At 62.8% G+C, this 53,328-nt stretch carries 37 protein-coding genes and 1 pseudogene (1 of these 38 cut by a window edge); 28 read left to right on the top strand and 10 right to left on the bottom strand.

Annotated features, from left to right (window positions below):
* Window positions 1–116, top strand: a pseudogene (locus ACRDT3_RS08235) (IS982 family transposase); the annotation flags it as partial.
* Between the two features lie 75 nt (window positions 117–191).
* Here ACRDT3_RS08235 and ACRDT3_RS08230 read toward each other — a convergent pair.
* The gene (locus tag ACRDT3_RS08230) at window positions 192–653 is read right to left on the bottom strand and encodes a hypothetical protein (protein WP_431492511.1); all 462 of its coding nucleotides are present in this window, start codon (window positions 651–653) and stop codon (window positions 192–194) included.
* 618 nt (window positions 654–1,271) lie between these two features.
* Here ACRDT3_RS08230 and ACRDT3_RS08225 point away from each other — a divergent pair.
* From ACRDT3_RS08225 to ACRDT3_RS08210, 4 genes are all read left to right on the top strand, one after another.
* Window positions 1,272–3,155: an acetolactate synthase large subunit gene (locus tag ACRDT3_RS08225; RefSeq protein WP_431492510.1), complete on the top strand. Its 1,884-nt coding sequence runs from the start codon at window positions 1,272–1,274 to the stop codon at window positions 3,153–3,155.
* A gap of 3 nt (window positions 3,156–3,158) precedes the next feature.
* Window positions 3,159–3,677 (top strand): acetolactate synthase small subunit, encoded by a 519-nt coding sequence (ilvN, locus tag ACRDT3_RS08220; RefSeq protein ID WP_431492509.1) that lies wholly within the window; start codon window positions 3,159–3,161, stop codon window positions 3,675–3,677.
* Between the two features lie 123 nt (window positions 3,678–3,800).
* Entirely contained in the window at window positions 3,801–4,832 is a 1,032-nt protein-coding gene (ilvC, locus tag ACRDT3_RS08215; protein ID WP_431492508.1) for a ketol-acid reductoisomerase, read from the top strand.
* 114 nt (window positions 4,833–4,946) lie between these two features.
* A complete protein-coding gene (locus tag ACRDT3_RS08210) occupies window positions 4,947–5,564 on the top strand; it encodes a ribonuclease D (protein WP_431492507.1) in 618 nt (205 codons plus the stop codon).
* Here the strand turns inward: ACRDT3_RS08210 and ACRDT3_RS08205 are convergent.
* Window positions 5,554–6,384, bottom strand: a complete 831-nt coding sequence (locus ACRDT3_RS08205; RefSeq protein WP_431492506.1) for a hypothetical protein — start codon at window positions 6,382–6,384, stop codon at window positions 5,554–5,556. The two genes, ACRDT3_RS08210 and ACRDT3_RS08205, sit on opposite strands and share 11 nt — an antisense overlap.
* Entirely contained in the window at window positions 6,362–7,336 is a 975-nt protein-coding gene (locus tag ACRDT3_RS08200; RefSeq protein WP_431492505.1) for a hypothetical protein, read from the bottom strand. The genes ACRDT3_RS08205 and ACRDT3_RS08200 overlap by 23 nt, the downstream gene beginning before the upstream one ends.
* Before the next feature lie 504 nt (window positions 7,337–7,840).
* Here ACRDT3_RS08200 and ACRDT3_RS08195 point away from each other — a divergent pair.
* Complete coding sequence (locus ACRDT3_RS08195; protein ID WP_431492504.1) at window positions 7,841–8,542, top strand: class I SAM-dependent methyltransferase; 702 nt, start codon at window positions 7,841–7,843, stop codon at window positions 8,540–8,542.
* Window positions 8,543–8,650: 108 nt separating this feature from the next.
* On the opposite strand, the gene rfbA is transcribed toward ACRDT3_RS08195, so the two are convergent.
* Window positions 8,651–9,568 carry a glucose-1-phosphate thymidylyltransferase RfbA gene (gene rfbA, locus ACRDT3_RS08190; protein ID WP_431492503.1) on the bottom strand — a complete coding sequence of 306 codons (918 nt, stop codon included), beginning with the start codon at window positions 9,566–9,568 and terminating at the stop codon, window positions 8,651–8,653.
* Window positions 9,569–9,673: 105 nt separating this feature from the next.
* Between rfbA and rfbB the strand changes: the two genes are divergently transcribed.
* From rfbB to ACRDT3_RS08105, 17 genes are all read left to right on the top strand, one after another.
* Entirely contained in the window at window positions 9,674–10,690 is a 1,017-nt protein-coding gene (gene rfbB, locus ACRDT3_RS08185) for a dTDP-glucose 4,6-dehydratase (protein WP_431492502.1), read from the top strand.
* Window positions 10,690–12,111 (top strand): dTDP-4-dehydrorhamnose reductase, encoded by a 1,422-nt coding sequence (gene rfbD, locus ACRDT3_RS08180; RefSeq protein WP_431492501.1) that lies wholly within the window; start codon window positions 10,690–10,692, stop codon window positions 12,109–12,111. The genes rfbB and rfbD overlap by 1 nt, the downstream gene beginning before the upstream one ends.
* Before the next feature lie 410 nt (window positions 12,112–12,521).
* On the top strand, window positions 12,522–15,071 hold the full coding sequence (locus tag ACRDT3_RS08175) for a helix-turn-helix transcriptional regulator (protein ID WP_431492500.1): 2,550 nt from the start codon (window positions 12,522–12,524) through the stop codon (window positions 15,069–15,071).
* Window positions 15,068–17,755 (top strand): response regulator transcription factor, encoded by a 2,688-nt coding sequence (locus ACRDT3_RS08170; RefSeq protein ID WP_431492499.1) that lies wholly within the window; start codon window positions 15,068–15,070, stop codon window positions 17,753–17,755. Before ACRDT3_RS08175 ends, ACRDT3_RS08170 begins: the two co-directional genes overlap by 4 nt.
* A gap of 569 nt (window positions 17,756–18,324) precedes the next feature.
* Window positions 18,325–19,854, top strand: coding sequence for a sugar transferase (locus ACRDT3_RS08165; protein ID WP_431492498.1), 1,530 nt, complete (start codon window positions 18,325–18,327; stop codon window positions 19,852–19,854).
* Entirely contained in the window at window positions 19,854–20,954 is a 1,101-nt protein-coding gene (locus ACRDT3_RS08160; protein WP_431492497.1) for a Gfo/Idh/MocA family protein, read from the top strand. The genes ACRDT3_RS08165 and ACRDT3_RS08160 overlap by 1 nt, the downstream gene beginning before the upstream one ends.
* The gene (locus tag ACRDT3_RS08155; protein ID WP_431492496.1) at window positions 20,951–21,973 is read left to right on the top strand and encodes an NAD-dependent epimerase/dehydratase family protein; all 1,023 of its coding nucleotides are present in this window, start codon (window positions 20,951–20,953) and stop codon (window positions 21,971–21,973) included. The genes ACRDT3_RS08160 and ACRDT3_RS08155 overlap by 4 nt, the downstream gene beginning before the upstream one ends.
* Before the next feature lie 29 nt (window positions 21,974–22,002).
* Window positions 22,003–23,157 (top strand): DegT/DnrJ/EryC1/StrS family aminotransferase, encoded by a 1,155-nt coding sequence (locus tag ACRDT3_RS08150; protein WP_431492495.1) that lies wholly within the window; start codon window positions 22,003–22,005, stop codon window positions 23,155–23,157.
* Between the two features lies 1 nt (window position 23,158).
* Window positions 23,159–23,794, top strand: a complete 636-nt coding sequence (locus ACRDT3_RS08145) for a NeuD/PglB/VioB family sugar acetyltransferase (RefSeq protein ID WP_431492494.1) — start codon at window positions 23,159–23,161, stop codon at window positions 23,792–23,794.
* A 75-nt stretch (window positions 23,795–23,869) separates the two neighbouring features.
* Window positions 23,870–24,997, top strand: coding sequence for a DegT/DnrJ/EryC1/StrS family aminotransferase (locus ACRDT3_RS08140; RefSeq protein ID WP_431492493.1), 1,128 nt, complete (start codon window positions 23,870–23,872; stop codon window positions 24,995–24,997).
* A 2-nt stretch (window positions 24,998–24,999) separates the two neighbouring features.
* The gene (locus ACRDT3_RS08135; RefSeq protein WP_431492492.1) at window positions 25,000–26,487 is read left to right on the top strand and encodes an oligosaccharide flippase family protein; all 1,488 of its coding nucleotides are present in this window, start codon (window positions 25,000–25,002) and stop codon (window positions 26,485–26,487) included.
* On the top strand, window positions 26,484–27,749 hold the full coding sequence (locus tag ACRDT3_RS08130; protein ID WP_431492491.1) for a glycosyltransferase family 4 protein: 1,266 nt from the start codon (window positions 26,484–26,486) through the stop codon (window positions 27,747–27,749). The genes ACRDT3_RS08135 and ACRDT3_RS08130 overlap by 4 nt, the downstream gene beginning before the upstream one ends.
* Window positions 27,749–28,891 carry a glycosyltransferase gene (locus tag ACRDT3_RS08125; RefSeq protein ID WP_431492490.1) on the top strand — a complete coding sequence of 381 codons (1,143 nt, stop codon included), beginning with the start codon at window positions 27,749–27,751 and terminating at the stop codon, window positions 28,889–28,891. The genes ACRDT3_RS08130 and ACRDT3_RS08125 overlap by 1 nt, the downstream gene beginning before the upstream one ends.
* Window positions 28,888–30,147 (top strand): hypothetical protein, encoded by a 1,260-nt coding sequence (locus tag ACRDT3_RS08120; protein WP_431492489.1) that lies wholly within the window; start codon window positions 28,888–28,890, stop codon window positions 30,145–30,147. Before ACRDT3_RS08125 ends, ACRDT3_RS08120 begins: the two co-directional genes overlap by 4 nt.
* Window positions 30,144–31,016: a glycosyltransferase gene (locus ACRDT3_RS08115; protein ID WP_431492488.1), complete on the top strand. Its 873-nt coding sequence runs from the start codon at window positions 30,144–30,146 to the stop codon at window positions 31,014–31,016. The genes ACRDT3_RS08120 and ACRDT3_RS08115 overlap by 4 nt, the downstream gene beginning before the upstream one ends.
* Window positions 31,017–31,117: 101 nt before the next feature.
* A complete protein-coding gene (locus ACRDT3_RS08110; protein ID WP_431492487.1) occupies window positions 31,118–31,900 on the top strand; it encodes a hypothetical protein in 783 nt (260 codons plus the stop codon).
* Complete coding sequence (locus ACRDT3_RS08105) at window positions 31,881–33,896, top strand: O-antigen ligase family protein (protein WP_431492486.1); 2,016 nt, start codon at window positions 31,881–31,883, stop codon at window positions 33,894–33,896. The genes ACRDT3_RS08110 and ACRDT3_RS08105 overlap by 20 nt, the downstream gene beginning before the upstream one ends.
* Window positions 33,897–33,932: 36 nt before the next feature.
* Here the strand turns inward: ACRDT3_RS08105 and ACRDT3_RS08100 are convergent, their stop codons facing one another.
* Entirely contained in the window at window positions 33,933–36,623 is a 2,691-nt protein-coding gene (locus tag ACRDT3_RS08100) for a WecB/TagA/CpsF family glycosyltransferase (protein ID WP_431492485.1), read from the bottom strand.
* A gap of 104 nt (window positions 36,624–36,727) precedes the next feature.
* On the bottom strand, window positions 36,728–37,315 hold the full coding sequence (locus ACRDT3_RS08095; protein WP_431492484.1) for an acyltransferase: 588 nt from the start codon (window positions 37,313–37,315) through the stop codon (window positions 36,728–36,730).
* Between the two features lie 273 nt (window positions 37,316–37,588).
* Here ACRDT3_RS08095 and ACRDT3_RS08090 point away from each other — a divergent pair, with 273 nt between their 5' ends.
* The 3 genes from ACRDT3_RS08090 to ACRDT3_RS08080 are packed head-to-tail and all read left to right on the top strand — an operon-like array spanning window position 37,589 to window position 40,626.
* Complete coding sequence (locus tag ACRDT3_RS08090) at window positions 37,589–38,308, top strand: hypothetical protein (protein WP_431492483.1); 720 nt, start codon at window positions 37,589–37,591, stop codon at window positions 38,306–38,308.
* A 3-nt stretch (window positions 38,309–38,311) separates the two neighbouring features.
* Window positions 38,312–39,598, top strand: coding sequence for an MFS transporter (locus ACRDT3_RS08085; RefSeq protein WP_431492482.1), 1,287 nt, complete (start codon window positions 38,312–38,314; stop codon window positions 39,596–39,598).
* Entirely contained in the window at window positions 39,595–40,626 is a 1,032-nt protein-coding gene (locus tag ACRDT3_RS08080; RefSeq protein ID WP_431492481.1) for a hypothetical protein, read from the top strand. The genes ACRDT3_RS08085 and ACRDT3_RS08080 overlap by 4 nt, the downstream gene beginning before the upstream one ends.
* Before the next feature lie 40 nt (window positions 40,627–40,666).
* Here ACRDT3_RS08080 and ACRDT3_RS08075 read toward each other — a convergent pair whose 3' ends face one another.
* Window positions 40,667–46,531 carry a DUF4082 domain-containing protein gene (locus tag ACRDT3_RS08075; RefSeq protein WP_431492480.1) on the bottom strand — a complete coding sequence of 1,955 codons (5,865 nt, stop codon included), beginning with the start codon at window positions 46,529–46,531 and terminating at the stop codon, window positions 40,667–40,669.
* Between the two features lie 881 nt (window positions 46,532–47,412).
* Between ACRDT3_RS08075 and serA the strand changes: the two genes are divergently transcribed.
* A complete protein-coding gene (gene serA / locus ACRDT3_RS08070; RefSeq protein WP_431492479.1) occupies window positions 47,413–49,008 on the top strand; it encodes a phosphoglycerate dehydrogenase in 1,596 nt (531 codons plus the stop codon).
* A gap of 121 nt (window positions 49,009–49,129) precedes the next feature.
* Here the strand turns inward: serA and ACRDT3_RS08065 are convergent, their stop codons facing one another.
* The 3 genes from ACRDT3_RS08065 to ACRDT3_RS08055 form a co-directional block, all read right to left on the bottom strand.
* Complete coding sequence (locus ACRDT3_RS08065; RefSeq protein WP_431492478.1) at window positions 49,130–49,879, bottom strand: hypothetical protein; 750 nt, start codon at window positions 49,877–49,879, stop codon at window positions 49,130–49,132.
* An 81-nt stretch (window positions 49,880–49,960) separates the two neighbouring features.
* Window positions 49,961–51,190, bottom strand: a complete 1,230-nt coding sequence (locus ACRDT3_RS08060) for a polysaccharide pyruvyl transferase family protein (protein ID WP_431492477.1) — start codon at window positions 51,188–51,190, stop codon at window positions 49,961–49,963.
* Window positions 51,191–51,338: 148 nt separating this feature from the next.
* Entirely contained in the window at window positions 51,339–52,340 is a 1,002-nt protein-coding gene (locus tag ACRDT3_RS08055) for an IS481 family transposase (protein WP_431492476.1), read from the bottom strand.
* Window positions 52,341–52,772: 432 nt separating this feature from the next.
* Here ACRDT3_RS08055 and ACRDT3_RS08050 point away from each other — a divergent pair, with 432 nt between their 5' ends.
* On the top strand, window positions 52,773–53,328 hold the start of the coding sequence (locus ACRDT3_RS08050) for a Stealth CR1 domain-containing protein (RefSeq protein WP_431492475.1). 1,130 nt of this gene lie beyond the right edge of the window; the window shows 556 of its 1,686 coding nt (coding positions 1–556); the start codon lies at window positions 52,773–52,775; its stop codon lies off the right edge, out of view.

The raw sequence follows: 53,328 nt of genomic DNA, 5'->3' as shown, positions 1-53,328 counted from the left end.
TGGAGGGGATGGTGGCCCGGGTGGCGTGCAAGCTGTTGGCCATGGCGGCCGGGATCTGGCATAACTGGAAGATTGACGCCCCGCGCAAGCGTTCGCTGGTCTCGTATGACCACTGATTCCGCGGGGCCATCATTAGGAATTAATCATCTAGTAGGCGAGATGGCCTCTGCTATTCGGAATTCTCTTGCTGGTTATACGAAGTTCTCAGTTCCTTCGATGGTGTTCATGAAGTGATCCATGAAATCAGCGAAGTCCTCTGCATCTGATTTCTGGTCAATCGTGGCACCAATGCTGACTGCATCATCTACATGCAAGTCGATGCTCGGTGCTTCGGGAATGCTGAAGCGGAACACCCGGCCCGAAGAGATCGCCACTTCGTAGCCGCCATCGCTGAGCTCGGCCAGCTGGTTCACGTTCGTATTGTTGATGTTGATCGCATCCTCGGATGCTTCCAAGCTGCTTGCATTGACAGGCGCAATAATCAGTTCCGCTGGTTGGCGTCGATATCCGATGACCTTGAGCCCTCCGGAGCCGGCGATGCCGGTGCCCGCCACGAGATTGTAGCTGGCGAAGTTGGGGATCTGCGAGTCGAAGGCCTCATGGAGGCGGGCCTTTACCTGCTGGGTTGGATTTTCGTCTGGGCGCTTGTCCATAACCCATACTCTACCGATAACTTTGGACAATTTGATCAGTCGCAACATTTATCGAAATGTGTCATCGACACGTCATGGGTTATCTGATTGGTCATATTGACTTCTAGAATGGAATTTATGAGCCAAGATGCTAATTGAGTCGTCAAGCCATGCGCCCGTGTGGTCACCGACGGAATTCATGCCTCTCTTGGATCAATGCTGCAAGCGAAACCATCTGCAAGGCAGGCGGCTTTCTTGAAGCAGGGGTGTGCGGCTTGAGTGTTCCGCATCCCCGGCAGCTGGTGCTTGTCTCCAGCTAACCCCGTTTCGACAGGCGCTTTTGGTGCCCAAGAAGCGAAATCGCCAAGGTTTGATCGCGGTGTCGCGTCCAAGGTTTGGACATCCATCTCATATAATGAGATAAACAGGGTGTCTAGTTGCTCTTTGCCGTGAGGTGGAGAAAACTAGAGGCATGCAAATAAACACCGATGTACTACTAGTTATCAGGCGCGGAGCCTGAGACGCTGTCCAACACCACGGACAGTACGTCGGTAACGCGCAAGCCCCCTTTCGTCAGTAGTGACGGCCGCGGGGCGTTTTTTATGCGTAAACGAAGAGATAGAAATGGAAAGGATCCCGATGAGCAACTCAACACCCGCCAATCCGGCGTCGGTTGCGAAGTCAATCAATCGAACCAAGGATGCCGCCGCCGCTGTCTCTTCCGTCGTGGAGGCTTCGAACCCGGTACAGGGTCCGAATAATATCGTTGCTCCCACACAGATGACGGGCTCACAAGCCATCGTCCGCTCGCTGGAAGAACTGGGCGTCAAAGACGTCTTCGGATTACCAGGTGGGGCCATCCTTCCCACCTATGATCCACTGATGGATTCGACCAAGATTAACCACATCTTGGTCCGCCACGAACAGGGTGCCGGCCATGCCGCACAGGGTTACGCCATGGTGAGCGGGGAAGTGGGCGTTTGCATCGCCACTTCCGGTCCAGGCGCAACCAACCTCGTCACCGCACTGGCCGATGCCAATATGGACTCGGTACCAATGGTGGCAATCACCGGTCAGGTCAATAGCGCTTTCATTGGCTCTGACGCATTCCAGGAAGCAGACATTGTCGGCATCACGATGCCGATTACCAAGCACGCTTTCTTGGTCACCAACGCGGAGGATATTCCGCGCACGCTGGCCAGCGCTTTCTACCTGGCACAGACCGGCCGTCCCGGTCCGGTGCTGGTGGATATCACCAAGGACGCCCAGCAGAGCGACATGACCTTCTCATGGCCGCCAAAGGTCGACCTGCCTGGCTACCGCGTGGTCACCCGCGGACACAACAAGCAGCTGCGCGAAGCCGCCAAGCTCATCGCTTCGGCAACCCGCCCGGTGCTGTATGTCGGCGGTGGCGTGATTAAGGCCAACGCACATGAGCAGCTGAAGGAATTCGCGGAATTCATCAACGCTCCGGTGGTCACCACCCTGACCGCACGCGGTGCATTCCCGGACTCGCATGAACAGCACGTAGGCATGCCAGGCATGCACGGTGCCGTTTCCGCGGTGACCGCACTGCAGCAGTCGGATTTGCTGATTACCCTCGGGGCGCGCTTCGATGACCGCGTCACCGGCGTGCTCTCCACTTTCGCGCCGAACGCGAAGGTGATCCACGCCGATATCGATCCTGCGGAAATCTCCAAGAACCGCGTGGCCGATGTGCCTATCGTGGGCTCGCTGGATGAAATCATCCCGCAGCTGCACGAAGCATGCGCCGCACGCTTCGAGAACGAAGCCCAGCAGGATCTGACCGGCTGGTGGGGACTGCTCAACCGCCTGCGCGAAACCTACCCGATCGGCTACACCGAAACCCACGATGGCCTCTCGGCTCCGCAGAACGTCATCGGGCGCATCGGCGAACTGACCGGTCCGGAAGGCGTGTACGTGGCAGGCGTGGGCCAGCACCAGATGTGGGCCGCGCAGTTCGTCAAGTACGAGCGCCCGCGCTCGTGGCTGAACTCCGCAGGCCTGGGCACCATGGGCTACTCGGTTCCTGCCGCGATGGGCGCCAAGGTAGCGCAGCCGGACCGCGTGGTCTGGGCCATTGACGGCGACGGCTGCTTCCAGATGACCAACCAGGAGCTGGCCACCTGCGTCATCAACCGGATCCCCATCAAGGTTGCCATCATCAACAACTCTTCGCTGGGCATGGTCCGCCAGTGGCAGACCCTGTTCTACGATGGCCGCTACTCCAACACCGATTTGAACACCGGCCACGGAACCGCCCGGATTCCGGACTTCGTGAAGCTGGCGGATGCCTACGGCTGCGTGGGCCTGCGCTGCGAACGCGATGAGGATATCGATGCGACCATCCAGAAGGCATTGGAAATCAATGACCGTCCGGTAGTCATCGACTTCGTGGTCTCGGCCGATTCCATGGTGTGGCCAATGGTCCCATCGGGAGTCAGCAACGACCAGATTCAGATTGCCCGCGGCATGACCCCTGAATGGGAAGAGGAGGACTAGAACATGGCAAAGCATACGCTTTCGGTACTGGTTGAAGACGTTCCCGGCGTGCTGACCCGCGTCGCCAGCCTCTTCGCCCGCCGTGCCTTCAACATTCATTCGCTGGCCGTAGGCCCCACGGAAATTGCCGGCATCAGCCGCATGACCGTGGTGGTGGACGCTGAAGGGGATTCCCTGGAGCAGGTCACCAAGCAGCTGAACAAGCTGGTCAACGTCATCAAGATCGTGGAACTGCTGCCGGAAACCTCGGTACAGCGCGACCACATCATGATCAAGGTGCGCGCCGATGCGGCTACCCGCCTGCAAGTCACCCAGGCCGCGGAGCTGTTCCGCGCTTCGGTGATCGACGTATCCACCGACTCGCTGGTCGTTGAGGCCACCGGTAATGCAGCGAAGATCGATGCACTGCTGGCAGTACTTGAGCCATTCGGCATCCGCGAGATCGTCCAGGCCGGAACGCTGGCCGTGGGACGCGGATCAAAGTCAATGAGCGACCGTGCCTTGAAGACGCTTTCCGCCTGAGCGCAAAACGACTTCAAGAGACACGAACTACAAAATCTAGATACTTGGCACCTAGCTTAGAAGAAAGCAAAAGTGCCTAAGCACAAGACTTCTTTATCAGAAGCACAAATAAGGAGAATTACAGTGGCTGATCTGTATTACGAAGACGACGCAGACCTCTCGATCATCCAGGGCAAGAAGGTAGCCATCATCGGCTACGGCTCCCAGGGCCACGCCCACGCACTGAGCCTGCGCGACTCGGGTGTCGAGGTGACTGTTGGCCTGGCCGAGGGCTCCAAGTCCCGCGCCAAGGCCGAAGCCGAAGGCCTGAAGGTCGCTTCGGTTGCCGAAGCCGCAGCTTGGGCAGACGTCATCATGATCCTGACCCCGGACCAGGTCCAGTCCCAGGTCTACACCGAGTCGATCGCCGCGCACCTCGAAGAGGGCAACGCGCTGTTCTTCGGCCACGGCTTCAACATCCGCTTCGGCTTCATCCAGCCACCAGCCAACGTTGACGTTGCACTGGTTGCTCCTAAGGCACCAGGCCACACCGTACGCCGCGAATTCGAAGCCGGCCGTGGCATCCCTGACCTGATCGCTGTGGAGCAGAACTTCACCGGCGGCGCCAAGGAACTGGCACTGTCCTACGCAGCGGGCATCGGCGGCACCCGTGCCGGCGTTATCGAGACCACCTTCACCGAAGAGACCGAAACCGACCTGTTCGGCGAGCAGGCTGTGCTGTGCGGCGGCACCTCCCAGCTGGTCCAGTACGGCTTCGAGGTTCTGACCGAAGCTGGCTACAAGCCGGAAATCGCTTACTTCGAGGTTCTGCACGAGCTGAAGCTGATCGTTGACCTGATGTGGGAAGGCGGCATCGCCAAGCAGCGCTGGTCGATCTCCGACACCGCTGAGTACGGCGACTACGTCTCCGGCCCACGCGTGATCACCCCAGAGGTGAAGGAAAACATGAAGGCTGTGCTGGCTGATATCCAGTCCGGTGCATTCGCTAACCGCTTCATGGAAGACCAGAAGGCCGGCGCTCCGGAGTTCAAGGAACTGCGCGCCAAGGGTGAAGCGCACCCAATCGAGACCACCGGCCGCGAACTGCGCTCGCTGTTCTCCTGGATCTCCGATGCATCCTCGGATGACTACGTAGATGGTTCGGTAGCCCGCTAAGGTTTCTACTAGTACGCTGAACGTTTAACGTCAGCAGGACTCGAATTCAAAATATTCGGGTCCTGCTGACGTTTCTTTTTACGAACAACGCTACATGGACATAGACTCAAGGGTATGTTCCAAATTCATGATGGCGATCTTTCGGAGCAGGCGTACGAGGCGCTGCGGACGGAGCCATTAATCGCGTGCGACACTGAGACTTCAGGGCTTAATTGGAAAACGGATCATTTGGGATTGGTGCAGTTCTACGGCGAACAGTCAGGCACTCATCTGGTCAAGGTTCGAAGTGATATGACTGCCCTCCGTGTTTGCATGTTGCTCGAATCCGACAGGAATCGGAAGGTATTTCACCACGCTCCTTTCGATTTGGCCTTTATGATGGCAACGTGGGGAGCCGATGCGCGGAATTGCGTGTGCACAAAAATTGCTTCAAAGATTCTTTGGGCAGGTGAAGAGGTTGAGCACTCACTGCAGTCTCTGTTGATGCGCGTTCTTGATGTACAGCTAGACAAAGGTGCCGTGCGCACTAGCAACTGGCTGGACAGGAATTTAACTCACGAACAATTGGCGTATGCGGCAAGTGACGTAGAGTATCTTATTCCGCTAGTGAGAATGCTAGAAAAAGGTCTAGCATCAAAGCAGAAGCTAGACCTTTATCTTGAATGTTGCGCTTTTTTGCCTACACGTGCGAAGTTGGATCAACTAATGCTCAATGACATATTTAGCTATTAGACATTGGCTGCCAGGCTTCATCGGTGAAGAACTCGAAGGCAGGTGGTACGGTGCAACGCAGTTTGGCAACGAGACGCATATGCCATGGTGCATCGGGACCATTGACTACCTCAGCCGTACACGAAATGCCATTCAGTTCCAGTGCAGCGAGATCCAGGGTGAAAAGATCTGGCACGTAACCCAACGGTGTGTAATCTTCAGCCGTAACTACGACGGCATTTTCATTTTCCGGGTTCGATGGTTCTCGTACCAGCGACAGGCCCGACCCCGAGCTCAAGGAAGCAAGCGCGCGTTCCTGCTGGTCGCGGCTGATCGAAACTTCTTGATGATTCAGAATTCGGGATTTGCCTGCGATATGACGCATGCCGTGCACGAGAAAAGAAACTTCCCAAGCATTGAGTTGGCCCTCGCAAGGTACTGGGACGGGGAGCAACTGCAACGTATCGCCTGCTCTGCGTCCGCCAGAATGCGAGATCTGTTCCCAAGGAGATGGGCTGTCTGAAAGGCCCAAGGACGAAATGAATCTGGTGTAATCAGGGCGGCGAGGATCCATTACCCGTTGTGCGAACAGCGGGAAGAGTGAGTCGGCTTCATAGCCTCGATCGAGGTCGGGGAATCCGACCAATGGCTGAAAGTCTTCGATTGTCAGGACGTTGCGTACATAGGTAAAACGGTAGATGCCAGCGAGGCTTCTAGACAATAACCCGATCACGCTGATCTGGAGGGTAAAAGGATGTTGCCAAGTGACCGCAAGGACGCTGATTTCATGTGAACCAAGGACATCGGACGACAAAAGTCTAGGAGGGGTCAATACAGACATCTCGAATCCTTTCTAAGTTCACGGTGAGTAGCTTGTCTATAAATCTACGCCGTGGCACCGACATTTGGGGGATTTGGTGAGGAATTCCTCGTACTTGATCTAGGTCCAACTCCTTCAAACGTTTCGACCAGTGCTCCTTTCCAGCGGATGTGCACATTGAGAAAGCCATACCGGCAGCTTCAGATAACCCTAGTTGGCGGTTATCGGGTCCAACGCGTTCAAGACGTTTAGCCTTAGCCTTGGCGGCCCAGGCTTCGATTTCCTGGCTACTAGTGTCTTCAGTCATTCTAAGTAACCGCTCTTCGCTCAGGTTGAACCCGAGGCTACTGGCGTTGTCGTAGATGGGGCTAAGGCGTTGGTGGAGGTCGGTTCGCTTGACTAATGGGTGGAGGATGGCCCAATTATCTTCGTGCCTGTCTTGGTTCGCTATCCAAGCATCAAAGATGCAGATCCCGGCGAAAGCATCGAAGGCCGTCATTCCGGATGAATATTCTCCTCCTGGAGGAGGGAGAACTCCATCCAAGGAATTCTTGATATTAGTGAGTGAGTGCCCCTGCCGAATCTTTGATCCTTGTATGAAATCCGTGATCCCGCGAGACGGAAGCCAAACTGCACCGTGGACAAGATCCAGCCCGAGGGGCTTCACATCCAAGGAAATTATCCCTTCCACGCCATCGTGAACTGCGAGGTAGACCGTTGCACCGGATATGCCCAGAAGTGGGGCTAGGTGACTGGACAGCAGTTCGGCGAAATCTTCTCCATAGCGCATGCGTTCGTCTACTGTGTTGTTCTTGAAGAACCAGCGTTTGCCCGAATCTCTGGGGTCAGCCAACACATGCTTGATCTCAGCACCTGCAGGTTCGGTGGAGATTTTCTCCCATGACGTCGTGTCGACTGTGTCGAACGCATTGTCAGAAATTTCTGAAAAGTGGAAGCCACTTGAATCGTCCAAATTCCGTTATTTCCTAATTCTTGGTTTCTTGGAAGCGTATGCGTACCAGTCAATCTCATCGTAGCGTGGCGCATGGCACATTGGGAGTTCATAGTCCCCGGGGGGCTTAGAGCCGAGGCAGGCGGTATTGCGGAATTTCGATTGGTTGAATGGACAGCATGAGCACGGCTGAATGCCGTTGTCCTGGCGCCCCATGAATAGCCTGTCGATAGGGAATCTCGCCGCTTCGAGAGCATAGGCCGGAAACTTCGCATGCTATTCCCTTGTAACGCGGTGCCCCCACGGATCATTGGGCAGATGACAGTGGACGCCCGTCAATGTGCTGCTGGAGAGTAGGCGAGCAGTGACGTATACAGGAAGATGCAACGCTCCCGAAGAATCTAGGGACAAATAAAAGTATCAAACCTGAAATGCTCGGCTTGAGGCGCGTTGAGAGTCGTGTTTTCCCAACCGATAGGCGAACTACTTGCTAGACTCGCTTGAAACTATCAAGGGAGTGCGCCCGTGCTGCAGGAAAGCAACTACGACGATTTCGCCAGGGACTACGCTGATGAAAACGAATTCAGCATGCTGAACGCCTACTACGAGCGCCCAGCCACCCTGGAACTGGCGGGAGACGTCGCAGGGCGGAAAATCCTGGATATCGGCTGTGGCGCTGGTCCGCTTGCCGAACAACTGATCATTCGCGGAGCCACCGTCTCGGGCTTCGACACCAGCCGGGGGATGGTGGACCTGGCACGCCAGCGCCTGGGCGAGGATGCTGACCTTCAAGTGGCCACCTTGGGGGAGAAGCTCCCGTATGGCGATAGCAGTTTTGACGATGCCATTGCGTCTCTGGTTTTCCACTACTTGCCGGACTGGAGCTACGCGCTGGAAGAAGTCCGCCGCGTGCTCAAGCCTGGCGGGCGGCTCATCATGTCGGTGAACCACCCGATTCTGTATCCGTTCAACCACCGCGGCAAGGACTACTTCCAGCTCACCCAGTACACCGATGAAGTGACCTTCAACGGGAAACCTGCCGAACTGACCTACTGGCATCGGCCTTTGCACGAAATCATGACGGCGCTGATCTCCGCCGGGTTTACTGTAGAGCGCGTCTGGGAGCCTCCGTATGTGAAGGATGCGCCGGAAGGCGTGATTCCGGAAGCCTTGCGTGAACGCGACGCGTTCTTGAGCTTCCTGTTCTTCTCGCTGCGCGCAAGCTAGCAGGGCAACCTGGCCTCGGCGGGGCTGTACCAAGCACTGCGAACTGCCCCGCACGGCGTGGGCTTCTGCCGGACGAACCTGCGCCCGGCAGTAAACTTCTCCCTGCGGTCAGGGAAGTACAGAGGCTGCAGAATCCAGATCTGGATGGTAAGGATCAACGAAGTTCTGGTCAGCAAGTTGCAGCAAATAATCGCCGTAGCCGCTCTTGCCAAGGTCGAGCCCCAAGCGGCGCAACTGCTGCTCGTCAATGAAACCTTGGCGCCATGCCACCTCTTCAGGCGATCCGATTTTCAGGCCTTGGCGTGATTCCACTGTTCTCACGAAGTTCGACGCATCGTTCAGCGAATCGAAGGTCCCGGTGTCCAGCCATGCGGTCCCGCGCGCAAGCACGGTGACATTCAGCCGGCCCTCATTGAGGTATAGCCGGTTGATGTCGGTGATTTCCAATTCTCCGCGGGCCGAAGGCTGCAGCTCCTGGGCCTTCTCGACCACGGAATTGTCATAGAAATACAATCCGGGAACGGCGAAATGGCTCTTGGGTTCAAGCGGCTTTTCTTCCAGCGAGATGGCACATCCTGACTCGTCGAACTCGACCACTCCGTAAGCGCTGGGATCCTTGACCCAGTAGCCGAAAATAGTCGCCCCGGGTTGATCCGAGTACCTGCCAAGCTGCGTGCCGAATCCCGGACCATGAAAGATGTTATCGCCTAGCACCAGGGCAACTGACTCGTCGCCTATGTGCTCGGCCCCAAGCACGAATGCCTGGGCCAGGCCCTCGGGCTTGGGCTGGACCGTGTAGGTGAGCTCGATGCCGAACTGCGAACCGTCGCCCAGCAGATTGCGGAACTGCGGTTCATCTTGTGGTGTGGTGATGACCAGGATCTGACGGATCCCGGCGAGCATCAGCGTTGACAGCGGGTAGTAGATCATCGGCTTATCGTAAACAGGCACCAACTGCTTGGATATTCCCCGCGTGATTGGGTGCAAACGCGACCCGGTGCCCCCAGCTAGAATTATTCCCCTCATGGCTATCGAGCCTAATGAAACGTGAAGTAGTCGCGTCAGAGTAGTCATACTCGAGAATTGCTAGGATGCTGCCCCGCTGCGTAGCCCTCTGGCTACATTAGTGAGATGAAAAGAATCCTTGTAACTGGGGGAGCAGGATTCATTGGGGCGAACTTCGTGCACCACATGATCGCGCACTCCGACAGTGAAATCACCGTACTGGACAAGATGACCTACGCGGCAAACCGGCAGTCGCTGGAAGGGGTTGACAGCAATCGCTTCAACCTCGTTGTGGGCGACATCTGCGACTACGTCCTGGTCAACGAACTGGTGCCGCAGCATGACGCCGTGGTCCACTTCGCGGCCGAGACGCACAACGACAATTCCTTGCATGATGCCCGCAGTTTCTTGAATTCAAATGTCTTGGGGACTTTTGAACTCCTGGAAGCGGTACGCAACCATGGCGTGCGCCTGCACCACATCTCCACCGACGAGGTCTACGGGGATTTGGAGCTGGATGATCCGCAGCGCTTCACCGAATCCACGCCGTACAAGCCGTCCAGTCCGTATTCGGCGACCAAGGCCTCCAGCGACCTGCTGGTCAAGGCCTGGGTACGCTCCTTCGGGATCGAGGCGACGCTGTCCAACTGCTCGAACAACTACGGTCCGTACCAGCATGTGGAGAAGTTCATCCCGCGGCAGATCACCAATATCCTCGGCGGGCTTCGGCCCAAGCTCTACGGCAATGGCGCCAATGTGCGCGATTGGATCCACGCCAGCGACCATTCCTCCGCGGTGCAGCTCATCCTCGAAGCAGGAGAGCCCGGCCGCACCTATCTGATCGGCGCAGACGGGGAGAAGAGCAACCGGGAAGTGCTGGGGCTGATCCTGGGGCTCATGGGCAAAAAGGCTGATGGCTTCGACTGCGTGCCCGACCGTACCGGCCATGACCTGCGCTATGCCATTGATTCGACTGTTCTGCGCACCGAGCTTGGGTGGGAACCGCAGAATACCAATCTGGAACGCGGCCTGGAGCAAACCATTGACTGGTACCGGCAGCACCGCTCCTGGTGGGAGGCGGCCAAGGCGAAGACCGAACAGCGCTACCAGCAGCAGGCCGGCGTGCTGAAGGTTGCCAGCTGATGGGCGGCACAGCGGCACTGCAGGTCGCTCAAACCCCGATCCCCGGGCTCAAGGTGGTGCGCTTGCCGGTGCACCACGATGAGCGCGGCTGGTTCAAGGAGAACTGGCAACGGGAGAAAATGGTGGCAGCCGGGTTGCCGGGCTTCCGGCCGGTGCAGAACAACGTCTCCTTCAACGCCCAGCGCGGGACCACCCGCGGATTGCATGCCGAGCCATGGGACAAATACATTTCGGTGCTTTCGGGGGAGATCTTCGGTGCCTGGGTAGACCTGCGCCCAGGGAAGGGCTTCGGGAGGCTGTTCACCACGCATGTAAGCGAAGGCCAAGCGGTCTTCGTTCCGCGCGGGGTGGCCAACGCCTTCCAGACCCTGGCCGGGAATACCGTGTATTCCTACCTGGTCACCGAGCATTGGACCGAAGCAGCCCGGGCGGAGTACAGTTACGTCAACCTGGCCGACCCCGAGTTGCGGATCCCCTGGCCCATCAGCCTGGACGCGGCCATCATTTCCAAAGCCGATATGGAGCACCCGCCACTGGCCGAGGCGAAACCGGTTCAGCCCAAGAAGATCGCGGTGCTCGGCGGGAACGGACAGCTGGGGCGGGCCTTCGCCCAGCTGGCGCAGCACGATGAGCGGATCACCCTGTGCACCCGCGCCGAGGCCGACCTGCAATACCCGGGATTCGCTGCCTCGCTGGACCTTTCGAAGTGCAGCCACGTGGTCAACGCGGCGGCGATGACCGCAGTGGACCGGGCGCAAACGCCCTCGGGCAGGGCCGAGGCCTGGCGGGTCAATGCGGTGGCAGTGCGCGAGCTAGCCGCGCACTGCGCGCAGCAGGGCGTGTCGCTGGTGCACGTGTCCACCGACTACGTCTTCGATGGCGTGGCACGCGAGGTCGATGAGCAACATCCAATCGCGCCAGCCGGAGTCTACGGGCAGAGCAAGGCCGCCGGCGAACAGGCAGTACTGGCTCATGGCGGCAACTATGTGGTGCGCACCAGCTGGATTATCGGGCAGGGCAACAACTTCGTGTCCACCATGCGCAGGCTGGCCGAGCAAGGCATTGGCCCCAGGGTGGTTGATGACCAAATCGGCCGGCTGACCTTCGCCAGCGAACTGGCCCGGGGCATCATGCACCTGCTGGATACCGGCAGCGACCCGGGGATATACCATCTGCAGGGCAGCGGCGAATCCGCCAGCTGGTACCAGATTGCCCGCGAGGTCTTCGACCTCTGCGGCTATGACCCGGATGCCGTGCAGCCGATTTCCACGCAGGAGTATGCACTGGGCAAGCCGGAGCTGGCGCCGCGGCCGGCGAACAGCACCATGGACACCGCTAAGCTGCAGGCGACCGGCTTCGCCCAGCTGCCGTTGCCCGAATTGCTGGAGCAGTTCCTTCACGCGAGCCGCGTGAAGCCGTGAAAAACCGAGTAGGTAAAAATCGAGTGTGGTCCAAGTGCCCGTTGGACCACCGGCCAACTGCCTTCAGCCTGATCCGGCAAATCCGCCCGAACCACCAGTAGTTCCAAGTCATCGCATGGCCGCGGAGGGCAAGCCCGCGTGAGGCGCCAGGCTGCGCGGCACTATGCGTTCACTGGGAAAAGCCGGAAAAGTGACTGAGCTTCATTTTCTGCGCCAAACAGGGTGATTTCGCTGCCAGCTCGTCCTAGGATGGAAGACTACGCGGATGAATCAAGTAATGCCATCCGTGCATTTGGGGGAACCAACCGATTGGGGCGGTTTGGATAATGGAATATTCACGAATCATCTCCCTTGCCAGCACTCGCAATGCTCAGAGGCAATGGGGAAAAAACAAGGAACATTCGAAATTCTTGAGAATCTCGAAAAGCGCATTGGGCAGGGTCCTGGCCGACCCGCACATCGCCGGATCCGTGGTCTCCGGACCGGTGGGCAGTGGGCGAAGGGCACTGGTTGAAGCGGAACTGGGCCGGTTGGCCGAGCCACCGCAGCTGATCCGGGTCAACGGAAGCAACTTCGGCACGAAAGTGCCTCTCGGTGCGCTTTCCTTCCTGCTTGCCCAAATCAACGTGGGCGAGCACCCGACCCGGCATGAAATGATCCGCGGGCTGGGGCGCATCCTGTGCACCGGCCAGCGGCCATCGATCGTGATGCTCGGGCGACCCGAGCTGATTGATGAGCAATCAAGTTCGCTGCTGGCCCAGCTGGCCACGATGGGCAAGATCAAGCTAATCGTGATCTGCGACCATGTGCAGGATCTTCCCGGCGACCTGTTCGCCTTGTACCGCTCGGGCCGGTTGGAGCACCTGCGCGTGAACCGGATGGGCAGCACCGAAACCCATGCCTTCGTCCAGCAGGAGCTGGGCGGGCGGGTCTCCGCCTACGGTTCGGCGACCCTCTGCTACCTGGCCGGCGGCAACCGCTCGCTGATGCTCAAGCTGATGCGCAGCTGGCGAGAGGACGGCCAGCTGCTGCAACGCAACGGGACCTGGGTGCTGAAGGTGAACACGCTGGAGGCCGGGCCTGCGGTGCAGTCCCTGCATGCCGCGATGACCCATGGACTCGATGACGGCGAACGCGAGCTGCTCGGGGCCTTGGCCCTGGGCGGACCGGTGGCGCTCGATCGCATCCACCGTTCGGAGCTCACCAGCGAGCTCGACGGCTTGCTGAACCGTGGCCAGGCCAACTACTTGTCCGGTGCCGTCGGCAAGGTGGGGATTTCCAATCCGCTGCTGGCTTTGCTGGTCAGCGCCGAATACCGTAACCAGGCTCACGCCCGCGTCGTGGAACTGCTCGCCAAGCTGCACACGGACCCGGAAGCTGCACAGGTCCTGGCGCAGTTGAAGTCCCTGAACGACCTGGGCGACTACGAATCGCAGCTCAAGGTGGCTGAAGACTTCCAGCAGGAAGGCTACCGGGCCGAGCGTTGGACCGCGGACCCGCGCCCCCGGGTGGGCATCGTGGAAATGCACGTGCGCGCGCTGGCCATGCTTGGACAGCTGTCCGCCGGGATCCAAGCGATCACCATGGCCAGGACCGGGCTGGACCAGGCCATCAGGGAATCCGGTCCGCGCGAATCCCTGGATATCGCCTTCCAGGAACTGGAACTGCTCAACCGATTCGCGACCTTGTTCAGCACCGATTGGCCTACGGAAGCGTGTACTGCCGGCAGCAGCCAGGCACTGGTGTCCTCTTCGGGCTGGATGAGCGAGTCCTTGCACCTGAGGTCCCTGTCGCTGCAAGCTGCCAGCTGGGCGGCGCACTCACGCCAGGCCGATGCCATGAAACTGGTCCGCTATGTGGATGAGGAACTGCGCAATATCCGCTTCAGCAGCCCGGCGATTTCCGATTTCCACTCCGAAGACGCCGCGGACATCGAGTTCCAGCTGCTCCAAGCAGAACTGCTCACCGGACGCTGGAAACTGGCATCGGACCGCGCCCAGCGTGTGGCCGATGGGCAGTACATTAACCCATTGCTGATTTCCTACGGAAATATCATGCGCGGGATCCTGCTCGGGTTGGGCAACGATTACGAGGCTGCCTTGCACCTGCTGGAACCGAGCCTGCACCAGATGGAGGTTGCCGGAGACCCGGGAACAGAAGCGCTGATCGGGTCGGTCATCGCCTATGCGCTGGCCTGCTCCGGGCGCAGGGCAGAGGCCTCGGTGCTGATTTGCCCGCAGTACGGGACCCCCGGGGGGATGCAGGTTCCGTTGAGCTTCTATTCCTGGGCGGCAGAAATCTTCTCCTGCCTTGCCTTGGCAGAACTCGGTTCGGCGCAGGCCGCACGGCGGCGCCTGGCTTCCTTCGCGCAGCTGGCCCGTGACGGCCAGCATGCATTGCTCGAAGCACTAACCCTGGGGTTCATTGTGCGCCTGGGGGACCGGGGCGTGCTGCCGCAGTTGCGCAGTGCCGCCAGCCGATGCGAAGGGGTAGTCGGGCAGAACCTGGAGGCGCTCGCCGATGCGGCGCAAGCCATGGACTCGTCGCGCCTTGTCTCGGCGCTGCAGGACATGGTCGAAACAGGGCACCTGCTCATGGCCGCGCCAACGCGCAACCAATTCGTCGCCGCGCTGGAAGTCAAGGACCAGCGCAAGCTCTCCCGCATGGTCAACGGCCTCAAGCGCGCCTCGGCTCCGCAGATCCAGCGGGAAAACGAGCTGCAGCTCGACGACCTGGAACAGCAGCCGGTCTGGATGCGCGAGCTGACCAAGCGCGAGGCCCAGATCGCCAAGATGGCCATCGCAGGCAAGACGAATCTGGAAATCGCCAAATTCAACGGAGTCTCGATCCGCACCGTGGAAGGACACCTGTACCAGGTGTATTCCAAGCTCCAGGTTCGCAACCGGCAGGAGCTCACCGCCCTGGACCGCACCAGCCGCCGTACTGCAGAGTTGAGATGAAACAGCAGCAATTGATCACTAGAACCAGGCCAACTGAATACAACCGGCTGCTGCAGATCCTGCAGCAGCCAGGCCCTGCTGGAGTCGTGGTGCTGGGCGAGCTGGGCATGGGCAAGACCAGCCTGGTGGAGGCAGTGCTGGCCACCCCGGGCATCGGGGAGCCGGTGATGAAGCTGCATTGCACGCCGTCATTGAGCACCATTGCGCATGGTGCCTTGTCGCCCTACCTGGGCGCCCTGGAAACTATCGACGAACCGGTGGGCGTGCTGCGCGAGCTGAACCGGAGCCTGTTCTCTGCGCGCGGGCACGCCACGCCGCATATCGTGGTGGTGGAAGATGCCCAGTTCCTGGACCCGCAGTCCTGCTTCATCCTCTCGCTGCTGGTGGAGAATGCCGAGGTGAAGGTGCTTGCCCTGGGCAACGGATCCCTGCAGGCAGGCAGCCCGCTGGGCACATTGGCCGAGCTTGGCACCTTCACCACCGTGGCCCTGCAGCGGCTGGACCGCAACGGGGTGCGTGCGGTGGCCGAAGGCGTCATCGGGCGCAGGCTCGGCGATGGCACAGTGCGCCTGATCGATGTGGTCACCGGCGGGAACCCGCGCTTTGTCGAGGCCTATGCTGCGTCCTGCCTGGAGCAGGGCACATTGTTCCATGATGACCGGCTGCCGCAGGACCGCTCGATCCACGAGCCGGTGTGGATCGTGGCCCGTGCCCTGCCGGAAATCGATACCCGGCTGCTGTCGCTGGGCCGTGAGATCACCCGCGGCCTGTCCAGCCAAGAGCGGCGCACCTTGCTGCTGCTGGCTCTGGCAGGCCCGCAGCAACCGGATCTGCTGGAGCAATGCGGGCTGCCGTACGGCCGGCTGGTGAAAACCGGGGAGCTGGTGCTAAGTGGCGGTGCGGTCTGCTTGAAATCCAGGCTGATGGAGCGAATCGTCCGGGCGCTGGCCTCGGAGCAGGATACTGCGCAGCTGCATGAGCTGTGGTGCGCCGCGGCAGCCGAGCTGGGCAAGGCGCATAGTGCCCTGGAAGTGCTGTGGTGCCTGGAAATCGGAAAGCAAGTGCCCTCCGAGCTGGTCCTGGCATGCGCCGAGCGCACCGCCCGGAACCTGGACTTCACCCTGGCCCTACGCCTTTGCGAATTGGGCAAGCTATCCCAGCACCATGGGCAAGGAGCGCTGCTCGAAGCGCAGGTGCTGCTGAGCATGGGCCGGCACTATGCCGCACGCGCCCTGCTCCTGCGCCTGATCGACCAGCTGACCGATCTCTCCCTGCTGGGCCAGGCCTATGCCTACCTGGTAGAGGTGACCACCTGCATCGAAGCGGACGGCGCAGAGCTGGAGCGGATCCTGGATGAATGGCGGCAACGGGCCCAGGGGCATCCGGACGGCGAAGCGGTGGCCGGCTTCATGGCTCTGCAAAGCGCCGGGGCCCAGGCGCTGGATTTCTGGATCAGGGTGAATACAGCCCGCGGCCCGCTGCCCAGCGTGGCCGAATTGCAGGACTTCCTTTCGGATCCGCAGCTGCCTGTGCAGGCCAGATTCATCGGGCAGATCATGCTCAGCGACCTTCATAGCTCCGCCGGCAACTGCCAGCAGGCCCTGGAACTGCTGGAGCCGGTGCTGGAGCTGCTCAAGGAGCATGCGCCGCTGCAGGCAATGTACGAAGTGCGGGTGTTCTTCCGCATCGGCTGGAACCTGCTGTACCTGGGCGAATACGAGCGGGCCGAGGCCTTCATCGATTCCTACCGCCAACCCAGGCTCCGCTCCATCCAGCATTACCAGGGAGCCATCTCGCTGCTCGATGGCATCAGCCACCTGCTGCAGGGCAAGGTGCAGCCGGCCTTGGCCAAAATGGCCGAGGCGGTCACCGAGCTGCAGATCGTGGACACAACCCAGTTGCTGGCCTTGGCCAGCAACCTCTACCGGCTGCTGCTGGCGCGCATGGGCATCGATGTGCCCGTGGCCCTGGCTACTGCGCCCGAGGATTTCAGTTCCAGCGGCATGATTTCGCCCTCCGGGCAGCTGGGCGAGGAATCCTCGGAGCAGCGGATCTTTGCCCGGGCTTTTGCCGCGGGCCTGGGCAATCCGTATCAGGGCGAGTCGCTGCAATGCTTCCCGATGGTTGAACGCGAAATCCTGTTCAGCTTGACCAGGCAGCTGGGTGACGAAGAGCTGGCCGAATCAGCGCAGGGGGAAAGGCTGCGGGCCTTGGCCGCCGGCCAGGAAGGTTCGCGCGCTGCGCTGCAGGCGCGCTTGATGGAATTGCGCGGCTCTCGTCTCGGAGAACCCCTGGAGCAGCTGGCGCAGGAGGCCTTGTCCAAGCAGGACTACCTGGTGGTGATCGAAGCCTGGGCTCGGGCGGCCGAACGCTATGCGCAGGCCGGGGACCAGCGCCGCTGCGGTGCATTGCTGCGCCGGGCGGCCCGGCTGATCGAACAGCAGGGAATGCACCCGGGGAAGTACATTGACCGCGTTCTGGCGATTACGGAGCTGACCGCCCGTGAAACCGAGATCGTGAACCTCGCCCGGCAAGGCCTGAACAATGCCCAGATAGCCCGGGCCTTGACCGTCTCGCAGCGTACGGTGGAAGGCCACCTCTACCGGGTATTCTCCAAATTGGGGATCACCGAGCGCGCGGAATTGGACCACGCCGGGCTTGAAGCGGGTACAACGCGCAAGTAGCAGGTGCCGGTCTGCGCAATCTTGGGGTAAGCACCACCCGTGCCCCGCCCTGCGCTGGTGGGTAATGTGAAATGCGGGAGCTGGCGAATTACGCAGGAGTTCTTTTTCTAAACGAGTGCGTATCTGTCTGGCAGCGGTCGGTGTTGTGGCGGCGAAGCTCATCCCAGAAACGGGGCCGGCGGCCAGCGAATCCGCGAGGATTACCCCCAGCGCGACCGCCGGTCCCTTCCCGAAAAGGCCCTGTATCGGCAACCCCTCTGCGCCGATGCAGGGTTTTCCCGTTCCCGGCAAAATCTTTCCAAGTAGTAAGCGAGTAGGAACCAAGTGCAACGCGAGTAGTTACGGGCAATGCGGGCGGTCTTTTGGGTGTTCTTCCACTCGTGCATCGGCTGCCATTGCACTTTAGGCTCAAGGTACACAACGGCAATCCGGCTCGTGGGACAGCGTGATTGCCTTGTGTTTTTGGGGAACTCGCTTATTTCTTGGGGGAATACAGATGCATTGCTTTGTGTTGCCGGTCTGCGACCACCCATGCTGCGTCGAATCGCTAGCAAGGGTGGGAACAAGACATGTCGCAAATTAGCAGCAGGCTGCGCGAGGAACGCGTATCGTCGCTGGGCACCTGGACGCTGGCGCGTCCATCAATTATCGGGGTAGCCGGCACCGCCGGGGCCAAGGGCCGCGCCTATCTGCGCCGGCTATTCGGGACTGACTTGTTGGTGATTGCGCTGGCGAGCTCCTTGCCGGCAATCGCCCAAGCCCAGGGCTCGCTTTTGCACCCGCAGCTTGCAGGCAGCACGCACTACTACGTGCTGGCCGGGCTGGTGCTCACCGCAGCCTGGATGATCAGCCTGCGGTCCTTCAAAGCCCATTGCCTGGGCAGCGTCGCGGTGGGGATGCAGGAATACAAGATCATGGTCTATTCGGGCCTGGTGCTTGCCGGCTTCATGGGGGTGCTGATCGTGCTCACCGGCCAGGAGAGCCTGAAGATCTTCCTGCTCCTTTCCTTGCCGCTGGGACTGTCCGCGCTGCTGACCGGCAGGTGGACCTGGCGCCAGTGGCTGGGCTGGCGCAGCCGAAGCGGCTACGCCTTGAGCAATGTGCTGGTGTACGGCCAGCCGGATGACGCTGGATTTGCAGTCCGGCAGATTTCCAAGAAGTCGGGACCTGCCTACCGGGTGGTCGGCGTGCTGATGGACGGAGCGCCAAACCTGGAAGCCGAACGCGCTATCCGGAAAGCCGATCCGACCCTGCCGCTGGCCTATGACACCGGCGGCATCGAGCAGGAAGTCAACCGGTTGCACGCTGATTCGGTGGTAGTCGCAGGGCCCCTGGCCGGAGGCAACGAAGCCTTGCAGCAATTGGGCTGGAAGCTGGAAAGCAGCGGGGCCAAGCTCATCGTGGCCTCCTCGCTCATCGGAGTGGCAAGCCGCCGGGTGCGCACCAGCCCGGTGGATGGGATGCCGTTGCTGCATGTGGAGCTGGCGAAGTTCACCGGGGCGCGCTACTTCTTCAAGCGCGGCTTCGATATCGTCTTTTCCGTGCTCGCCTTGCTGGCCCTGTCGCCGGTTTTCCTGGTGATCGCCTTGCTGATCCGGCGCGACGGCCCGGGGAAGGTCTTCTACGTTCAAGAACGGGCCGGCCAGGACGGGCGCCCATTCAAGATGATCAAATTCCGCACCATGGTCCAGGATGCCGAAGCGCGCTTGGCCGCCTTGCAAAAGCTGAACCAGGGGGCAGGCCCGCTCTTCAAAGTGAAAGACGACCCGCGGATCACCCGCTGCGGCCATTGGCTGCGCAAGCACTCCTTGGACGAGCTGCCGCAGTTCGTCAACGTCCTGCGCGGGGACATGTCGGTGGTGGGACCGCGCCCGGCCTTGTTCACCGAAGTGGAGTCCTACGAAGGGCACACCCGCCGCCGACTGCTGCCCAAGCCCGGGGTGACCGGTTTATGGCAGGTCTCCGGACGATCAAACCTGGAGTGGAAAGAAAGCGTGCGGCTGGATCTGTATTACGCAGAGAACTGGACCGTGCTCAGCGACTTGCGCATCATCTGGCGGACCCTTCGCGTGATGATCGAACCTGATGGAGCCTACTGATGAGTGTTGCACCCGATACCTTGATCCACCCAGCGCTGCGCGTAGCAGTCATCGGCGCCGGCTACTGGGGCCCGAACCTGGCCCGCAATTTCGCGATGAGCACCGAGTGGGAGCTGGTGGCCATCTGCGACATGGATGTGGCCCGCGCCGAAGCCTTGGCGCGCAAGACCGGCAACCCGGCCGTGGTCGGCTCGATGGACGAGCTGCTGGCCAGCCACGCCATCGACGCCGTGGCCATTGCCACCCCGGCGCGCACCCACCACCAGATCGCCATGCAGGCCATTGCCGCCGGCAAGCACGTGGTGGTGGAAAAGCCGCTGGCCGACAACAGCTTGCACGGAGCCCAGATGGTCCAGGCCGCAGCCGATGCCCGGAGAATTCTCATGGCGGACCACACCTACTGCTACACGCCGGCGGTGCTCAAGATCCGCGACCTGCTGGCCGCCGGGGAGCTGGGGGAGATCCTCTACATTGATTCCACGCGGATCAATCTGGGGCTGGTCCAGCCGGATGTCGATGTCTTCTGGGACCTCGCGCCCCATGACCTGTCCATCCTGGACTTCGTGATTCCCGGTGGATTGAACACCCGCAACGTGACCGCCTTGGGATCGGACCCGCTGCGAGCCGGGAAATCCTGCATCGGTTACCTGTCCATGGAACTGGACAGCGGCATCCTGGCGCATATCAACGTCAACTGGCTCTCTCCCACCAAGATCCGCCAGATGGTCATTGGCGGCAGCAAGAAGACCCTGGTGTGGGATGACCTGAACCCGCAGCAGCGGCTGACGGTCTTCGACCGCGGGGTGGACCTGGAACGCCAGGAAATGATCCGCGCCGACAGCGAAGACCGCAAGGGCGCCACCATTTCCTACCGCCTGGGGGATACCTGGTCGCCGGCGCTGTCGGAATTCGAGCCGCTGGGGCTGATGGTCTCGGAATTCGCCGCCAGCATCAGGGGATCCAGGCCCGCGCCCACCGATGGGCCCTCGGCGCTGCGGGTGCTCAGGGTGCTCGAGGATGCCAGCTTGTCCCTGACCGCAGGCTCCATCCCGCAAGCCACCAGCAACCGGAAAACACTCGTTATGGGGAACGTACTATGAGCGCAAACATTGAAAACCTGGCCGGGAAGAGATTCCTGGTCACCGGTGGTGCAGGCACCATCGGGTCAGAAATTGTCGACCAGCTCCTGGCCGCAGGCGCCGCGCATGTCGATGTGCTGGATAACCTGGTGCGCGGGCGGCGGAGCAATCTCGGCAACGCGCTGGCCAGCGGGCGGGTGACCCTCTATGTGGGGGATATCGCCGACCGCGTGCTGGTGCGCGAAGTGATGGCGGGCAAGGACATGGTCTTCCACCAGGCGGCCATCCGCATCACCCAGTGCGCCGAGGAACCGCGCCTGGCCGTGGACGTCATGGTCAATGGCACCTTCAATGTGCTCGAAGCCGCGGTGGCAGCAAAGGTCCCGAAGATCGTGGCGGCCTCGAGCGCTTCGGTCTACGGGATGGCCGAGGAATTCCCGACCACAGAACGCCACCACCCATACAATAACGACACGTTGTACGGTGCGGCCAAGACCTTCAACGAAGGGCTGTTCAAGTCCTTCCGCGCCATGTACGGGATCGACTACGTGATGCTGCGCTACTTCAACGTCTACGGGCCGCGCATGGATGTGCACGGCGCCTACACCGAGGTGCTGGTGCGGTGGATGGAACGCATTGCCGATGGATTGCCGCCGCTGATCTTCGGCGATGGCTCGCAGACCATGGACTTCGTGGTTTCCCAGGACATCGCCCGGGCCAACCTGCTGGCCGCCAGCAGCCCGGTCGCCGAGGGCGTCTACAACGTGGCCAGCGGAACGGAAACCAGCTTGGCGGAACTGGCTCGGACGCTGCTGGCGGCCATGGATTCGGAGCTGCCCATCGAATACGGGCCGGAACGCGCGGTGAACTCGGTAATCCGCCGCCTGGCAGATACCAGCGCAGCGCGTCAGGACCTGGGCTTCGAAGCCCGCATCGGGCTGGAAGAGGGACTGCGGGCGCTCGTGGAATGGTGGAAGCCATTGCGCGAGGAAGTCGCCGCAGGCCGGGGGCTGCACAAGCCAATCGGCGCCAGCAAGTAAGCGGACAACGATTTTTTGGGGGAAGAATCATGGATCGCATCAGCGTGATGAAACCATGGCTGGGAACAGCCGAAATAGACGCCGTAGCCGAGGTCATTGCCTCCGGCTGGGTCGCGCAGGGGCCGCGCACCGCGGCCTTCGAAGAAGCCTTCGCGCAGCACCAGCAGGTGGCGCACGCGGTGGCCACCTCAAGCTGCACCACCGCCTTGCACCTGGCATTGCTGGTGGCCGGGGTGGGGACCGGCGACGACGTGATCGTCCCGTCCTTCTCCTTCGTGGCCACGGCCAATGCCCCGACCTATGTCGGGGCGCGCCCGGTGTTCGCCGATGTGGACGCCGCCACCGGCAACATCACCGCGCAGGGGGTGCGCGAGGTGCTCACGGAGAGGACCACCGCCATCATCGCGGTGGACCAGGGCGGCATGCCGCTGGACTTGGCATTGCTGCGCCAGCTGTGCGACGAGCTGCACCTGGTGCTGATCGAGGACGCGGCCTGCGCGGCAGGATCAACCTACCAAGGAGCCCCTGCCGGGGTCGGCGCCGACATCTCGACCTGGTCCTTCCACCCGCGCAAGCTGCTCACCACCGGCGAAGGCGGCATGCTGACCACCGGCAACGCCAGCTGGGCGCAGCGCGCCCGGCAGCTGCGCGAGCATGCCATGGATGCCTCGGCGGCGCAGCGGCACAGCTCCACGCTGGCCCCGCAGGAAAGCTATGGGGAAATCGGCTACAACTTCCGCATGACCGACCTGCAGGCAGCCCTGGGGCTGGTGCAGCTGGGCAAGCTCGATGCGATGGTTGAACGCCGCAGGGCCCTTGCCGCCCGCTACCAGCAGGCCTTCGCAGGCATCCCCGGACTCAGGTGCGTCACCGATCCGGGGTACGGGACCTCGAACTACCAGTCGTTCTGGCTCGAAGTGGGCCCGGAATTCCCGGTGGACCGCGAGGGGCTGCTGGCGCAGCTGGCTTCCGATGGCATTTCCGCCCGCCGCGGCATCATGGCTTCGCATCTGCAGCCGGCCTACGCCGGGCATTCGGGGACCACCACCGCCTTGCCGGTGACCGAGCGGCTCACCGCGAATACGCTGATCCTGCCGCTCTACCACCAGCTGGATGCACAGCAGCAGGACCGGGTCATCGCCAGCGTGCTCGCGCAGGCGCTGGCCGCCGCCGGCGGCGAGTGAGATGGCCCGGGTACTGCTGCTGGCCGCCAGCGGGTTGGCGCGCGAGACCCTGGCCTCGATCGAGTCCACCGGGGACCACGAGGTGGCCGGCGTGCTCGACGACAATGCCCGATTGCACGGGAACATGATGGGCTCGGTCCGGGTCCTGGGGGGACTCGAGCTGGCCCGGGGGCGCACCGAGCAATTGCTGCTCTGCGCCGGGCAGGGCCGGCACCGGGCTGCGATCGCCGGCCGGCTGGCATTGGATGACTCGCGCTATGCCACGCATGCGCATGCCTCGGCGTTCCTCGGGGCCGGCACGCGCCTGGCCCCGGGATGCATCGTGCTGGCCGGATGCGTGGCCACCGCCGATGTGTCCATCGGGCGGCACAGCGTGCTGATGCCCCATGCGATGCTCACCCATGACGACCGGCTGGGCGACTATGCCACCCTGGCCGCCGGGGCCACCCTGGCTGGCTCCGTGCAGCTGGGCGACCGGGTGTACATCGGCTCCAACGCCACGGTGCGCGAGAACCTGTCGCTGGGCGCTGATGCGGTGCTGGGCATGGGTTCGGCGCTGCTGCATGACATCCCGGCCGGCGAGACCTGGGCCGGATCCCCGGCGCGCAAGCTCTACGGCTCCAGGGCCGCGGGCTAGGGGCGCCGCATGGCACCGGGCACCGGGCACACCGCCGTACATCCACCACATACTTTCAAGGCAGGGAATTGCGCAATGGCATTGACTGGAACCGCAACGCAGCGGCATATCCCGCTGGTGGACCTCGCAGCGCAGCAGCGCGAGGTCCAAGGCGCCGTGGATGCCGGGCTGGCCCGGATCTTCGCCGAAACCGCGTTCATCGGCGGCGCCGCCGTGGCCGGCTTCGAGCAGCAGTATGCCGCGTTCCTTGGCGGCGGCCATTGCGTGGGCGTGGGCAACGGCACCGACGCGCTGGAGCTGGCGCTGCGCGCCTGCGGCATCGGCCAAGGCGACGAGGTGATCATCCCGGCCAACACCTTCATTGCCACCGCCGAGGCCATCCACCTGGCCGGGGCGCGCGCGGTGCTGGTGGACGTGGATCCGCAGTACCTGCTCATTGATCCGGCGGCCGTCGCTGCGGCCGTGACCACTCGGACCAAGGCCATCATGCCGGTGCACCTCTACGGCCAGAGCGCCTTCGTCGAACAGCTGGAACCGATCGCGCGCTCGTGCGGGGCCAGGATCATCGAGGATGCCGCCCAATCCCAGGGCGCCACCCGCCACGGGCGCAGCGCCGGCACCCTGGGGGATATCGCCGGCACCAGCTTCTACCCGGGCAAGAACCTGGGCGCCGCCGGCGATGCCGGGGCCGTGCTCACCGCCGATGCCCGGCTCGCCGACCGGGTCAGGCTGCTCGCGGCCCATGGCAGCCGGGTCAAGTACGAGCACGAGGTGATCGGGCGCAACTCCCGGCTCGACGCCATCCAGGCGGTGTTGCTCAGCGCCAAGCTGGAACGGCTGGCCGCATGGAACGCCGCGCGCCGGCAGGCCGCCGGGCGCTACGCCGCGCTGCTGGCCGGGCTGCCCGGGGTGCAGCTGCCGGTGCAGGCACCGGGCAACCAGGACGCATGGCACCTGTATGTGGTGCAGGTGCCGGACCGCGACCGGGTGCTGCACCAGCTGCACGCGGCCGGCATCGGAGCGGCAATCCACTATCCGCAGCCGGTGCACCTGACCCAGGCGTTCGCGCACCTGGGCTACCGGGAAGGGGACTTCCCGGTAGCCGAGCGGGCCGCCGCGCGGATCCTTTCCCTGCCGCTGTATCCGCATATCACGCCCGAGCAGCAGCGGCGCGTGGCCGATGCCCTGTCCGGGGCCCTGTAGCCATGGCCGGGGAAGGCGCGCTCCGGGAGCCGAAGATCCCGCGGGCTGCGCGCGCATTGACCGCTTCGGGAGCCTTTGCCTGGTCCTTGGGCAATACGCTGGTTTCGCGCCTGGGCACCCTGGGCATCGGCATTGTGTTGGCCAGGATCCTGGGACCGGAGCAATTCGGCACCTTCGCCATCGCGCTGGTGGCGCTGATGGCAGTGCTCAGCTTCAACGAGCTCGGGGTCAGCCTGGCCATCGTGCGGTGGCCCGGCGATCCGGCAGTGATTGCCCCCACGGTGAATACGATCTCGGTCATCGGCAGCACCATCTTCTGCGCCGTGGCGTGGCTTGCCACCCCGTCCTTCACCGCGCTGATGGGCGATGGCTCGGCCACCTGGGTAGTGAGGCTGCTGATCGTCTCGGTGCTGGTCAACGGGGCGGTGGCGGCCCCGGCCGCTTTGCTGCAAAGGGGATTCGAGGAACGCACCCGGATGGGCATCGACCAGGCCAACGTCTGGGTGGGAGCCATCTGCTCGGTGGTCTTGGCCCTGGCGGGATTCGGGGCGATGGCCCTGGCCATCGGCCGGCTGCTGGGCGGGATCATTTCGGCCATCATGTTCCTCAGGGCCTCGCCATTGCCCTACCGCTTCGGGTGGGACAAGGCATCGGCCGGGGCGCTGCTGAAGTTCGGCCTGCCGCTGGCCGGTTCGAGCATGATCGTCTTCGCCATCGGCTACGCGGACCAGCTGGCCACCGGCGCCATGCTCGGGTCGATCGCGCTGGGGCTGTACGTGCTGGCCTTCAATCTCTCCAGCTGGCCGCTGTCGATAGTCTCCCAGCCGCTGCGGCGCGTTGCCCCGGCAACCTTCGCCGCGCTGGCGCAGGACCGCGCCGGGCTGGAGAAATTCATCATCGCGTTGTCCAGCATCATCGCTTGCGCCACGATCCCGGCATTCATTGCGCTGGCCGTGGCGGCCGAGCCGCTGGTCCGCTTCGTCTACGGCGATGCCTGGAGCCAAGCGGCGCCGGTGCTCAGCTGGCTGGTCATTGCCGCGCTGTCCAAGGTCTTCTGCGAACTGGCCTACGACTACATCGTGGTGATCGGCAGCACCACGGCGATCCTGCGCATCCAGGGAATCGGGCTGCTGATGCTGATCCCGTCGCTGCTGGCCGGAGCCCGTTTCGGCGGTCTGGCCGGGGTGGCGGCGGCGCAAGCGGCCGTGGCCTTTGGGGTGATGCTGCCCCTGTACCTGTGGAATCTGCGCTCCCTGGGCATCGGGCCGGGCGCATTGTCCGCCCGCCTGTGGCTGCCGGTGCTGGCCGGCCTGGGGCTGGGAGCCGCGGGCTGGATGCTGGTGGCGTCCATTGATAATGCCCTGCTGGGCCTGCTGGCCGTGGGCGGCCTGTGCCTGGCCACCATGGCCGGGCTCATTTACCTGCGCCGAGGGGACCTGGCCAGCCTGCGGGGGATTTCCCGGGCGAAAACGTTGGAGGAAACATCATGAAGATCCTGGTTTACCCGCACGACATGAACCTGGGCGGCAGCCAGCTGAACGCCATCGAGCTGGCAGCTGCCGTCAAGGACCTGGGCCACGACGTGGCGGTTGCCGGGCAGCACGGCAGCCTGCGCGCCAAGGTGGGCGAACTCGGCCTGGAATTCATCGAGCTGCCCGAGCCGGGCCGCCGTCCAAGCCGCAAGGTGGTCAAGGCCCTGGAGCGGGCCATCGCCCAGCGCGGCATCGACATAGTCCACGGCTATGAGTGGCCTCCGAGCCTGGAAGCGGAACTGGCGTGCTTCGATGCCCCGGCCACGGCGGTCAGCACCGTGCTGTCGATGTCCGTGGCCCCCTTCATTCCCACGCACACCCCGCTGCTGGTGGGCACGGAGCAGATTGCCGCGGCGGAACGGGATTTCGGACGCGCCCTGGTGGAACTGATGGAACCGCCCATCGACACGCGGCTGAACCGGCCGGGCCTTGAGCTGCCGGTGCGCGAGATGTCGCAGCGCTGGGGGATCCGCAACGGCGGGTTGACCATCGCGATCGTTTCGCGGCTGGCCCGCGAAATGAAGCTCGAGGGAATCCTGCGGGCCATCGAGGTCATCGGGCGCATCCAGGGCGGGGAACCGGTGCAGCTGGTGATTGCCGGCGGCGGCCCGGCGGCCGGCGAGGTGGCTGCCGCCGCGGCCGCGGCCAACAGGCGCACCGGCCAGCTGCGCGTGGTGCTCACCGGGGAACTGGAGGACCCGCGCTGGGTCTACCAGAAGGCGGATATCGTCCTGGGCATGGGCGGCTCGATCTTGCGGGCCATGGCCTTCGGCAAGCCGGCGGTGGTCCAGGGCGAAAGCGGGTTCTGGCGCGTGGTGGATGAATCCTCCCTGCCCGGATTCCTCTTCCAGGGGTGGTACGGGGCAGGAGCGGGCAGCGGGCAGGGAGCCGATGCGCTCCAAGCCCAGCTGCGCCCGCTGCTGGCCGATGCGGCGCTGCGCCAGCGCCTGGGCGATTTCGCGCGCCGTGTGGTGGTTGAGCGTTTCTCGCTCCAGGCATCGGCCCGGCGCCAGGTGCAGTTCTACCGCCAGGTGCTGGCCCAGGGCCAGGGGCGCAACCGGCTGGGCGCGGAGTACACCCTGGCCGCCGCCCGCTTTGCCCGGTACAAGTTCTCCCGGCTGGCCGCGCGGATGCGCGGCAGCGTGGCCGCCGACGACTTCAACGCCACGGCTGCCCTGCGTTCGGCCGGGGCGTCCGGCCGGCCTGCGGTGCGTGCCTGATGCGCGGGCTTCGCGATGCCATAGTGGTCATCCCGGGAACCCGGTGGGAGGATACCCAGGGCACCGACCACCGCCTGGCCCAGGCCCTGTCGGAGCATTGCCAGGTGCTGTGGGTGGACCCTCCGGTGCCTTTCGCCGGCCCAGCCCGGGTGCACCGGCCCTCCGGGGCCGGCTTCGCGCATCTGGACCAGCTGCAGGAGTCGATCATCCGCTTGCGCTACCTGGTCGCCCCCGGGTTCACCCGTCCGGGACTGGACCGGCTGGCCAGGGCGCTGCGCGATGCCGCCATGTTCCGGGCACAGCGCCGCCTCGGGCTGCGCGTGCAGGCCACCTTGCTGCTCTCGCCGCGCGATGAATTCCCGGCCGGATCCACCGGCGAGCGCTTGCTGCATGTGACCGATGACTGGGTTCAAGGCGCTGCGATGATGGGCCTTAGCCCCCGGCAGGTGCGCCGGAGGCTCGCCAAGAATCTGGCCGCGGCCGACCAGGTCAGCGCCGTGTCCCCGTACCTGGAACAGGTGCTGCACGAGGTGGATTCGAACGCGGTGGTGCAGGTGGTTCCCAATGGGTGCACGGTCCTGCATCCGCAGGGCCAGGGCAGCGGCCCGGCGCCGGAACCGAATGGCAAGGTGGTGCTCCTGGGCCAGCTGAACGAGCGGCTGGATATGGAGGTGCTCAAGCAGCTGGCCGCCTCCGGGCTGCCCATCGAGGTGATCGGCCCGAGGCGTGAGCGCGGCCCGGTGGCCGCGGCAGGCCTGGACCGGTTCCTGGCCGCCGAAAATGTGCACTGGCATGGAGAAGTCGCGCCCGGCGAGGTGCCCGCGCTGCTCGCTGGCGCCATGGTGGGCATCACCCCCTATCTGGACAACGAATTCAACAAGGCCAGCTTCCCGTTGAAGACCTTGGACTACCTTGCCGCCGGGCTCGCCGTGGTCTCCAACGATTCCCCGGCCGTCCGCTGGCTGGATACCCCGTTCATCCGTGTCGCCGGTTCTCCCGGGCATTTCGTGGAGCTCGCAGGCCAGCTTGCGACCGGCGGCGCGCAGGGTAGCGAACGCCAGCAGCGGATCGACTTCGCCAACGGGCATTCCTGGCAGGCGCGGGCAGCGAGCCTCATCGGAAGGATCAAGGTGCAGTCATGAAAAGCATGTTCGCCCTGGCGCTGGCCGCGGCCTGCGCCCTGGCCGGCTGCACCAGCTCGCAGGCCGAGCCGCCGCCGCCGAGCATCGGGCCCCTGGGCCTGGAGCAGATCCCGTGGGAGGGCGGCCCGCAGTACTGGAAGCAATTTGCCCGGGCCGACGCCGCCGGCTGGGATGACCCGTCGTTCTTCCCGATTGTGGCCTGGTACAACGGGATCTCCAGCCAGGAAGAAGTGGATTTCGACAAGGCCCTGGGAATCAACACGTACATCGGCATGCCGGCCAGCTTCGACGCGGCCTGGCTCGATTCCAACGGCCTGTACTGGATCGGCGGTGCCATCAACGGGACCTTCCACGCCAACACCCCGAGCTGGGTCGGGTACATCCTCGATGACGAGGTGGACGGCCGGTTCGAGCCCGAAGCCGGACGCCGGCACCTGGCGCAGCTGAGCTCCGAGGTGCCCGAAGGGCTGTTCAAGTACGCGAACTTCACCTACATGGTGCTGGAAAACGACATGGCGGCCAGCGACTCGCAGAAGTACGTCAACGGCTTCACCGACGTGGTGTCGGTGGACAAGTACTGGTACACCATCCCGCATTGCGCTGCCGAACCCTATCGCGATGTCTCCCTGGTTCCGGTCAAGCAGGAATCCTGCCGGACGGCCTCCAGCTACGGGCAGACCATGGACGCGCTGCGGCAACGCGATGCCCAGGACGGGAAGCTGCAGCCGCTGTGGCAGTTCGTGGAGAACATGGGCGGAACCGACAACGAGGCCGCCTTCGATGGCTACATCGGCGCCGGGCAATTGCGCGGCGCGGTGATGAACTCGGTGATCCATGAGGCCCGCGGCATCCTGTACTTCAACCAGGCGCTTTCCGGGCCGTGCAAGGGCGGCAACGTCTTCCGCATGGCGCAGGTGCACGTCGGGTACTGCGGTGCCCGGCAGGTTGACGCCGCGCGCATCGTCAACAACCAGATCCACCAGCTGGCGCAGGTGATCAACACCCAATCCCTGGCTTTCGAATTCAATGCCCGAGCAGACACCATGCTCAAGGTGCACCAGGGGCATGCGTATGTCTTTGCCATGCCTGCCCCGGGTGCCAAGCCGGGCCAGCTGCAGCTCCAGCTGCCGGAAGGGATTTCCGGCAGAACAGTTGAAGTGCTTTTCGAGGATCGGCAGATCCCGGTGGACAACGGGGCCTTCGTTGATTCCTTCGACCACGAGTACAGCTACCACGTCTACAAGGTGAAGCTATGAAACCGACTATCGACCACATCATCCTGACCCGGTTCAATCTCCCCTCCAAGGGGGTGGAGAGCCTGGTCCGCGCCCAGGATGGCTGGCTGCGCAGCCGGCAGGAGCTGTTCGAGAAGTACTGCCTTCCCAGCATCCGGCAGCAGACGCGCAAGGATTTCACCTGGGTGATCTATTTCGATCCGCACAGCCCGCAGTGGCTCAAGGAGCGCATCGGGCAGCTGGGCGCGGACCGGAGCTTCATCCCGGTGTTCCGCGAATCGGTTTCGCCAGCAGAGCTGCTCCACGACCTCAGGGCCGCCGGTGCGGGATCCCGTGAGGTCCTGTTGACCACGAACCTGGACAACGATGACGGACTGTGCCTGGACTTCGTCCAAAGGGTGCAGGATGCCGTAGCCGATGCGGGCCCCGCGGCGCTGTATATCGGCCAGGGGCTGATCCAGCGCGGGCACCGGTTGTACCTGCGCCAGGACCCGTTCAACGCCTTCTGCTCGGTGGCCGCTCCGTGGAGCGAGCCTGAAACCTGCTGGATGGACTGGCACAACAAGCTTTCGGAGCATCTGCCCGTCATCGGCATCGGCGGGAAGCCCGGCTGGCTGCAGGTGATCCACGGATCCAATGTCAGCAACCGCGTTCGCGGACGGCGGGTGGGGCCGGGGGCCTACGCACGGGACTTTGCCGGCGGCCTGCACGATGCCGCCGCGCCGCGGGGCTGGGAGAGCCTGGGGGAGCGATTCATCTTGCGTCCTGCCCGCGTGCTCAAGGAGGTTCTGCGCCGCAGCGCCAAGGAGGCGATCGTCGCCCTGGGCGGCCGGGACCTGCTGGGACGGGCCAAGGAATGGGCAGGGAAGTATTCTCCTGCCCGGCGCTGAGCCCGGATCCATTGATCTACTGCCCATCAGCCCGGACAATGGGCTGCAGGTGCAGGCCTGGGGAAGCCGGCACCGGGTGAAAACAAAAATTGGGGGAAACAATGTTTTTACGTGATCTGCTTTTCAGCTGCCTCAGACGCTGGTACATCCTGGTCTTGGGGCTGGTGCTTACCGGCTTGGGCAGCTACTACATTTTCAATGCCATCGAGCCGACCTATGAGGCCGAGGGCAGCGTGGTGCTCATTCCGCCCAAGGTCGCGGTGACGGTGGGGGACAATCCGTACCTCTACCTCGGCGGGCTGGACCAGGCGCTGGGCGTGCTCCAGGTGAAGACCACCTCCCCGGAAGTCATTACTCCGATCGTGGAGAAGTACCAGGGAGCTGAAGTCGCCATTGCCAAGGATGCGACCACTTCCGGTCCCATCGCGGCGATCACCGTGACTGCCGACACAGCCGAGGACACCATATCCCTGCTCGAGGACACCCTGGCTTCGATTCCCGCCACGCTCAAAACCCTGCAGGCCGATTTGGACGTGCCGGAGAATTCGGTGATCACCTCCATGGCGTTGTCCAAGGACCAGGTGCCGGAGCCGAACAGCAAACGGCAGATCCAGTTCACGGCTTTCGTTGCACTGGGCGGCATCAGCGCCTCCTTGCTGGGCGCCGGACTGCTCGATCGCATGCTGCTGGCATTGAAGAAGCGCCGTGCCCTGCGGAAGCTGGGAAGGGGAACCGGATCGCTGGCGGTGCAGGAAGGGCCAGGAAGCCTGGCTCCAATCCAGCCCCTGAAGTCCTCCGTGCAGCCGGTGGAGCAGGAACCTGGGCGCACCGGGTCCGAGACCGGGATGAAGCGTGGAAGCGAACGTGCTCGCCTCAGAGGCTAGCGGGCCGGCCGGGGGCTTGAGGCAGAAGCTGCGCGAATTCGAACCACGGCCCGTGAAGCGGATCGATGCCACGACGGTGTTGACCGCCTACCTGTTCTTGCTGCTGGCAGTTCCCTCCGACCGGGGGATCGGCCCGCTGGGTGCCGCCGGGTCTCCTTCCACGCTTTTCGCCTTGGCGATGCTGCTGTGGTGGGTCTGGCACCATGTGCGCGGAATCCGTGTCGAGCAGGCGCCCAGGCTGCAGATCATCCGCATTGCCCTGTTCGTCTTCATCGGGATGGTCTTGGCCAGCTACGTCAATTCATCGCAGCTGGCGCTGCCCTTCGTCGACAGCAATGGCGCGCTGATGAACCTGATCAAGATCGCCGGCTTCGCCGGGGTGGTGCTGGTGGCCAATGACGGGCTGCGGGACCGCGAGCGGTTCCTGCTCCTGCTCAAACGGGTGGCCTGGCTGGGCGGCGTCTACGCGCTGCTGGGCCTGGTCCAATTCTTCACCGGCCTGAATTTCGTTGACCAGATCGATATCCCGGGACTGTCCGGTGCCGGGACCGGCGGGGTGGATTCCCGAGCGGGCTTCATCCGCCCCGAAGCGACCGCTCGGCACGCCTTGGAGTATGCCTCGGTGCTTTCGGCGACCTTGCCGGTTGCCCTGACCTTGGCCATATACAGGACCGGGCAGAAGACCGTGGCCAGATGGCTTCCATCCGCGCTGATCGGCGGCGCGGCGATCCTCTCGGTGACGCGTTCTGCCTTGATCGGCATCGCGGTGGCCATGCTGGTGCTGGTGCCCACCTGGTCCCCGCGGGTGCGCAAGATGGCGTTGATCGCGGGACTTGCCGGCCTTGGCGTGCTGTACGTGGCGGTCCCGGGGCTTGCCGGAACCATCATGGGCATGTTCTCCGGCCCCGACTCCAGCATCGATTCGCGCACCTCCAGCTACCCGTCGATTGCCGGGTACCTGATGGTTGCCCCGTGGCTGGGACGCGGACTGGGCACCATGACTGCGGACTACCGGATATTCGACAACCAGTACATCGGCTTGCTCATTGAGCTGGGGGTGCTCGGGGTGCTGGCTTTCATCGCCCTGGTGCTCATCAGCGCCGCCTGCACGATCTTCCGGCCGTGGGGTACGGATCGCAAGATCGCCGCCCTGGGGCCGGCCATTGGCGCCGGGATCCTGGCCGCCGCACTGCTCAGCGCCTTCTTCGACTCATTCCACTTCCCCCAGGCCATGGGCATGCTTTCGCTGATGCTGGGCCTGGCCGGCGCGCACTGGAACATCTCGCAGGAGCTGGCCGCCGCACCGCTGATGGCGGCGGCCGGGCCGGGGGAGCCGCCGCGCTTGACCAAGCGGCGGATCCGCCGTTTGCTGTTCGTGGTGCTGCGCTGGTGGTTTGCCGTGCTGCTGATCCTGGCCGCGTTCATCCCGGCAGGGCTGAACGTCCGTGCTGCCACGGGCGTGTACTACACGAAGTTCGACGTCGTGTTCCAGGCTCCGCCGGGAGCGACCAAGGACAACGCGCTGCGCACCGAGGCCTCATCCACCGTGCACTACGCGGCGCTGGTGCAGCGGATCTACCAGGACAAGCACCGCGAAGCCGATATCCGCCCCGTGCGGGCGCCCTTGTACGGCACCGGCCTGCACGATGCCGAAGCGGTATACCTGCCGGATGCCGGCGGGCAATGGCAAACCAATTTCAACAAGTCCCAGCTCTCCGTGGAGATCGTCAAGAGCACGCCGGAAGCCGCCGAGCAGCGGGCCGCCGAGATATCGAAGGAGATCGCCGCGCTGGCCAAGGAACCGCAGCAGGCTGCCGGCATCTGGAAATCCTCGCAGATCACTACCGAACGGGTAGCGCAGACCATTCCCGTGGGCTATGTGGATGTGCGCACCAAGTACGCGTTGGCGGTCCTGCTGGCCCTGGCCCTGGGTACCGCTTTCGCCGGGGCGATGAGCCTGCACAAGTTCGTCTCCTGGCGCCGGTCCCCGGCGTAGGGGCGCGAGGGCAAAACACTGCACCGCACGGCGGGCCTAGGCAGCCTGCCTGCTGGAATCATCGCGCTCCCACACCGCGTGTTGCCCGGCGGCAGCGGGCTTCTTCGGGGTCCGGGCCAAGGCCACCATGCCGGCGTACACCAGGGCGTCCCAGGCCGAGAACGGGCCGGAAACCGAAGCCAGCAGCTGGCCCAGGGTCGAACGCGTGCTCGGCTCCGCCGCGTTGGCCCGGTGCAGCTCACGCTGCCCCCGGTAGTTCCTGCGCAAGATGGCCAGCAGCGAATGCGCAGTGCGCGGGGTCTTCACCTGCACCGGAACGGTGGGCAGCACCGTCTTCTGTGCGGCAGTGAACTGCTGGTCGATGAACAGGTCATCGGCAAGCACCGCGGGAAAATCAGCAAAGCGGGCCCGCCCCTCCCGGCTCAGCCCATAGGCCCCGGCACCCCAGAGTGCCTGGTTGGTGCCGGGAATCCGCCGCCGGGCACGGTAGAACGACTTGACCAGCCAAGAGGCGCCGGTGGTGTCGTAGGCAAAGGCCGGACGAGCCGACAGCATTCCCGGCGTGGCCAGATGCTCGAACACCATGCGCAGGGCGCTGGGCGCGATTTCGATGTCCGCGTCCAGGTACAGCCGCGGGAACCGTGCTGCCTGGGCATCGGCCTTGTTCAGCGCCGCGACCTTGGACGAGACGGAAGCCTCGATGACCTGGATCCCGTCGAAGCCGCGGGCAATCTGCGCGGTGCCATCGGTGCACCCGTTGCAGGAGACAATGACCTGCACCAGCCCGGCCCGGGCCAGCGGCTGCAAAGGCTCCAGGGTCCGGGCGATAACCGCTGCTTCATTGTGCGCCGGGATGATCACCGTGCCAGAAGGGAACTGCCGGGCGGGCTGCACGCCGGGCGAAGCGGCCGGAAGGGTGGCCCAGGACGGCTCATCCACCACGGTGCGCAAGATCCCGCGGCGCTCGGGCTTCCAGCTGCGCAAGGCCTCATGGCCAATGACCGCTGTGCGGAACAGGGCCGCAGTGCGCGCAGGCTGGTGCTTGCGGGCGTAGCGGATCCGGTTGACCGCCATCAGCGACTCCAGCTGAACCGACGCCCCGGAACCGCCCATCTCATGGGTCATGCGCGCTGCGGGCTCGTACCAGATGCTCGCCCCGGCCTCCCGGGCCCGCTTGAAGTAGTCGGTCTCCTCGGAGTACAAGAAGAATTGCTCATCCCACGGGCCCAGCCGGCGTTCCAGTGCCGAGTCGATGAGCAAAGCGGCCCCGGTGGCCCAGTCGATGCGGTGCGGGTGGGCATAGCTCTCGGGATCGTAGTCGATTTCCGAGCCCCAGCCCGGGCGCTGGGCCAGGCGCTCGCCGAAGAGCGCATCCCCGGCGGCCCTGGCCGCGTTCGGCTCGCGGCGCAAGGAGGTGTAGGTCCGTCCGTTGGCTTCCAGCAGCCGGGGGACCACGATCCCGGCACGGCTGTGCCGCAGGCGCTGCAGCAGGCTGCCGATGGCTCCGCGGCCCACGGCCAGATCGGGGTTCAGCACCAGCACCGCGGCGCTGTCCCCGGCGTGCCGGCGGGCCGCATTGATCCCGCCGGCATAGCCCAGATTGGAACCGGTGGGGATGACGATGACATCATCGTGCCCGCTTAGCTGCGCCAGCGTGGTGTCCGAAGAGCCGTTGTCGGCGATGACCACGCGAAGCCGCAGGCCGCTGGCTTCGGCGCGCAGGCTCCCGATCAGCTGGTCCACCGAATCGGCGTTGTTGTAGGTGACGGCAAGCACCGCCACATCGGCAATACCCCGGCCGGTGATGAAGCGGCCGGACCCGACCTGGTGCAGCGGCCGTACGGGCCGGGGTGCCTCGGGCAGGGGCTGAACCCGGGTGCCAGGAACAAGCAGCCTGCTCCGGCGCTGCAGGGCCACCAGGCCCGGAGGGTCATCGACCAGGTAGCGCCGCGCCAACCGGCGCGGCTCCAGCCCCAGCCGCCAGGCCCATTCCAATCCGCTCCCAGCGACCCGCTGCGGTGCGCGTCGCACCGTCCCGGCCAGGAAATCCACCACGGCACCGAAAGCCAGCAGGACGCTGGCGCCGGTCAGCGCGCCGTAGGAAGCCATCCACAGCTCCTGGCGTGGCTTGCCCAAGCCCACCACGAGGATCTCGGTGCCGCTTGCGCGGATCTGCTCGGCCAGGCGCAGCGAACGGCCCTCGTCCTCGATGTCCTGGCGCTGGGGTGCCCAGAACCCGCAGACCTGCAGCTCCGGGCGGCGCTGCGCCAATTGCACGGCCAGTTCCGCCTGGATGGCCGGCTGCCCGCCGAGGAATCCGACCCGCAGCCCGCGGGCTGCGGCCTCATCGAGGATCGGGCCGATCAGGTCGCTGCCGGCAAGGCGCGGCCAGCGCCGCCCGGTCAGCTGCTTGGCGCGCAGCACCAGCGGCGCACCGTCCAGCAGGTTCAGCCATTGCATGGCCGGGGCCTCGAACGCGTCGGGAAGGCAGCGCAAGGGCCAGGTGGGGTGCAGCGAATCGCCCAGCGTCCCCTGCCAGCGCCCGCCGTGGCCGAATTGCACAATATGGTCCAGATTCGCCGAGACCACGGACAGCGCCGCCGGGCGGGAATCCGCTTCCGCCTTGCCGCGCAGCGCGTGGTTGACGATGCGGTGGACGGCCTCATCCTGGGCCAGCAGATCCACCACGATTCCGGCGAGGTCGGCACGGTCAGCTGCGTCAGTCATGATCATCCCTGGATTGCTTGTGGAAGCCGGCACGCGCCCGGCGTGGCATGGCGCGCACCGGCAAGTAAAAGAAAAGAAGTACCCGAAGGCCCGCGTGGCCGGGCTCAGGCCGAGGCCATGAAGCTGGTGCCCAGCTGCTCATAGCGCTCGCCGGTTGCGGGGCACCGCCAGCAGCCGTCCTTGAATTCAAGGCGCTGTCCCGAGGTTCCCACCCAGCCGATTTGCCGTGCCGGCACTCCGGCCACCAGGGCGTGGGCCGGCACGTCGCGGTTGACGACCGCTCCGGCGGCCACCATGGCCCACTGGCCGATGTCCACCGGCGCGATGCACACCGCGCGGGCGCCAATGGATGCGCCCTGGCCGATGGTCACTGCCACGGCCTCCCAATCCGCGTTTGCCTTGCGGCTGCCATCGGGATTGATGGCCCGGGGGAACAGGTCATTGGTCAGCACCGCGGCCGGGCCGATAAACACCCCATCGCCCAGCCGGGCCGGCTCGTAGACCAGCGCATAATTTTGTATTTTGCAGTTCCTGCCCAGGACGGCGCCGGGCCCGATGTAGGCGCCCCGGCCGATATTGCAGTTCTCCCCGAGAACTGCCCCTTCGCGGACCTGGGCCAAATGCCAGATGCTGCTGCCTTGGCCGATGTCCGCCGACGGCGCGACATCGGCAGTCTGCTCGATGCGAGTCATGAAATTTCCCCCAAGAATCCGGTCCGCGAAGAACGGTGCGGGAAGCGGACCTCAATGCCGCATCCCTGTTGGATTGAGCATAGGTCCTGGAGGCTGGCGCGGAATTGATCAGCGCAGATCGGGGGTACTCGCATGGCAGCCAATCCGCCGAAGCAAGTAGATCTCGAGTAGCGCAGCTTCCGTATCGCGCTTATATCTTCGCTGCCCGAGGTATAGCCTAGTGAGCAGGTCATCCCGTGTTTCTTCGATACCGGATGGGTGCTGGGGGATAGCATGAAAAGCAAGGTTCTGGCCACGATCATTCTGGGTGCCGCCGCGATACTCCTCGTGGTGGCCTTGGCCATGGATCTGGGCGGGACGAAACCCACCGCGGGCCAGCAACCCGCAGCCACGCCAGATCCTGTGGCCACCAGCACTGCAGGCCAGCCTACCGCCGGTCCGGAAACTGCCGAAGCCGCCAAGCCCAGCGGTGAAGCCAAAAAGGAATCCGCACCAGAGCAGTCCGCGCCGAAGCCTAAGGCAACACGACCCTCCTGGGACCCGCAGCCCAGCGCCACGGAATCCCGGCTGGAAGTGCCCGAAGCGGCCAAGCCCTCGCAATTCGCCCTGCCCGATACCCCGAAGCGCGAGCCGGTGCTGGAGAAGGCCCCGAAGTCCTCGGTGGCCGAGGGTAAGCTGGTCAAGGGATTCCCGAAGGCCGCCGTCCCGGTGCCCGAGTCCACCTCCATCGTGCAGTCCTCGGTGCAGAACCAGGCCAAGAAGGTGCTTGTCGGCGTCGAGGGACGCAGCAGCGACAGCGTGGATGAGGTGCTGGCCTTCTACGCCAAGCACTTCGAGGAGCTCAACTGGCTGACCACCCAAAGCGCGCCGGCCGAGGGGACCACCCAGCTCTCCGGATCCTACGGGGCCGAATCCGCCACGGTGACCGTGCGCCAGCTGCCCACCGGGGCCACATCCATCGTTGCCGCGGGCATCTTCGAAGTCCAGGAGTAGCAGGTGTACCTGAGCCTTTCCGACTGGAAATCCGGAAAAGCCGCCGGGGCGCAGCGTGCCGCAACGGTGGCCTTCAAGGCTTCGCCCACGGTCATCGCCCTGGGGCTGGTGAGCATGCTGACCGATATCTCCTCCGAGCCGGTAGCTGCCATCCTTCCGCTGTACATCACCGGGGCCCTGGGGATGTCCATGGTGGCCTACGGCTTCTTCGAGGGCATGAACCAGTCCATCAGCTCGGTGGTGCGCATCGGCGCCGGCTATGCCGCGGATCGCAGCAACCGGCCCAAGCCGATCGCCGCCGCCGGCTACGGCCTGTCGATGCTCGCCCGTGCCGGGCTGCTTTTCGCCACCGGATTCGGCGGAATCCTGGGGGTGATCGGAATTGACCGGATCGGTAAGGGGATCCGGACCGCACCGCGCGATGCGATGATCCAGGCCGCTTCGCAGCCCGAGCACCTGGCCCGCTCTTTCGGGCTCCACCGGTTGCTGGACACGCTCGGCGCGACCTTCGGCCCGTTGCTGGCCTTCCTCGTGCTGGTGCTGGTTCCCGGGGACTACCGGATGGTGTTCGTGGTGTCCTTGGCCGCGGCGGTGCTCGGGGTGGCGGTGCTGGCCCTGCTGGTGCCCAACCGCAAGCTCGTGCATTCCGGACCAGCCGGCGGGGACCAGCCCGATACCACCGTGGCGGCGGGCAAGCCGAAGCTGCGCGAACTGGCCCGCGGGCCGCTGGGCAGGGTCCTGCTGGCCGCCGGGTTCCTGGGGCTGCTGACCATTGGCGACGGCTTCGTGTACCTGGCATTGATGGAGCACGGGCAGCTCGATACCCTGTGGTTCCCGCTGCTTTTCGTCGGCTCGAATCTCTTCTTCTTGTCGCTGGCCCTCCCGTTGGGCAGGCTGGCGGACCGGACCTCGCGCGCGGCGATCTTCGTCCTTGGGCATCTGGCGCTGGCCCTGGCCTACGCGTGCGCGGCTGCCGGCGGCTCCTGGCTGTTCCTGCTCGGCGCGCTGGCCCTGCTGGGCACCTTCTATGCGGCTACCGACGGGGTGCTCGCCGCCTTGGCCGGCCAGCTGGCCCCGGCAGGATCCACCTCGAGCGCCATCGGGGCCGCGCAGACGGTGGTGGCCGTGGCCCGGCTGCTGGCGTCCTCCGGTTTCGGAGTGTTGTGGATCCTGCTGGGCAGCACCGCCGCCATGCTCATCGCGGCAGCGCTGTTGCTGCTGCTGGTTCCCCTTGCCTGGCGGCTGCTGGCTGGCCGCGGTGAGCCTGCGGGGAATGCGGTGGCCCCATGACACCTGCGCATTCCCGGTTCCCGGCCAAGAGCAGGTGGCTGGCCCTGGTAGTGATCGCGGTGCTGGTGCTGGGGTTCGTCGCCATCTACGCCGTCCAGGCCTACGGCCGATACCAGGCACGCACCACCGGCGCCTCGGCGGCGGTGATCACCGGCCAACTGGCGGCCGCTGACCGGATCATCTTCCGCAATACCGCCCTGGGCGAAGGCTACGGGCAGGTGGCCTCCGTGGCCCTGGCAGAACCGTCGGGGCCACGCCAGCTCTCGCAGCAGGCCTGCGACCGGGTGGACGCCACGAGCACGTACCTGTCCTGCCTGCGCACCAAGCGCGGCATCCCCACCACCTTCCAAGCCACGGTCTTCAATGCCCAGCAGCAACCGGTGGAACAGCATCCCCTGTCCGGCGTGCCCAGCCGCACCCGCATAACCGATGGCGGGCTGGTGGCCACCACCGCCTTTGTCACGGGGCATTCCTATGCCGCTGGCCAGTTCTCCACCGAAACCACCGTCAAGTCCGTGGGCGGGCCGGACTATGGGAACCTCGAGGACTTTTCCATGGCCATCCAGGGCGAGCCGCTGACCGCCATTGACCGCAATGTGTGGGGCGTGAGCTTCATTTCCGAGAAGGAGTTCTATGCCACGGTGGCCTCGGGCAACCAGACCTGGCTGGCCAAGGGGGACCTGGACAGCCGGAGCCTGGTATCGGTGGCATCCAACGCCGAGTGCCCCTCGGTGTCGCCGGAGGGATCCAAGGTGGCGTACAAGAAGCGCCGCGCCCAGCCGGGGCTCGCGCACTGGGATATCGCCGTCCTGGACCTAGAAACCCGCAAGGAGACCGTCATCGGACTGGAACACGGCTTCGATGACCAGTTGGAGTGGCTGGATGAAGGGACCTTGCTCTTCGGCATGCCGCGGGCTGGCGCACCCGGGGATAGCGATGTCTTCAGCATCAAGGCCCAGGCCAACGCCACGCCGCAGCTGTTCATTGAGCATGCGTGGTCGCCCTCCGTGGTTCGCGCCACCCAGTAGCCATGCCTAGACCCCGGGCGCCAGGGCGGCCAGGCAGCACTCAGGGAGCCGGGCCCGCCGTGCTCGGACTGGCCGTAGTCGCTCGTGGCGCGGAGCTGCCAGGGGATTGCGCCGGTGCTGTGGAAGAAGCCGGGGCGCTGGTGGACGGCTCGGCCGTTGGGCTGCCCCGTTCGCTGGGGGTGCTGGTTGCGCCCGGTGCCGGGTCTTGCGTCGCTGGCGGGCTGGGCGAGGCAGATGGGTCTGCAGTGGTGGAGGAGCTGGAAGCAGGTGGGACGGTGGATGCCGAAGCATCTTCCGTCGCGCTGTTTGGGGCCGGTGCGGCCGCCTCTGGTGCCTCGTAGAGCACGTCCACGAAGTAGTTCGTGTTGTTCCATGAACTGCCGGGCATGGTGCCCGCACCGTAGCGGAAGACGCCATTGGAGCCTTCCAGCCTCAGCCCGGCCGTGGATTTGCCTAGAGCTAACTCTCCCGGCGAATGGACGTACCCGCCGCGGGGAGCATGGTAGGAAATGGTGAATTCGGTGCCTTGGGCGATATCCAGCGGTGTGCCCAGATAGGCGGTGTGCCAGCCCTGCTCGCTGGTGGCCTCGAAGCTGGCGCTGCCCAGCTGGCTGCCGCCGGCATCCCAGATGGTGCCGGTGCGCGCCGAAGCACCCAGCGGGCCCTGGTAATAGCGCAGGGCATGAATCCGCAGGTCCTGTTCGGCCACCATGCGCAGGCCCAGTTCCACCGCCGCATTATCGCCCGGATCCAGCACGCTGGGCTGGGAATCCAATCCAAGGAAGGATGTTGTCGGGGCATTGGCGCCGACGGTGCTGAAGGTCCAGGGGGCCATGACTTGTTGCGTGGTGCCATCGCCCAGCAGGTTCTGGGCAGCTACGGTGATGACGCTGGCCTCGGGAAGCCCGGTGTCGGCGGTGAACGTCAAGGTCTTGCCGCCATTGCTGGCCGCAGTGGATCCGGGAATCGACGCACCGTTGGCGCTGGCGATGATCTCCGCCTGGCTGCTGACCGGCTGGTTGAATTCCAGGGAAATCGTGCTGCCGGTGGCTACCTCGGCCTCACCGGCCGCCGGGGTGCGGCCGGCCAGGGACAGCGGCTCCGCCTCCGGTTGGAAGCTGACATCCACCAGGTAGCTGGTGGACACCGTGGAGGCCGGGAATCCTTCACCGTAGCCGAAGTGTCCCGCTGAGCCGGTGGTTTTCAATGCGCCGACCTGCAGGGCACTTCCCAGGGCCCCTGGCGAGGCCGGGTACACGCCGTTGCTGCGGTAGGCGGCAACGTATTCGGTATCCGGGTCTACTGCTACCGGCGCGTCGAAGGCCGCGTACTGCCAGCCGGAGACCGGGATGTCCGGGAACTGCAGCTGCGCTATGGCTTCCCCGGTGGAGGAATAGAGCCAGCCGTCAAGCGCGCCGGTTTCCCCGACGCTGCGGTAGAACTCCAGGCCGAGGATTCGCCCGGCGGTATCCGTGGAGAAACGTGTTCCCAAGGTGACCGGGACGCCGTCAACGATGGCGGGAACCGCCGGCAAGTCCAGGCGGCTGAACAATCCGCAGGGGCAGGCCTCAGGGTCTTGCGCTGCGTCCGGCTGGATGCGGAAGGACCACGGCTCCACGCTGGCCTCTTGGCCTCCGGCAGTCTTGATGTTCTGGGCCGAGGCGGTGATGATGGCATCGGCCGGGAACGGTTCATCTGCGGTGAAGGAGAGCATGGTGCCGTTTTCCTCCAGCGTGGTGGCCCCGGCAATGGCGTTCTGCCCGTTGGAAACCGATAGGGTGCCGGCCGCATCGATCTCCTGGTTGAAGCTCATCGTGATCTTGGCATCTGGAACAACGCCGGAGGACTGGGCGGCAGGGGACAGGGCGGTCACTTCCAGCGGCGCGGCGGTGGGGCTGGGATCAGTTGTAGGTGTCGGAGACGGGCTCGGAGTGCTGGCGCCATCTGCGGTGGTGTAGGCGAGGTCAACGAAGTAGTTGCTCGAATTCCATGAACTGGCCGGGACGCTGCCGGAACCATAGGTGAACACGCCGTTGGAGCCGGAAAGGGACAGCTCCGCATTCGACTTGCCGTCAGCGAAGTCAGCGGAGGTGTACACATAGCCGCCGCTGGGTGCCTGGTAGGAGACGGTGAACTCGCTGCCCGCGGCCATGGCCAGCGGCGCTGGAAGGTAGGCGGTGTGCCAGCCTTCGGCGGCAGTGGATTCGAAGGCGACCGAGGCCAGCTTGGTTCCTTGGGCATCCCAGATGGTGCCGGTATGCTCACCTTCGCCCAGCGGCCCCTGGTAGTAGCGCAGCGCGTGGACCCTGATGTCCTTCTGGGCGGTGAATCTCAGCCCCAGTTCCACCGCGGCATTGTCGCCAGGATCCGTATTGGCCGGGGTCTGCTCGCCCAGGAAGGTGCTCAGCGCGGCGCCCTGCCCGGCAGTGCGGAAGCTCCAGGCGTCAATCGTGGTTTCCCCGGATTGGGTGCCGGAGATCCCGGTGGGTGCCACGGTGATCACCGTGGCTTCGGGCAGCGGTCCGTCCGGGGTGAAGCTCAGCGTGTTCCCGCTGGCATCCAGGGCCGAGGTGCCAGCCACCGGACCGCCAGGGGTGCTGACTTCCAGTGCTGCCCCGGATTCCAGCGGTTCGCTGAAGGTCGCCGAAATTTGCGTGTCGACCGGGACGTCGTTCTTCCCCGGCGACGGGGTTTGCGCGGTGAGGCTCACAGGTGCTGCCTGCGGGGTGAAGCTGACATCCACCAGGTAGCTGGCCGAGACGCGGGTTCCGGGGAATTCCTCGGCGTAGCTGTACTGACCGGCGTTGCTGGTGGTCTGCAGCGGCCCGACACTGATCGGCTGGCCGAAGCCGCCGGGAGTCACCGGATAGATGCCATTGCTGCGGTAGGCGGCGACATACTCGGTACCGGCCTTGATGTCCACCGGCGAATCGAACTGCGCATACTGCCAGCCCGTGGCCGAATCATCGGGGAATTGCACCTGGGCAATGACGCTGCCGGTAGCCGAGTAGAGCCAGCCGGTATGCGCGCCGGATTCTCCCGGGGAACGGTAGAACTTCAACCCGTTGAGCACCCCGTCGGTATCGGCACTGAAGCGGGTGCCCACCGTGACCGGGGTTCCGTCGTTGACCGCAGGATCCGCCGGGATCACCTGGTCGTTGTAGAACCCGCACGGGCAGGCCGAAGGGTCTTCGGGCGCCGGCAGCATGGTGCGGAAGGACCATGCCTGGCCACGAGACACGTCGTTTCCGGTCAGGTCCTTGGCCGCCAGCACCACGGTATAGGCCTCGCCTTCTGCCAGCGATGCATCCGGGGTGAAAGTGGCTCGGCGGGTGGACTGGTCATAGGCGCTCTGCCCGGCGACTTCCTGCCCGGAAGAATTCTTCACGGTGATGTGCACCGTGGCAGGATCGCTTTGCTTCGACAAGGTGGCTCCGATGGCAGTGGTCACCGGGACGCTGCGCGCGGTATCCAGTGGGGTCTGCCCGTACGCGCTGAGCTCGATGGACGCACCGGTCTCGAAGAGGACATCCACGTAGTAGTTGCTGCGGTCCCACGCGGTGGTGGGGAACCCGGCAGAGCTGCTGTAGAGGCCGGCGGACGGGGTGCCGAAGCCGCCGGCCACCTTGACGGGGGAGGCATCCACGCCGCGGTAGGCGAAGTCCTGCAGCTGCATGGCGTAATGGCCCTGGGGCGCATAGTAGGACGCGACGAATTCCTGGCCGGCCTGCACCTCCACCGGATTGCTGAACATGGCAGTCTGCCAGCCTTCGGCGCTTTCGTTGGAGAATGTGGCGGTGGCCAGGGCGGTGCCGTTCAGGTTCCACAGCGTCCCGGTGTGCGTGCCGGTATTGGCCTTGGACTTGTAGAATCTCACCCCGGTGATATAGCCGTCATTGGCTGCGGTAAAGCGCAGGCCCAGCTCCACCGAGGAGCCGTCGCCGGAATCCGGGGTCTGGGGCGTGAACTGGCCGTAGGCGCTGTACGGGCCGGTGACCTCGTAGGGGACCGGGGTTCCCGTCTGCGGGTAATTACCCGAATCGTCGACGGCGCGCACCAGCAAATCCTGCTCACCGGTGCCCAGCTGCACCGCGTCGATGGACCATTGCGTGGTGCCTTGCGCCAGCTTCCAGGTTTGCCCGGCGTCGAAGGAATATTCGACGGCCGCGACTTGCCCTTGGCCGTCGCTGGCCGTTCCCTTCACCGAAATCCGGTCGCCAAAGCCCACGGCGCTCGCCGGTGCCTCGGTGACCTGGACGGTAGGCGGCTGCAGGTCCTTGGGCGCATCCGGGTAGGCCAGCTCGTCCATCAGCGTGGAGGGCAGGGCATCCATATCGGCCAGCAGATTCACCTCTGCCTGCTGCATCCGGGGGTCTTCCTCGGCGCCATTGCCGTCATGCCATTGGTCCAGGCCCCAGGTCCATTGCACGGAACCTGCCGAGAAGACGCTGGCTCCACTGGCCGCCTTGTAGAGCGTGAGGTGGTGCGTGGTGGTTCCCGGCGCCACCTGGTTGCCGAAATCCTGCAGGTACTCGGGGATCTCGCCCGTGGTGGTGGACAGGTGGATGAGCCCGGGCGGGCGGAAGCCGTTGGGCAGGTCCTCGTTGGACTCGTAGCCCACGGTGTGCGGAGCCAGCTCGGTAGTGCTGCCGGGGTCCTGACCGCCCAATTCGGTGTCACGCCACAGGCGCATCTTTCCTTCTTGGCTATTGACGGTGACCGGAAGATCTCCGGAGTTCACCACATAGGCCGTTCCGGTCAAGCCGTTCTCGGGCAATCCTCCGCCTTGGCCTGGCGAGGCGAAACGCGGGTCACGCCAGGTGCCGGTCCACTCGGTGGACGGGTCAATCTTGGAATTGGACCAGGTCTCCTTGTAGCTGACCAGGGTCCGGTAGTCATTTCCTCCCGTGTTAGAAGGCTCGTATCGGGTCCGCCAGTACACCTCATTGCCGGAGAGGAACTGCAGGTTCACCCCGGCATCCCGGGCGGCTTCCACATTGGCGCGCTGGGCGCCGGACCAGTATTCGTCATGGCCAACCGAGAGGAAGACATTGTGGTTTGCCAGCAGGTCGCCGTGCCGGTCCGTATCCACTCCGGAGAAGTAGCTCACGTCGTAGCCGTTGCGTTCCAGGAAGCGGACCATCGGGTATTCGGCACCGAAGTAGAAGTCCCTGGATTCAATGCCGCCGCGGGTGGCGAAGGGGCGGTTGTAGCTGATCTTGAAGGCGCGCCCATTGGCCGCGCCGGAATAGAAGTCGGATCCGCCATAGAGGTTGTAAGCATGCCAGGTGGGATCCGAGGTCTGGAAGAGCACGTCCGAGGTACTGGCTTCATCGCGGACTACGAAGGTGATGTGGCTTGAGCCCCCGTTGTCGCTGCGGGTGAGCTTGGCAAGGTAGACGCCGGAGACCGCATCGGCCGGGACATTCCAGCTCGCCGAGACCTTCCAGGTGCCGCAGTCGGTGAGTTCGGTGGAGGAGTCGGTCAGGCACTCTGGCTGATTCTGCGGCAACGGGACGCTGGGGGAGATCGAGGTGATCTTCCGGGCTCCCAATCCCTGGTACCAGCCGGTGCGGTAGATATCGATGGTGTAGTCAGGCGCATCGGTATCGATCTTGAAATCGATCGGAGAGCCGACATTGACGCTGATGTCGGTGGCGAAACCCTGGATCGAGCTGTCTCCTGCCCCCTGGATATCCCATTCGGTCCACGGAGCACCCGGCTTGGAGTTCTCGCACACGATGGGATTATCACCTGGCTGGCAGGGATCTGAGGCCCGGGCTGGCAGGGCAACCAGCAAGGAAAATAGCAAGCCCGCGAAAGCTGCGCCGACAATGGATATCAGCAGCATGCGACGGGCGCTGGAAAGCGGTAATTCCTTGACATGAAGATCCGCCGCGCTCATTCCATCCCCTTGGAGAGAACCCGTTTTCAACGGGAAAATCAACAGCGCGGCAAGCAAGTAGGCCACACCTGATCCCAGAATATGGACTGCCTGCTTCGGCCAGGTAGCGGTTACACGGAAAACGAGAGTATCTAGGGTGTGGCTCTGGAGTGAAGGCCAACCAAGCGGTACGGACGCTGACTGCGCAGATTCAAGTCCTGGACGGGTGATGGAAGCCTCGACTTAAGACCAAGCGCACCACGCTGGAACAGGCAGGAGGGTCCATCGGGTGATGGCCACGTCGTCGGGCTGCGAACTATCCTGCTTCAGGTTTAGCCTGGTCCCTTCTCCCAGACGGAGACGGGGTATGGGCCGTCAAGCGCCAATGCGCGCCAGAGCCATCCCCCAAGGTCACACGGCCGAAGATGCCAGTATGTGGTTTCAGGATTCCCCAGACACTCGGTGCGCTGCATGCTGCAGGGTGCCTTGGACAGGTGTTCCCGCCGGAAAGTAATGCGTTCACGAATAGGCGGTACTCTGCTCCAAGGGCGAGAGTGCTATTTGGTGGATGAACGCTACCGCAAGTGCTGGCGGCCATTGAGAGGATCTGGGAATCAACTGGTTTTATGTGGCGTATCCCGGACCGTAATAAACCTGGCGGCAGACGGCAGGTTGGGCTTGGATGCGGAATTTTTGCAAGAATATCCGTTGATGCCAGGATAGCGCTCGTCACAGTCTATCGAATAAGTGAAAGTTTTCACAAAGTCGGATTTTCCCTGCGTAACATGCATGAATTCAGGGGAAAACGGGGGATGCATAGCGCTACTCTGGAAATGTAAGCAGCGATTAGCCGCTGCTTTCATGCAAGCATCAGCCCAAGAAATCGCAAAGGTGCCACACCCGTGTCTGACAACAAGCCAATCGTACTTCTGGCCGAACAACTGTCCCCAGCAACCGTTGCTGCTCTCGGCCCCGACTTTGAAATTCGTCAGACCGACGGAGCCGACCGCTCCCAGCTGCTCGAAGCCATTGCCGATGTAGATGCAATCCTCGTTCGCTCTGCAACCCAGGTAGATGCAGAGGCCATTGCCGCAGCAAAGAACCTGAAGGTTATCGCCCGTGCCGGCGTGGGCCTGGACAACGTAGACATCAAGGCAGCCACCCAAGCTGGCGTCATGGTAGTCAACGCTCCAACCTCCAACATCATTTCCGCGGCTGAATTGACCGTGGGCCACATCGTGTCCCTGGCACGCCGCATTCCCGCAGCCAACGCATCGCTGAAGAACGGCGAATGGAAGCGCAGCTCCTTCACCGGCGTTGAACTCTTCGAGAAGAAGGCCGGCATCATCGGCCTGGGCCGCATCGGCGCACTTGTTGCTGCGCGCCTGCAGGGCTTCGGCATGGAGGTCGTTGCCTACGACCCATACGTCACCCCTGCCCGTGCCGCGCAGCTGGGCGTCACCTTGCTGACCTTGGACGAGTTGCTGGCTGAAGCCGACTTCATCACCATCCACATGCCGAAGACCCCGGAGACCCTGGGCATGCTGGGCAAGGATGCCTTCACCAAGATGAAGAAGTCCGCATACGTGGTCAACGTGGCTCGCGGTGGCCTGGTGGACGAAGACGCGCTTTACGAAGCATTGAAGAATGAGGAGATTGCGGGCGCTGGCATTGACGTGTTCGTCAAGGAACCAAGCACCGATCTTCCATTCTTCGAATTCGAGAACGTCACCGTTACCCCGCACCTTGGTGCTTCGACCGATGAAGCGCAGGAAAAGGCTGGCGTTTCGGTTGCCAAGTCGGTTCGCCTGGCGCTGGCTGGCGAATTGGTTCCAGATGCTGTGAACGTTGCTGGCGGCGTTATCGATGAGAACGTGCGCCCTGGTATCCCGCTGATTGAGAAGCTGGGCCGTATCTTCAATGCGTTGACTTCCGGCTCGCTGACCAGCATTGATGTTGAGGTTGCCGGCGAGATCGCTGCACTGGATGTCAAGGCCTTGGAGCTTTCGGCGCTCAAGGGCGTCTTCATGGATGTTGTTTCGGATCAGGTGTCCTACGTGAACGCACCGGTCTTGGCTGAGCAGCGTGGTGTTGCTACCCGCCTGATCACCACCCCTGATTCGCCTGAGTACCGCAACCAGTTGACGATCAAGGGTTCTACCAATGAGGGCACCCAGCTTGCTGTGGCGGGTACTTTGACCGGTCCTAAGCAGATTGAGAAGCTGGTAGGGATCAATGGCCATGAGATCGAGATCCCTATTTCGGATCACATGATCGTCGTCCGGTACGCGGATCGTCCGGGTGTTGTCGGCTCGTTGGGTAACGTGCTGGGGGAGCAGGGCGTCAACATTGCCGGTATGCAGGTATCGCGCGATGAGAAGAAGGCCGAAGCGTTGGCGGTTATCAATATTGATTCGGCATTGCCGCAGGGTGTGCTGGATGTTGTGGGTGCGGCGATTGGTGCGAGTGTTGCACGGGAGATCAACTTGGCTGACTAATTAATAATATCGGTTCAGGCCGGACAGAAACACCTGTCCGGCCTTGATGTTAAACAATTCAGCTCCAGTTGAGACAATATCGAATTTATCGAACGGTAAGAGTTCTATTACCGAATGGAATTTATTTGATACTACGAGCCGTCTTAAGTAGCATTTCCCAATGCATCAAGCGCACCTCGAGGGAATCCGTAATGTGATGATCAAATTTCGAAGGAATAAATCGAGGGTGGATCATTTCAGTCATTGGATCAACCAACTTGTCGTTAATGTCAAAGTAGGCAAAGCCAAATTCTTCGCATTTGGCGGAAATTTTTTGGTTAAACTCTCTTGCTAGGTCGCTACGCTGAATGTCAGACATATAGCTATCTGTCAAACTCTTTAATACGGAGTCCTTACGGAGAATATCGTCGGGGGATTCAGAGAAGCGTTCGGTTACAATTCGGGTTATGTATTTGATAGCCTTCTTCCAGTCATAGCAAAGAACGGGCAGATTGATACCTTTGATGATTAACTTCGTTTTGTCTACATCGATGCTGCTTAGATATTCGAAGTATTTTTCAACAAAATAGTCGAGCCAATAGCTTGGTTCCTCTTCTGACCCCTGCACAAATTGGCGAAATGGAAGTCCAAGTTCCACATCAACTTGACCCAAGTTAAGGACCAGAAAGTCTGGAGCCTCTTCGTTCCGCCATTTTTGAATATTTGTTCCCAATTCTAGAGTAGAGTTTAGCTTTCCAACACCTGAAACAGTGGAAGCGCTTACTACTTTAGGGATGGCTTTTACACCTCGAAGTGCTGGATTGAGCGCGCGGACCTGGTTCGTAACGGCAAAATACTGTGTGTGAGAGTCGCCGACAATTAGGAATTTCATGTTTAAAGTACCTCTTTAGTTGGTTCCACCCATGCTTTGGAAAGAACGTGACGCAAAACAGCTTAGGCGATTTTGACTAACCTAATTTGACAAATTAGTCATGAATGTTGGGTTTGCCGGAGCTGAAATTGCAGGTACCGGTAGTGAGTTCCTCAACTTATCGAGATCTATGTTCAAGGCGGGCAATGAAGCTTCCTGTGCGATCGAATTCAAAGGAAGATTGTGCAGCTCGTCCTTCGTAACGCGCACTCGTGCAACTGCATCTCCATCGAGGCATGAGAAGAAATCGTTAAATTTAAAGTCTTTACCGGTGAGCGGTTGATCCTGAACGTCCAGCCATACCCACGGCACACCGTATGCTTGTGCCATGATCAGGCCGTGCAATGACGAAGAAACTACAGTGTTGCCGGCAGCAATCATTGGGATAACATCGCGAATGTCTCTTCGAACGTCGATGACGTTTGCGCCACTGGAACTAGGGTCCCCTTGAAGCATAGCTTCGCGGTGGACGTAGTGCGGAACAAGGGAGATTTCGTGGAGTTTGGTTTCCGGCGAAGAAATCATATCTGGCATTAGCAATCCGGGATCCCCATACACATCTGGGACCGTCCAACCAAGGGAATCAGCGAGATGCTGTTGAGTTAGCTTTCCCCTAACAGCGTGTATCTTGATGCCTCGCAGCTTTCGTCTTACTGCGATGTCATCGGTTGCCAGAGGCTTAATTAGGCCGCTACCCCACACATCGACATTATTTCGCTTGAACCATCCTGCGACTGAACCGACTGTGTACAAGATTCGTGTCGATGCAGATTGCCTGTTGCCCTGAATTGGTTGACGGCCTGTCATATGTTTAAGCAGATGCGGACCAATCCAGTCGCCAAAATTGAGGGTTCCGGAGGACCAGTAGGTATTAATAGTCGTCGAAGAGTGGTAAGCACCATATTCTTCCTGACGGCGGAATGAAAGGACGCGCTCTGCCGCCGCGATCATTTCACTTACGAGGTCATCGAATCGTACGTTAACACTCGTGGCATGGATGTCTTTACCATCGGAAGTGAAAGTGATACGTGTTGTAGTAATCAAAAAATCATGTAACCAACGATTGGCTCCTGTATTGAGTCCAGTCGCCCCGACAGTGAAAGTGCCGTCTGCGTTAGCTACGGCTCTAATAGCGACGTTAGAACCGATTAATGGTACTCGTGCAGAGACAGCGAGGGCAGAGGAATCGAATCGGGTGAACAGGATCGCTGACTTTTCGTGCGCGGCTAATCGCGCCGCGACAGTTCTCATCGCGGCTTCATTTTGACTCATACCCGTTTATCCTAAGTGTCTCTGCGTTTAACGGGATATAAAGGTTCCCGCCTGATTAGTGATCATCGCTAGTCTATGTTGTAAACAAAAGATTGCTGAATAATCCTACATGAACCGCAAAACGGCGATATCAGAGGTCTTGCGACCGCTAGCTGTAGTTCCCCGTGAGGTTGTGAACACGATCGGACGGAGTAAGACCACCGATCCCGGTGTGGGGTCGATGATGATTATAGTGATGAAGCCAGGCGCCGTAGGCTGCGGCCCTGGCTTCTTTGCTGTCATAAGCCCTCGCGTATGCCCATTCCTGCGCCAGCGTCCGATTGAACCGTTCGACCTTCCCATTGGTTTGTGGTCGATACGGTCTGGTGCGCCGGTGCTTCATGCCCGGCCCTAGCGCCCGGGCGAACACCTTGGAACGGTAGCAGGAACCGTTATCGGTCATCACCGCGGTAACGGCAATGCCCGCTGCAGCGAAGAAACCGCGGGCTCGTTCCCAGAAACCGGCCGCAGTTTCCTGCGTCTGATCGTTGAGGATCTCGGAATAGGCCAACCTCGAATGGTCATCGACCGCGTGATGCAGGAACAGGTAGCCCCGTGATGCCACGGCGCCTCGGCGTGCCGCACGGTCCCTCGCAGTGCCGGCCCGGCGGTCCTGGGCTGAACCGCGCCCATGCGCGCGCCAGCCTCCGCCCTCTGGGATGCGGCCCAGTTTCTTGATGTCCACATGCACCAGCTCGTCTGGTGCCTGCTTCTCGTAGCGCACGCTGGGAGACTTGCGCACCGGCAGCCCTGTGGCCTGGTCCAGATGCGCTAGCTTGGGCATCCGGTAGCGGGCCAGGACGCGTTCGACAGTGCTGCGGGGAATGCCGAGGTGGTAGCTGATTCGGTGTGGACCCCATAGGCGGTTGACTCGCAGGGAAATGATGCGGTGTTCGCGCTTGCGGCACAGTCGCGTCGGGCAGCGCGCAGGGCGTGAGGAGCGATCATCGAGGGGTTCGTTGGCGTGGTATCTGGCTGCCCATTTCGAGGCTGTTGCGGGTGAGACTTGGAATCGTTCGGCCGCGCGGCGGATGGGCCAGTGGTCATCGATGATCAAGGAAGCTAGGCGTCGTCTTCCTTCGGGAGTCAGTGGTGCGTTAGCGTGGGACATGAAGACCTCCGTGCATGATGGTGAGTGTGGTAACCCACATCCTGCCGGAGGTCTTCTTCATTCTCTAGTGTTCACAACATCCCGAGAAACTACATCTAGCACTTGCAATTGCCAGGCAAGATTCGTGCCCAGTGCCAATGGCTAAGCAAGGATAAAAACTAGGCTGACGTTGGTCGGCCAACAGTTCACATGATTCTCGGAAACAGAAGTAGTCAACACAGCACAATAGCCATTGTTAGCTTATGTCCTAGAAAATAGGAGCATCGATGAGAACCCGCGGATAAACACATGCGATGGAGTATTGTGACGGAAATGGACTCAGGAACTTTCAAGTCCACCAGTCTCAGGGTAGTCTTGAGGTCGGAGTTTAGGCGCGCATGAGTATGCGTCGCGCATATTCAAGCTCGTACAGATGCGATGAAGGAAATCTTTGTGAACGTGATTGCTAGAAAGACCAAACGGATTGGATCTAAGATCAGCCGAAAGGTCCAGGGGCAGCTTGACGTGGTGGCTCGACAGCAAAAGAAGAAAAGATCCATACGAAGGCTCCGCGAAAACAACGTTCGATCTGACCTGATGCTGTTACCAGCTGGTGGTGAACAGATCCTTTTCCGTGTTAGTGACAAGCTAAATCTTAGTACCGTGCACGAAAAGTCACGGACAGCTGTAGCCGATATTCTTGATGAAGAGGGAATGCTATTCTGGGAATTTCCGACCAAAACTCGATCGGCAAGCGTTCTTCATACCATGGACTGTAATGCCGGCCGTTTGTTATCGGTATTACGGGGCAGACCTGAATTGTCGCACTGGTACTTCCAATTAATGGATCAGGATGGTAAGGCAGCAGCAGGGCCACGCCTTCTCCGCGAATTCAATTCTTTGGGTCGGTACTCGGCAATCCGAATTTACGAGCGTGTGGCTTACAACTCCACTTCGAGTTTCCGCTCAGGTTCGGCACAGGGCGTGCAGATCCATTTTTGGAATGAGA

Source organism: Glutamicibacter sp. (assembly GCF_050701915.1).
Lineage (GTDB): Bacteria > Actinomycetota > Actinomycetes > Actinomycetales > Micrococcaceae > Glutamicibacter.
This window is presented reverse-complemented; position numbering and strand designations above follow the sequence as displayed.

Bases quoted from the DNA above. Each gene is read 5' to 3' on its own strand.
- ACRDT3_RS08075 (WP_431492480.1), bottom strand. From the start codon at position 46,531: ATGAGCGCGGCGGATCTTCATGTCAAGGAATTACCGCTTTCCAGCGCC.
- ACRDT3_RS08170 (WP_431492499.1), top strand. From the start codon at position 15,068: ATGAAACAGCAGCAATTGATCACTAGAACCAGGCCAACTGAATACAAC.
- ACRDT3_RS08205 (WP_431492506.1), bottom strand. From the start codon at position 6,384: ATGTCTGTATTGACCCCTCCTAGACTTTTGTCGTCCGATGTCCTTGGT.
- ACRDT3_RS08080 (WP_431492481.1), top strand. From the start codon at position 39,595: ATGACACCTGCGCATTCCCGGTTCCCGGCCAAGAGCAGGTGGCTGGCC.
- ACRDT3_RS08110 (WP_431492487.1), top strand. From the start codon at position 31,118: ATGTTTTTACGTGATCTGCTTTTCAGCTGCCTCAGACGCTGGTACATC.
- ACRDT3_RS08060 (WP_431492477.1), bottom strand. From the start codon at position 51,190: ATGAGTCAAAATGAAGCCGCGATGAGAACTGTCGCGGCGCGATTAGCC.
- ACRDT3_RS08090 (WP_431492483.1), top strand. From the start codon at position 37,589: ATGAAAAGCAAGGTTCTGGCCACGATCATTCTGGGTGCCGCCGCGATA.
- ACRDT3_RS08155 (WP_431492496.1), top strand. From the start codon at position 20,951: ATGAGCGCAAACATTGAAAACCTGGCCGGGAAGAGATTCCTGGTCACC.
- ACRDT3_RS08055 (WP_431492476.1), bottom strand. From the start codon at position 52,340: ATGTCCCACGCTAACGCACCACTGACTCCCGAAGGAAGACGACGCCTA.
- ACRDT3_RS08165 (WP_431492498.1), top strand. From the start codon at position 18,325: ATGTCGCAAATTAGCAGCAGGCTGCGCGAGGAACGCGTATCGTCGCTG.
- ACRDT3_RS08115 (WP_431492488.1), top strand. From the start codon at position 30,144: ATGAAACCGACTATCGACCACATCATCCTGACCCGGTTCAATCTCCCC.
- ACRDT3_RS08130 (WP_431492491.1), top strand. From the start codon at position 26,484: ATGAAGATCCTGGTTTACCCGCACGACATGAACCTGGGCGGCAGCCAG.
- ACRDT3_RS08135 (WP_431492492.1), top strand. From the start codon at position 25,000: ATGGCCGGGGAAGGCGCGCTCCGGGAGCCGAAGATCCCGCGGGCTGCG.
- ACRDT3_RS08125 (WP_431492490.1), top strand. From the start codon at position 27,749: ATGCGCGGGCTTCGCGATGCCATAGTGGTCATCCCGGGAACCCGGTGG.
- ACRDT3_RS08230 (WP_431492511.1), bottom strand. From the start codon at position 653: ATGGACAAGCGCCCAGACGAAAATCCAACCCAGCAGGTAAAGGCCCGC.
- ACRDT3_RS08145 (WP_431492494.1), top strand. From the start codon at position 23,159: ATGGCCCGGGTACTGCTGCTGGCCGCCAGCGGGTTGGCGCGCGAGACC.
- ACRDT3_RS08210 (WP_431492507.1), top strand. From the start codon at position 4,947: ATGTTCCAAATTCATGATGGCGATCTTTCGGAGCAGGCGTACGAGGCG.
- ACRDT3_RS08160 (WP_431492497.1), top strand. From the start codon at position 19,854: ATGAGTGTTGCACCCGATACCTTGATCCACCCAGCGCTGCGCGTAGCA.
- rfbB (WP_431492502.1), top strand. From the start codon at position 9,674: ATGAAAAGAATCCTTGTAACTGGGGGAGCAGGATTCATTGGGGCGAAC.
- ACRDT3_RS08120 (WP_431492489.1), top strand. From the start codon at position 28,888: ATGAAAAGCATGTTCGCCCTGGCGCTGGCCGCGGCCTGCGCCCTGGCC.
- ACRDT3_RS08150 (WP_431492495.1), top strand. From the start codon at position 22,003: ATGGATCGCATCAGCGTGATGAAACCATGGCTGGGAACAGCCGAAATA.
- ACRDT3_RS08095 (WP_431492484.1), bottom strand. From the start codon at position 37,315: ATGACTCGCATCGAGCAGACTGCCGATGTCGCGCCGTCGGCGGACATC.
- rfbA (WP_431492503.1), bottom strand. From the start codon at position 9,568: ATGAGGGGAATAATTCTAGCTGGGGGCACCGGGTCGCGTTTGCACCCA.
- ACRDT3_RS08100 (WP_431492485.1), bottom strand. From the start codon at position 36,623: ATGACTGACGCAGCTGACCGTGCCGACCTCGCCGGAATCGTGGTGGAT.
- ACRDT3_RS08065 (WP_431492478.1), bottom strand. From the start codon at position 49,879: ATGAAATTCCTAATTGTCGGCGACTCTCACACACAGTATTTTGCCGTT.
- rfbD (WP_431492501.1), top strand. From the start codon at position 10,690: ATGGGCGGCACAGCGGCACTGCAGGTCGCTCAAACCCCGATCCCCGGG.
- ACRDT3_RS08225 (WP_431492510.1), top strand. From the start codon at position 1,272: ATGAGCAACTCAACACCCGCCAATCCGGCGTCGGTTGCGAAGTCAATC.
- ilvN (WP_431492509.1), top strand. From the start codon at position 3,159: ATGGCAAAGCATACGCTTTCGGTACTGGTTGAAGACGTTCCCGGCGTG.
- ACRDT3_RS08140 (WP_431492493.1), top strand. From the start codon at position 23,870: ATGGCATTGACTGGAACCGCAACGCAGCGGCATATCCCGCTGGTGGAC.